At 49.7% G+C, this 57,671-nt stretch carries 42 protein-coding genes (1 of these 42 only partly in view); 17 read left to right on the top strand and 25 right to left on the bottom strand.

The window, feature by feature from the left end:
• Positions 1–32 precede the first annotated feature (32 nt).
• Together C7B65_RS29585 and C7B65_RS09680 are read left to right on the top strand one after the other, a co-directional pair.
• Positions 33–296: a helix-turn-helix domain-containing protein gene (locus C7B65_RS29585; RefSeq protein ID WP_073071108.1), complete on the top strand. Its 264-nt coding sequence runs from the start codon at positions 33–35 to the stop codon at positions 294–296.
• The gene (locus C7B65_RS09680) at positions 293–1,210 is read left to right on the top strand and encodes a hypothetical protein (RefSeq protein WP_073071106.1); all 918 of its coding nucleotides are present in this window, start codon (positions 293–295) and stop codon (positions 1,208–1,210) included. Before C7B65_RS29585 ends, C7B65_RS09680 begins: the two co-directional genes overlap by 4 nt.
• Here C7B65_RS09680 and C7B65_RS09675 read toward each other — a convergent pair.
• Entirely contained in the window at positions 1,176–2,264 is a 1,089-nt protein-coding gene (locus C7B65_RS09675) for a DNA methyltransferase (RefSeq protein WP_073071104.1), read from the bottom strand. The two genes, C7B65_RS09680 and C7B65_RS09675, sit on opposite strands and share 35 nt — an antisense overlap.
• Positions 2,265–2,394: 130 nt before the next feature.
• Positions 2,395–3,312: a histone deacetylase family protein gene (locus C7B65_RS09670; RefSeq protein WP_073071103.1), complete on the bottom strand. Its 918-nt coding sequence runs from the start codon at positions 3,310–3,312 to the stop codon at positions 2,395–2,397.
• Between the two features lie 134 nt (positions 3,313–3,446).
• Between C7B65_RS09670 and C7B65_RS09665 the strand changes: the two genes are divergently transcribed.
• On the top strand, positions 3,447–3,767 hold the full coding sequence (locus C7B65_RS09665) for a hypothetical protein (protein WP_073071101.1): 321 nt from the start codon (positions 3,447–3,449) through the stop codon (positions 3,765–3,767).
• 18 nt (positions 3,768–3,785) lie between these two features.
• On the opposite strand, the gene C7B65_RS09660 is transcribed toward C7B65_RS09665, so the two are convergent.
• The 3 genes from C7B65_RS09660 to C7B65_RS09650 all read right to left on the bottom strand — a co-directional run bounded on the left by C7B65_RS09660 (position 3,786) and on the right by C7B65_RS09650 (position 5,166).
• The gene (locus C7B65_RS09660) at positions 3,786–4,076 is read right to left on the bottom strand and encodes a DUF2103 domain-containing protein (protein WP_073071099.1); all 291 of its coding nucleotides are present in this window, start codon (positions 4,074–4,076) and stop codon (positions 3,786–3,788) included.
• Positions 4,077–4,117: 41 nt separating this feature from the next.
• Positions 4,118–4,444 carry an ATP-dependent Clp protease adapter ClpS gene (clpS, locus tag C7B65_RS09655; protein WP_073071229.1) on the bottom strand — a complete coding sequence of 109 codons (327 nt, stop codon included), beginning with the start codon at positions 4,442–4,444 and terminating at the stop codon, positions 4,118–4,120.
• 152 nt (positions 4,445–4,596) lie between these two features.
• Positions 4,597–5,166: an SH3 domain-containing protein gene (locus tag C7B65_RS09650; RefSeq protein ID WP_083582856.1), complete on the bottom strand. Its 570-nt coding sequence runs from the start codon at positions 5,164–5,166 to the stop codon at positions 4,597–4,599.
• Positions 5,167–5,808: 642 nt separating this feature from the next.
• Here C7B65_RS09650 and C7B65_RS27775 point away from each other — a divergent pair.
• Positions 5,809–6,150, top strand: coding sequence for a hypothetical protein (locus tag C7B65_RS27775; RefSeq protein WP_181314376.1), 342 nt, complete (start codon positions 5,809–5,811; stop codon positions 6,148–6,150).
• Positions 6,151–6,268: 118 nt separating this feature from the next.
• Here the strand turns inward: C7B65_RS27775 and mutL are convergent, their stop codons facing one another.
• Complete coding sequence (gene mutL, locus C7B65_RS09640) at positions 6,269–7,963, bottom strand: DNA mismatch repair endonuclease MutL (RefSeq protein WP_073071096.1); 1,695 nt, start codon at positions 7,961–7,963, stop codon at positions 6,269–6,271.
• A 344-nt stretch (positions 7,964–8,307) separates the two neighbouring features.
• On the opposite strand from mutL, the gene C7B65_RS09635 reads away from it, so the two are divergent.
• A complete protein-coding gene (locus C7B65_RS09635; RefSeq protein ID WP_073071094.1) occupies positions 8,308–9,213 on the top strand; it encodes a class I SAM-dependent methyltransferase in 906 nt (301 codons plus the stop codon).
• 28 nt (positions 9,214–9,241) lie between these two features.
• Here the strand turns inward: C7B65_RS09635 and C7B65_RS09630 are convergent, their stop codons facing one another.
• Genes C7B65_RS09630 through ccsB form a run of 4 tightly spaced genes read right to left on the bottom strand, consistent with a single transcriptional unit; the run spans position 9,242 to position 13,780 of the window.
• Positions 9,242–11,344: a GAF domain-containing sensor histidine kinase gene (locus C7B65_RS09630; protein ID WP_073071093.1), complete on the bottom strand. Its 2,103-nt coding sequence runs from the start codon at positions 11,342–11,344 to the stop codon at positions 9,242–9,244.
• A 54-nt stretch (positions 11,345–11,398) separates the two neighbouring features.
• The gene (tilS, locus tag C7B65_RS09625) at positions 11,399–12,388 is read right to left on the bottom strand and encodes a tRNA lysidine(34) synthetase TilS (RefSeq protein ID WP_073071091.1); all 990 of its coding nucleotides are present in this window, start codon (positions 12,386–12,388) and stop codon (positions 11,399–11,401) included.
• 7 nt (positions 12,389–12,395) lie between these two features.
• On the bottom strand, positions 12,396–12,755 hold the full coding sequence (locus C7B65_RS09620; protein WP_073071090.1) for a KGK domain-containing protein: 360 nt from the start codon (positions 12,753–12,755) through the stop codon (positions 12,396–12,398).
• Positions 12,756–12,787: 32 nt separating this feature from the next.
• A complete protein-coding gene (gene ccsB, locus C7B65_RS09615; RefSeq protein ID WP_073071088.1) occupies positions 12,788–13,780 on the bottom strand; it encodes a c-type cytochrome biogenesis protein CcsB in 993 nt (330 codons plus the stop codon).
• A gap of 249 nt (positions 13,781–14,029) precedes the next feature.
• On the opposite strand from ccsB, the gene C7B65_RS09610 reads away from it, so the two are divergent.
• Positions 14,030–15,055 (top strand): adenosine deaminase, encoded by a 1,026-nt coding sequence (locus C7B65_RS09610; protein ID WP_073071225.1) that lies wholly within the window; start codon positions 14,030–14,032, stop codon positions 15,053–15,055.
• Between the two features lie 76 nt (positions 15,056–15,131).
• On the opposite strand, the gene psb27 is transcribed toward C7B65_RS09610, so the two are convergent.
• Together psb27 and hmpF are read right to left on the bottom strand one after the other, a co-directional pair.
• Complete coding sequence (gene psb27 / locus C7B65_RS09605) at positions 15,132–15,533, bottom strand: photosystem II protein Psb27 (protein ID WP_073071086.1); 402 nt, start codon at positions 15,531–15,533, stop codon at positions 15,132–15,134.
• A gap of 117 nt (positions 15,534–15,650) precedes the next feature.
• Positions 15,651–17,399 (bottom strand): pilus motility taxis protein HmpF, encoded by a 1,749-nt coding sequence (gene hmpF, locus C7B65_RS09600; RefSeq protein ID WP_073071084.1) that lies wholly within the window; start codon positions 17,397–17,399, stop codon positions 15,651–15,653.
• 663 nt (positions 17,400–18,062) lie between these two features.
• Here hmpF and C7B65_RS09595 point away from each other — a divergent pair.
• From C7B65_RS09595 to C7B65_RS09575, 5 genes are all read left to right on the top strand, one after another.
• Complete coding sequence (locus tag C7B65_RS09595; protein WP_073071083.1) at positions 18,063–19,334, top strand: response regulator; 1,272 nt, start codon at positions 18,063–18,065, stop codon at positions 19,332–19,334.
• 126 nt (positions 19,335–19,460) lie between these two features.
• On the top strand, positions 19,461–19,826 hold the full coding sequence (locus C7B65_RS09590) for a response regulator transcription factor (protein WP_073071081.1): 366 nt from the start codon (positions 19,461–19,463) through the stop codon (positions 19,824–19,826).
• Between the two features lie 11 nt (positions 19,827–19,837).
• Positions 19,838–20,371, top strand: coding sequence for a chemotaxis protein CheW (locus tag C7B65_RS09585; protein WP_073071080.1), 534 nt, complete (start codon positions 19,838–19,840; stop codon positions 20,369–20,371).
• Positions 20,372–20,589: 218 nt separating this feature from the next.
• Positions 20,590–23,295: a methyl-accepting chemotaxis protein gene (locus tag C7B65_RS09580; RefSeq protein WP_073071078.1), complete on the top strand. Its 2,706-nt coding sequence runs from the start codon at positions 20,590–20,592 to the stop codon at positions 23,293–23,295.
• Between the two features lie 223 nt (positions 23,296–23,518).
• Positions 23,519–29,458 (top strand): hybrid sensor histidine kinase/response regulator, encoded by a 5,940-nt coding sequence (locus C7B65_RS09575; RefSeq protein WP_073071076.1) that lies wholly within the window; start codon positions 23,519–23,521, stop codon positions 29,456–29,458.
• A gap of 63 nt (positions 29,459–29,521) precedes the next feature.
• Here C7B65_RS09575 and C7B65_RS09570 read toward each other — a convergent pair whose 3' ends face one another.
• Positions 29,522–31,216 carry a phospholipase D-like domain-containing protein gene (locus C7B65_RS09570; protein ID WP_244913190.1) on the bottom strand — a complete coding sequence of 565 codons (1,695 nt, stop codon included), beginning with the start codon at positions 31,214–31,216 and terminating at the stop codon, positions 29,522–29,524.
• Positions 31,217–31,417: 201 nt separating this feature from the next.
• On the opposite strand from C7B65_RS09570, the gene C7B65_RS09565 reads away from it, so the two are divergent.
• Positions 31,418–32,584: a cysteine desulfurase family protein gene (locus tag C7B65_RS09565; RefSeq protein WP_073071075.1), complete on the top strand. Its 1,167-nt coding sequence runs from the start codon at positions 31,418–31,420 to the stop codon at positions 32,582–32,584.
• A 99-nt stretch (positions 32,585–32,683) separates the two neighbouring features.
• On the opposite strand, the gene C7B65_RS09560 is transcribed toward C7B65_RS09565, so the two are convergent.
• The gene (locus tag C7B65_RS09560; RefSeq protein WP_083582852.1) at positions 32,684–33,226 is read right to left on the bottom strand and encodes an acyl-CoA thioesterase; all 543 of its coding nucleotides are present in this window, start codon (positions 33,224–33,226) and stop codon (positions 32,684–32,686) included.
• Positions 33,227–33,301: 75 nt separating this feature from the next.
• Between C7B65_RS09560 and C7B65_RS09555 the strand changes: the two genes are divergently transcribed.
• Positions 33,302–34,147, top strand: a complete 846-nt coding sequence (locus tag C7B65_RS09555) for a universal stress protein (protein WP_073071073.1) — start codon at positions 33,302–33,304, stop codon at positions 34,145–34,147.
• Between the two features lie 19 nt (positions 34,148–34,166).
• On the opposite strand, the gene C7B65_RS09550 is transcribed toward C7B65_RS09555, so the two are convergent.
• From C7B65_RS09550 to hflX, 8 genes are all read right to left on the bottom strand, one after another.
• Entirely contained in the window at positions 34,167–36,362 is a 2,196-nt protein-coding gene (locus C7B65_RS09550; protein ID WP_073071071.1) for a CHASE2 domain-containing protein, read from the bottom strand.
• Between the two features lie 77 nt (positions 36,363–36,439).
• The gene (gene gshB, locus C7B65_RS09545; RefSeq protein WP_073071069.1) at positions 36,440–37,411 is read right to left on the bottom strand and encodes a glutathione synthase; all 972 of its coding nucleotides are present in this window, start codon (positions 37,409–37,411) and stop codon (positions 36,440–36,442) included.
• Positions 37,412–37,441: 30 nt separating this feature from the next.
• On the bottom strand, positions 37,442–37,705 hold the full coding sequence (grxC, locus tag C7B65_RS09540; protein ID WP_073071068.1) for a glutaredoxin 3: 264 nt from the start codon (positions 37,703–37,705) through the stop codon (positions 37,442–37,444).
• A 27-nt stretch (positions 37,706–37,732) separates the two neighbouring features.
• Positions 37,733–38,872, bottom strand: a complete 1,140-nt coding sequence (mutY, locus tag C7B65_RS09535; protein WP_317615811.1) for an A/G-specific adenine glycosylase — start codon at positions 38,870–38,872, stop codon at positions 37,733–37,735.
• Between the two features lie 50 nt (positions 38,873–38,922).
• Positions 38,923–39,261 carry a DUF760 domain-containing protein gene (locus C7B65_RS09530; protein ID WP_073071066.1) on the bottom strand — a complete coding sequence of 113 codons (339 nt, stop codon included), beginning with the start codon at positions 39,259–39,261 and terminating at the stop codon, positions 38,923–38,925.
• Between the two features lie 113 nt (positions 39,262–39,374).
• Complete coding sequence (locus C7B65_RS09525) at positions 39,375–40,331, bottom strand: RNA polymerase sigma factor, RpoD/SigA family (protein WP_073071065.1); 957 nt, start codon at positions 40,329–40,331, stop codon at positions 39,375–39,377.
• Positions 40,332–41,034: 703 nt separating this feature from the next.
• Positions 41,035–44,265, bottom strand: coding sequence for a carbamoyl-phosphate synthase large subunit (carB, locus tag C7B65_RS09520; protein ID WP_073071063.1), 3,231 nt, complete (start codon positions 44,263–44,265; stop codon positions 41,035–41,037).
• Positions 44,266–44,505: 240 nt separating this feature from the next.
• Positions 44,506–46,203 (bottom strand): GTPase HflX, encoded by a 1,698-nt coding sequence (gene hflX / locus C7B65_RS09515; protein ID WP_244913189.1) that lies wholly within the window; start codon positions 46,201–46,203, stop codon positions 44,506–44,508.
• 373 nt (positions 46,204–46,576) lie between these two features.
• Here hflX and gltB point away from each other — a divergent pair, with 373 nt between their 5' ends.
• Positions 46,577–51,166, top strand: coding sequence for a glutamate synthase large subunit (gene gltB, locus C7B65_RS09510; RefSeq protein ID WP_073071217.1), 4,590 nt, complete (start codon positions 46,577–46,579; stop codon positions 51,164–51,166).
• Between the two features lie 71 nt (positions 51,167–51,237).
• On the top strand, positions 51,238–52,722 hold the full coding sequence (gene gltD / locus C7B65_RS09505) for a glutamate synthase small subunit (protein WP_073071062.1): 1,485 nt from the start codon (positions 51,238–51,240) through the stop codon (positions 52,720–52,722).
• Between the two features lie 6 nt (positions 52,723–52,728).
• On the opposite strand, the gene hetR is transcribed toward gltD, so the two are convergent.
• From hetR to C7B65_RS09490, 3 genes are all read right to left on the bottom strand, one after another.
• Positions 52,729–53,625, bottom strand: a complete 897-nt coding sequence (hetR, locus tag C7B65_RS09500) for a heterocyst differentiation master regulator HetR (protein WP_073071060.1) — start codon at positions 53,623–53,625, stop codon at positions 52,729–52,731.
• A 336-nt stretch (positions 53,626–53,961) separates the two neighbouring features.
• The gene (locus C7B65_RS09495; RefSeq protein WP_073071059.1) at positions 53,962–54,177 is read right to left on the bottom strand and encodes a hypothetical protein; all 216 of its coding nucleotides are present in this window, start codon (positions 54,175–54,177) and stop codon (positions 53,962–53,964) included.
• Positions 54,178–54,309: 132 nt separating this feature from the next.
• Positions 54,310–56,133, bottom strand: a complete 1,824-nt coding sequence (locus C7B65_RS09490) for an FAD-dependent oxidoreductase (protein WP_244913188.1) — start codon at positions 56,131–56,133, stop codon at positions 54,310–54,312.
• Positions 56,134–56,846: 713 nt separating this feature from the next.
• Here C7B65_RS09490 and C7B65_RS09485 point away from each other — a divergent pair.
• Both C7B65_RS09485 and dusB read left to right on the top strand, forming a co-directional pair.
• On the top strand, positions 56,847–57,404 hold the full coding sequence (locus C7B65_RS09485) for a putative antibiotic biosynthesis monooxygenase (RefSeq protein ID WP_223257352.1): 558 nt from the start codon (positions 56,847–56,849) through the stop codon (positions 57,402–57,404).
• Positions 57,405–57,452: 48 nt separating this feature from the next.
• Positions 57,453–57,671, top strand: partial view of a tRNA dihydrouridine synthase DusB gene (dusB, locus tag C7B65_RS09480; RefSeq protein WP_073071053.1) — the 5' end (the start) only. It continues 840 nt past the right edge of the window; the window shows 219 of its 1,059 coding nt (coding positions 1–219); its start codon is at positions 57,453–57,455; its stop codon lies beyond the right edge, outside the window.

Genomic DNA, 57,671 nt, shown 5'->3' with positions numbered 1-57,671 from the left:
TGGTATATCCGTAGTGCTGAATTCAAAGCACGATGAAATTTACCTCCAGCTATGAGTACGATATATTCCGACGTTGTCTGATTGCGGCTCGAAAAGAAGCACAACTCACTCAGGAGTCTCTCGCTAAATCTCTTCAAAAACCTCAATCTTTCGTTGCTAAATATGAGAATGGTGAGCGACGTTTAGATGTCGTCGAGTTTCTCGTAGTTACTCGAATCATTGGCATAGACCCTTGCACCCTTATTAGGAAGGTTGAACAACAAATAGCTGAGGCATCTTGTGAGGAAAAACCGTGAACACATCAGATGTCATCAGATTAGCCTCTCAATATTTAGACGATTTAGCAGGACACACATTTGATGTTTTAGACGTATCTAAACCCGTGACTGTAAATGCAGCAGTCAATTTAGCTAAAGTAATCTCGAAGCTTTCGCCGTTACTAGGAAACTTAATCGAATTTAACACTGTTGAGTTCTTAAATAAGCAGAATGATTTTGCTGAATTTGGAACGTGGGAGAGGCAAGATCCGGGATTCCCAGACACTATTTTCGTGGGAAATATTCAACCAACACCAGGGTTAGAAATTAAAGCATGGTTTCCGTTGGCGACAGAGATAACTGCGCGATTCAAAGATAGCCAGAATCACTTTCAGTTTGATCAAACTCACGTTGTGATGTTGGCATGGCTACCTGAGAAAATTATTTATGGGAAGCCTCGCATTTTAGATGTGTGCGTCGTATCCGGCTTGTCAGTAGCTCTGGCTAGAGATACTCATTACCACAATCCGCCCGGCTATCTTGTTTTAGAACCAGAAGATACAACCCAAAGAACAGCAAATCTACAGCAAACAAACACGAGTGGCTACAAGTTTCAAGGTTCTGTGAATGAGCTTTTAGAGGCGCAAAAAATGGTTGATTCTTGGGGTGCTGAAGCCAAAATCTACAAGCCAACTAGAGAATATCAGCACCTTCTACGGGAGTTATTAATATGCTACAGATATAGACTAGACACTAACTTTGCGAAGTTGGATAGAATCGTGCATCCTGGCATTGAGGAATTCAAGAAACGTGTTTACAATGTTGAAGTTTCTGGGATGACAGTTGGACAATGGAACAAACTTCTGTCAAGCCGCCGAGAAGACAGAATCACACAATCTCTAGAGAAGCATTTAGACGTTAGAGAAGAGAGTATTGATGAACTTCTTGATTAAATCGCTGGACTCCATAGTAGAAATAGTCTGGATCAATCTCGCAAGAGTAAGCTTTCCGGTTGAGTTTCCGGGCTGCCAAAGATGCACTAAACAGTCCTCCAAAGGGTTCCCAGACTGCATCATATTTATCACTTGATGACTCGATAATCATGCTCATTAAATCGAGGGGCTTTTGGTTAAGATGTAATGCTTTTCCAGAGGTTGTTTTAACTCTTTCACCACCTCGCAAGGCTTGGCGTTCCCATACGTTAGTAAAACCATGAGGGCATTTAAACTTCGATCGCATTTTACTCCATTCTTGCCCTGTCAAAGATTGATTGCCATCTATAGAAAAATAAGGTTTTCCTTCAGGGCTACCATGCTCATTTGCATAAATTACTAGTCTTTCAAACATTTCTGGGGGTGGAAAGTACCACAAATGTCCTTGATCAAAATATTTTCTGGTGGCGGCATCCATTACACCACAAGCATCGTTTGCTCGTCGTAACGGCAATCTAGACCGTTTCCATTCTTTCAGTAACCAAGTTTTTAAGGGAAGTTCGTCAAACCTAACTTCTCTTACATATTGAACACAGACTTCTGTAACAACTGGGAATCTGCGAATTTTTTCTGTGTTAACATTTCCTGCGATGTGACCTTTGCCTTTATTCCAGACATTGGAATTAACATATCGCCAACCACACTTTTCTAAAATTGGATGTACTGTAGCCCAGCCAATTTCTGAGTTCCAAAACCAGAGTGTTGTACACGGCATCGCCGCTTTCGACCACTCCTCAATATGAGGTTGATACCAATTGGGTAAATTAATGTGATCGGATGTGTCTCCTTCAAAACCTAGAACACCGTAAGCGCCATCTGAAACGATTACAGTAGGCTGTTCCCAGTTTTTATAATGTTCAAGGCTATTACCTAGAGATAAAGCAACGTATTCATCGCTCCAGTCAGAAAAGTTAAGTTTGGTGTTTAGATTAACGACTTTTCCGCGACCAACTGTACTGGCAGCATTACATTTCAAAGTTTCTGTAGAACTAACTTCTGGATTAGATCGGCTCATTGATCCTTGCGGCTCTTCAAACTATGACTTATGCAAATTTATCCTATTTTAGGATATTTGTATACCAAGAAACCCAGAATTGATAGCAACCGCATTTCACCCTCAATCTAGCAGCACAACGAACCCTTAATTAGAGCCGATATTGACGATAAACGTCACTCGCTGCCCGATGCAAAAGCGAATGCCGATAGACCAAAGCATCCAGGTCATCGGCATAGCCGCCGCCAATCACACAAGCGATCGGATAGCCTAACGAAACACAGGTTGTTAAAACTTGCATCTCGCGACGAAATAATCCAGTATCAGTGAGAGAGAGTTTGCCTAGACGATCGCACATATGCGGGTCAACACCTGCGTCATAAAACACCAGATCCGGCTTGATTTGAGTGAGCAAATCTGGCAGGTAGGTGGCTAGGGTTTGCAGATATTCATCGTCTTCCATGCCTTGAGCCAGCGGCACATCGAGATCGCTCTGCTGCTTGCTGCCTGGAAAGTTGCTCTCACAATGCATTGAAAACGTGAACACATTAGCATCTTCACGAAAAATAAACGCAGTGCCGTCGCCCTGATGGACATCTAAATCCACGATCAAGATTTTCTCGACTCGCTTTGTGGTTTGCAGGTGACGGGCCGCGATCGCCAAATCATTAAAAATACAAAACCCCGATCCATAGCTAGGAAACGCATGATGAGTGCCGCCTGCTGTGTTGCATGCCAACCCTTGCTGAAGTGCTAACTCGGCAGTGAGCATCGTGCCGCCAACCGCGATACAAGTGCGGTTCACCAAAGCCCGACTCCAGGGCAACCCAATGCGCCGTTGAGCTTTTGGATCAAGCGTGCCGTCACAATATGCCTGCACATACTCGGCCACATGGACTAACTCGATCTGCTCTTGAGGAGGACGCACCGGAGAATAAAACTGGGATGCCGCCGCCACGCCGTCTGCTAATAGCATCTCGTAAAGTTTCTTAAATTTTGCTATTGGGAAACGATGATCCCTGGGCAATGGCGCAACGTAGTCAGGGTGATAGATCAGCGGTAAATCCATTCAATCGTTAACTTCAAAATGTCTTTAGTTTTGTAACTAAATGGTGTCAAATATTGCCGTTTGTAAGAATTGTTCAGAAGTAGATCTCTCATCCTTTAGACTGATCTGCACATGTAAATTCTGATAAAACACTCATGGCGCATCCGGTTTGGCACGAGCATTTACAACTCCTTTCTTACTTTGCGAGCGTGTTAGGTCTTTATATTCTAGTTAATAGTAAACAAGACGAGAGCGATGATCCCGATAACACAAACCATGTGCTGTTTTCGATGACGTTTGCTTATTGGATTGTGCACTGCATGGCGATCGCTGCCCAAAAATCGATCTCACCTGATTGGGAGATTGCCGCATTGAGCCTGAAGTTTACGGCGGTCTTTTCCTTTTTGTTGACTTTTTCTTGTGCGCTCAGTTTACCGCTTCACCGAATTTCAGTTCGGGCTAAACAAACGGAGTAATTCTAAGCAGGGCGATCGCTATTTTTTGATCACCTGAGCGATCGCCGCTTCTAACAAATCTTGTGCCAGCGTCGTCAAGATAAACACCTCTTGCACGGTTTTGCCTTGACGAGCAATCAGCTTATAGCCGCCCCGAATCGGCACCGAGACTTTCAACTTAAAATGGGGAGAATGCGATCGCACAGAAGCGATTACACCAGGCGTAATGGTGCTGATTTCGTCGTGTTTGACCAACTTCTCTAGTCGGGAAATTAAGCCAGGAATGTGAGTGGAGTGATTAAGCACTACCCTGCCGCTAGAATTTCCCATACTTGTAGTTTAGCCTTAGCCTTCCTCCTTAATTTTATCGTTCAAGCAGTCTCTAAGGGGGCTAACGTCAGTCCCTCCATGCCAAGCTGCATATGATAAAGCTCTGCTTGCTCTAATTGACCGACCCACACCGTTGCCTGCCCGTCAAAATGCACTTGGTTTGTGAGTTTCCAAGCCCGATCGCCCGTCATATTAGGAATATATTTGATCAAGCATTCTGACACATGCTCAAAGGTGTTGAAATCATCATTTAACACGATCACTTTATAGTTGGGGCTGGTCTTCCGCACCGTTTGACTCGTCTTTTCGGGTGCAGCCACTGACCCAACCACTCCGGCCTTAACCGCTTCTAAAAGGGTTTTAGTCATAAAACAGTTTCCAAAAGCTTGACAAATCTCTGCACTAAATTTTAGGTCAATTTCCACTCAGCAAACAGCGGAGATTAACGAATGCTAACAGACGAAAAGAAACCTGGATCACGCTGAAGATCCAGGTTTTTACAGAGGTTTCAGAAACCCTTCTATTGGCAAAACACCAAGTTGCTGCCCGCAGTGTTTTGAAAGCCGTTAGAAACCCAACCCGCCGCTGGTCTAGCGATTTGCACCCAAATGCGACCATCTGAGGCAGTCCTTGCCGTTGCAGGGTTTGTCGTCACAAAAACCTGGCTGTTAAAGTCTGCGCCACCGACGATCGCCGAGGTAGTGTTTGGCCCTTGCCGAATAATTAAACCTTGAGGCTGGACTACGCGGCGGCACAGTCCTTTGTCATTAGGAGGCGGACCCGAACAGGCTCTGAGGTTGACCGCTTGAACAAAGCCTTTGCTGGGTGTACTCACCAAGATGAATCCATCAGTTACCGCGTTTTCTGCCAGCGTGACTCTTTGAGCCGTAGCTAGGAGCGAAACTGTGGAACTCGTGGACGATCGTTGACTAAAAATCGGGGTAGACACTTTTGCTTCGCGGCACTGCCCGTTGAGTGGCGGGGCGGCGGCTGGGGTTTGAGCAAACGCTGGGGTTGTTGCTCCGGTCATGGCAATCAGGGCAAGTCCGGCGATCGCAGGGTTGAATCGTTTCATTTGAATATTGATCATTGATTAAGCTCCTCACTCCCATCAAAAAAGGGTTTTCGCGTTTTGTTTCTGCATGAAATTATGCCACGCAAACACCCGAATCCCAAAGATGTAGCATTTCAAATTTTGTGTAGAGTCGATTAAGTTTGAAGAAACGGGTGATTTGGGTAGCGTGTTGGATTGGGTCGCTCGATCGAGGCTTAAACTGCAAGCTGTCAGTCTAACCACCCAATTTTGATGTTTATGCTGAAAGGGGTGCGATCAACTTGCGTTTTCGGGGAGTTAGACAGCGAAGATATCAGCCTAATCTTCTGAATCACTAGATGAACCACACAGGAAAAGTCAGGCTAATTAAATGGTAGCCAGAGGAAGAAGATGCCACTTAGCAACTAAGCGCTTGACAAATTCGTTGCTCGGGATTTCTCCAAGTTTACGACCCACGGACTTCGCTCAATTGCGCCAAAATTTGATCAGTGTCAGTGCTGCCTCGTGAATTGTATACTAAACCCCATCTTTGGTAGCCCAATCACAGACGAGCCAAAACCGCTCCTATTCACTGTCATTCGCCGAGCAGAACATGCCCTTCGCGAGTATGAACTAGCGCATGAGCAGTTGGAAGAATTTATCACAGGGGAAAGAAGCGTCTCCACCTACTTCCTAGCTATGTCGTACCTTGAAACTGCTTTGTCATGTAGCTACCAATCGTTTGATTTTTTCAGAAAGGCAACGGCTACGGAACTCTTTAAGAAAGGAGATGGAAGTATTTTTGAGCGCTTAAATCGTATATATTCCGTGATTAAGCACCTCGAAACGTCCTCGCTTCAACCTGGTCAGTTACATTTGCTCTGGTTCACCAACGATGGTTTGTCTACTAGCGTCGCGTCCTTAAACTTCACTGAGATTATGGAGATTATCGAAGATACGTGTCAACTTGCACAAAAACTCAGCATGCTGCGGTATGCCTTGGAAGAAGAGGCTGACAAATCGAATGCAGCGGACGGTTAAAAGCTGCTGTTGAGGTAGCAGGAGTTACTGCCACCGCTGATTTGAGCCGTTAGGCTGAAAAACCTTGGTAATGTGCATTCACTAAGCTCTCAATCAGCAATTAACCTTCGCGAATTAGTTATTTCTCGAGTCCATGACTTTTGCCAATCACCCAATGGCGACGAAAGAAGCGTGCCAGTGATGTTTCTTCTAAAGATAGGTGAATCGGTCGCCCGTGAGGACAGGTGCGCGGATTGCGAGTTTGCTGCCACTGATCCAATAGGGTTTGCATCTCAGTCAGGCTCAAAGGCGTTCCGTTGCGAATGGCGCTGCGGCAAGCGGTGGCAACCTGGGCAGATTGCAAATCACCTCCCAGGCTCAGTTCTATCAAAGCTTCGGCGCAATCGTCTCGATCGACCAGCATTGCAGGCACAGTCCGAATGGCCCAAAGTTGTTCACCAAAAGGTTCTACGTCTAGCCCTAAGCGTTCTAGCTGTTCAAGTTGAGCCGTTGATAAGTGATTGAGAATGATTGCAGGCTCTAATGGCGCTAACTGCCAGCGATCGCACACTTGCTCATAAAGCACTCGCTCATGGGCGATATGTTGCTCAACTAACCACATTCCTGCCGGGTGTTCTGCCAAGATATAGCGATTGTGAACTTGGGCGATCGCCCGCACTAAAGACAAAGAAGCGGGTGTACTTGCTTCGGGCTGAACTGGCTGAATTTCTCGATTGACGGTGTAGCCGCCTTCTGACTCAGCCGTTTTAAGCAGATTGCCGACTCGCTCTGAGTAGAGGTTTTCAGACAGCGACTCAGGCTTGAGGCGTAAGGTTTGCTCAATGGCTTGGGTAACGTGCAATTGCCAGTGACTCAGGTGATGCAAATAAATCTCAGCTTTTGCGGGGTGACGGTTCCAGTCAATGTGCGCGGGCGGCACCTGAAGATGCACGACGCAGACCGGATGGCGTTCTCTCGGCAGAGTCTTCCGAAACGCTCCCAAAATGGTTTGTTCTAACTCTGGGATGTCTACAAATCGACCATTGATCGCCACTCGCACCCAGTCTGGGCGGTGTCGATGACAGCGATCGGGCAGTCCCAAAAGCACATAAACCGACGATGAGGAATCCGTTTCTTCAGGAGTAGGGACTTCTAACGTAGTTTCTTGCAAATCTCCGATCTGCACCCCTCTTAGAATCTGGGGCAAGATTTTTCGAGCAGTTTCGCCAGCCCAAACGTTAAACCATTCTCGATCGTTTTGCTGCACTTGCCAGGTCACGTGAGGATGACTGAGCGCAATCTGCTGAATCATGGACTGAACGGATCGAATCTGCTGCGCGATCGCGGGCAAACCCTGGCGACGGGCTGACCAATTGCCAAACAGGTGATCAACCGTGACGATCGTACCGGGTGCGATCGCCGCTGTCTCGACCTGAATTGACTCTCCTTCAGCGTTATAAAGCAGTCGCCAGCCTTGAGTTGCGGTAGCGGAGCGGCTGAGAATCTCTAATTGCGATAGCTGTGACAGACTGTGGAGCGCCTCGCCCCGAAAACCGAGACTGCGAATATTCCAAAGATCTTGGCGATCGTGAATTTTGCTCGTGGTGTGGGGTAAGGCGGCTTGCTTCAGCGTGTCTAAATCCATGCCTGCGCCGTTGTCGGCCACGCGCACTCGCCACTGGTCAGCCCAGAGAGAAACAGTAATGCGAGTTGCCCCAGCGTCGATCGAATTTTCCACCAATTCTCGCACCACGGCTGCCAGAGAGTCGATCACTTCTCCAGCCGCAATTAGATGCACGACTTCGGTGGGCAATGGCTGAATGTTAAACCCCATTTCTCTAGTGTATCGAAGGGATTAAAGCAATTGAGCTTTTTGAATCGCGATCGCGCTTTAACAAAACGCTAAAATTCATGTCGATTGTTCTAATCAACAGAAAATTTGCTACAAAAGTAGACGAGAGTTAATACTGAGAAAGTTTTTCTAGCAAGGACAAAGTTAGCAAGCTCTAGGCAAATCTACTGAAACGGACTTCGCACGGTTAGCCCGGACTTCAGTGCAGGGCAGGTGAATGCGATGAACGACGACTTTTCAAACATCCTCATAAGACCAAACTCTGATCGTCGATAAACCACTTTTCAGAGATTCGTGATCTATCTTAAACCCCGGAGCTATCTATAGTGTCTATCTCAATCAACTCCCGACTACAGGAAAATTTTCAACAATACGATGGCATCTTTTTTCCTAAAGATTATGAGCTTTTGAGCGCTGCTGAACAAAAGCAGTTGTGGGACAAAATTGGGTCGATCTATTATCAAACTCAGAAAGCCGAAGAACTCAGTCAGGATGTTTTAAAGACGATCGACTATCAGCAAATCACCGGAAAAATTGGCGGTCTCTGGAATCGATTTCCTCACGATCGTCATTTTGAAACGATTCTTGAAATCGGCTGTGGTTATGGCAGAACGTCAATCAATCTTTCAAAAGAAAAGAATCTTTCCTGCGCTCAATATTATGGAATTGATATTTCAGAGCCTCTGCTCCGCCGACTGCTTTATTTCAAACAGGCTTATAATTTTTATCCATCTGCAACGTTCAATTTAATTTGCAACTCAGCAGAGACTTTGCCGTTAGCAGATAATTCGGCAGACTTGATTATTTCTAATGCAGTATTGATGCATATTGAGCAAGAAAAAGTTGAAGCATTACTGTTAGAGGTTGCTCGTGTTCTTAAGCCGGGTGGAGCATTTGTGTTTAATAATTCTTTCCACAATCGCAATTGCCCCGGTCATATTTTGCGAAATCTCTCTAGAAAAGTCTTTCCTTTTAGGGCAAACTCGATCTACTTAAATCAGCAGACTTTAGAAGAAGTAGAGTCTCTGCTCGAAAATGCAGGCATTGCAAAGAAGTGCTCAAAGCTTGTTGTTGAGCCAAATTCGCATTACGTGCTTTTGCCCGAAGAACTGGGTGGGTTTAAAGTGCCGCTGGCGAATGGAATTAATCGCAGTCTGAAACCATCAACGGCTCAAAAAGCCGCGCTTGCCTATAGCTTTAATGCTTATAGTGCAGGAGTTTTAGATGCTTAGAGGCTAGAGACATTCGTTCAGGATGCCTCTATAGAGTCGGCTGCTTTGAATCAATTGGGATCTCAATCCAAAATTCTGTGCCGTGTCCGGGCTGAGAGTTGCACTTAAACACGCCGCCATGTTTCTCGACGACGATTTCGTGGCTGATCGAGAGTCCCATGCCCGTGCCCCTGCCGATCGGCTTGGTAGTGAAGAACGTTTCAAACATTTTATCTTGCACGTCTTTAGGAATTCCGGGCCCGTTATCGCTAATGCAAATCACGACCCGATCGTTTCCTAGCCGCTCAGTCCGAATCGAGATCGTGGGTGTTTGAGTATTCAGGTGTTCTTCTAATGCATCGATCGCATTACTGATCACATTCATAAACACTTGATTGAGTTGCCCCGCATAGCACTCTACGATCGGGAGATCGCCATAGTTTTTGACTAACTCAATGCCAAACAGGTCTGACTTTGATTTGAGGCGATGTTGCAAAATCAATAAGGTGCTGTCGAGTCCTTCATGAAGGTTGCTCGGCTTCATCTCCGATTGATCGAGGCGAGAGAAATTTCTCAGCGACAGCACGATTTGACGAATCCGATCGGCTCCTACTTTCATCGAAGCGAGGGTTTTCGGCAAGTCTTGGGTGAGAAAGTCAATATCAATCTCTTCTGCCTGTTCAACTACTTTAGCGATCGGGTTGGGGTAACAAGCTTGATAGGTTTTCACCAAGGTGAGCAGGTCGTAGGCATATTCACTCACATGGTTGAGGTTGCCATAGATAAAGTTGACCGGATTGTTGATTTCGTGAGCAACACCCGCGACTAGCTCACCCAAACTCGACATCTTCTCGGTTTGAATTAACTGGCTCTGAGTCTTACGCAAATCGTAAAACGCCTGAGAGAGTTGCTCGGTTGCCTGTTGCAGTTGGGCTGTGCGCTCAATCACTTGGGCTTCTAGACTGGCATTGAGAATGTGTAACTGCTGATGCATTTCGTGTTGCTGAATGGCAGTTGCAAACTGTTTGCCCAATGCGTGAGCTAACTCAATGTCTTCAGACAGCCACCTGTGAGCCTGTTGAGGCATTGCTTCATTACGAAAAATGCTCAGATATCCCAGCAGGTGGTGGCGATACCAGAGCGGCATCATTAAAATGCCTCGCACCGACGTAGCGCTAAAGGCAGATTGCACGTCTTGAAAATCGGACTCTTGATAAAAATCGTCGATCGCCCAAATTTGAGCCTCTCCCGATTTAAGGTGCTTTTGCCAAACGCTGCATTGCTCAATCAAATGATAAGGAGGCTGGTCTGAAAAGTGAGGCTGAATGCCACAGGTGTAAAGCCGAATATAGTTACTCGGTACATTAGAGTTTTTCAGAACGGACGGGTTCTGCAAGTCTACGGGTTCGGCTTGAATCCACAGTCTGCCGCCTGATCCTTGCAGCGTGGCAACGGTTTCTTCTAAAGCACCTTGAAGCTCGATCGTAGACAGAGAATGCAGCAAACTAGAAATGCGATGAATGGCCGCTTCTCGATTTGCCAGTTCACGAACTTGATGCTTGAGAACAGATTGCCTGATCGCGATCGACACCTGATCGACAACGGACTGCACCGTTTGCAGCTCATGCTCTGAAATTTGATGCGGCTCACAGTGGTGACAGACCCACAAGCCCCAAAGCTGATCTTGATTTAGGATCGGTAAAACTAGTGACGACTGCACGCCCATCTCGCACAACTGACTGAGATGATCGGGTTCTGCGGGGCAATATTGAATCGGCTCAAACCCAGTCTCGTCATTCAGTAAGCGGCTTTGCCCACTTTGCCCAGAGGCGACATTGACGATCGACCTGACCTGCGACTCCACCATCAATTCTCGCGCTTCGGTCGAAATTTCTTCGTCTGGAAAGTTTGCGCCTAGCAAAGACGGTAAGAGATCGTCCCGAATCGATTCGGCGATTACCTGACCACTGTTGTCCGCATGAAATTGATAAACCGCCACACGATCGCTGCTCAAAAATTCACCGACTTCGATCACTGTTGCTTTAAGAATGTCTTCTAGCTCTAGCGATCGACGGATGCGATGGGTCAGGCGGCGTAATAATTTCTCTGGTTCGGGACTAGTCGCATTCTCTTGGGTCGTCTCAAGGCTCATTGCAGGTTTTTCTGAATCGCTACTAGAAAGTATGCTCAGAGTCACCTCTAAAATTCACATTTGCGGCGACGGGGTTTTGAGCCGAATCCAATCGCCCTCAACTTCAGCGATCGCGCCTCCGGGAAATGGATCAGTGCGCGATCGATTGGGCGCATTGATCAGAGCTGTCATCTTCTCGATCTGCTCAAAGTTGGGACTAACCGTCAGCGCTTGTTGAAGAAATTGACGAATGACGCGACGTTGCAATGCGAGGTGAATCGATCGGAGCTTCGATCTATTTAATGCCAGACGATCGACACTCGTTGCGCTTTCTCTCAGTTCAGATGCGATTTTTTCGAGATACTCAACTTCTGCGGTTAGAAGCTCGGCGGTTTGTGCCAGGTTCTGCTCGGCTTGCGGATTGAAGTGAGTTTGCAAGTAGGGAAGCAGTTCTTGACGAATCCGATTGCGGGCGTAGGTTAAATCTTGGTTAGTCGTGTCTTCCCAAATCTGAAGATCCGACGCTTGACAAAACTGGGCAGTTTCAGCGCGAGTGATCTCTAAAAGAGGACGAACCAGATTGAGCGTTGGGAGGAGCGATCGCTTCCAGACAAGTGCTTGAAGTCCGTCGGCTCCGCTGCCTCGAATCAGATTGTAGAGCAGCGTTTCAGCCCGATCGCTCGCCGTATGACCCGTGACGATCGTTTTGTAGTCATCTAATTCGGCAATCTTTTGGAAACAGTCATAGCGCCACTGTCGCGCATCAGCTTCGCTTGCAGGAATTTGATTGGCAATTTCTAGATAAAACGAGACTTGCCAAGCGTTAGCCAGTTTTGCTACAAACTCTGCATTTTGCTGAGAGTCAGACCGCCAACGATGATCACAGTGGACGATCGCGATCTGCCAGTTCCACTTCGGCTGCAAGTCCAGCAACAGTTTGACCAAACAGAGAGAATCTTGCCCTCCAGACACCGCCACTAACAGACGCTCACCCTTCTCTAATAAGTTTCGTTCTTTGAGAGTGCGGTGAAGTCGATCGTGGAGCGGTGTCCAATTGCGACTCATGGGCGGCTTAATATTTGCCTTCGTCTAAATCTTCGTAGAGATTGTCAACGGGCTTGGTACGAAGTCTTCCGGGTGCTGACGATCGCTCTGGCAATCTGCCAATTTCCTTGTCAGGAATAAACTCTAAGCGAATTCTGACTTTGCCACGCTGCCAGCCGCCCGTGCCAAAGCGCAGTGCTTCACACGCCAGCCCATCACTAAACCAGTCTTCACTTTCTTCTGACCAGTTATCTTCTTGCTCATGGATCGTTTCAGCCAGAGCATCGAGAAACTCACTGACTTTAAAGGTCGGGTTTGACATCAGCACTCGACCGCGATCGGCAAACAGCACTTCGTCATCTCTTAAAGGGGTATAACCGTTATCCATGTTGGGTTCTATCGTGAAAGTCTGAGATTAAATTAGAGGAACCAGCCGTAGCTGTGCAGTCCTTTACCCAGGAGGTTAACGCCAAGATAACAGACCCAAACCACTACAAACCCGACCGCCGCGAGAATTGCTGGACGGCGGCCCTGCCAACCTTTGGTAATTCGAGAATGCAGGTAAGCGGCAAACACGAGCCAGGTAATCATCGCCCACGTTTCTTTAGGGTCCCAACTCCAGTAAGAACCCCAAGCTTCATTGGCCCAAACTGCACCCGCGATAATGCCGATCGTCAGCAGCGGAAACCCTAAACCGATGACTCGATAGCTAATGTTATCTAACGTGTCAGCCAAGCTCAGACGTTGAGGAGATAGCGTTGCCTCGATCGTAACAGGCTCAAGCACTGCTGTGCCACCACTCTGCATAGCAACGTTCGTCAACTGATCGCCTGATCCACTCGCCCGATTGAGACGATAAGCTTTATCGCGATAAGCACCCGTGCCGACAGAGCTACCTTTAAGTTCGACGTTTTGACCGCGAGTCACGACTAGAAACGCGATCGCTAACAAAGCGCCCACCATCAACGTGGCATAACTCAACATCATGACGCTGACGTGCATCATTAACCAATTAGACTTGAGCGCTGGAACCAGCGGCGCAGACGCTTGCATTCCATCCGGCAAGGTTAGCGCTGCAAACGCCGTAATCGCCATCGCAACGGGAGCAGTGGCAACGCCCACTAGTCGGCTACCGCTCATCGTTTCAGCTAGGAGGTGAATCGTCGTGATGCCCCAAACTAGAAAAAATAGCGACTCGTAGAGATTGCTGAGAGGAAAGTAACCCGCCTCTAACCAACGCGCTCCTAAAAGCGTGGCAATGCAAAGATTGGCGATCGTCATGCCTGCCGTGCCTAACGCAGGCAAGTAGGGAATCTGAGGAAATGCTGCGCCTGTCCAATAAATCAGCATCGTGGCAAATAGGACGGCAAACGAAAAATTATCTAATACGCCTTGAAGCGCGACCAAATCCATGCAGGGTTTCTCCTCTCGTCTGAGCTACGTCTCTAGTCGTGGCAGTGTAATATCTGCTATTAGATCCATTGTAGAGGGAGATGAGTGACGAATTGACGGGGTAACTTCCAGCAGCCACAAAACCCTTTCTCATCAGCGAAACGGCTTAACCTCTTTAGGTTTTCTTTTGATTTAGGTTCGCCCAGAGCCAGACAACTTTTTTGACACACGTCAGAATAGGGAAACATCATCAGATCAAAAGAGGTGCTCGTGGCTTTATATGCTGAATTACATCGTCATCTGGGGGGGTCGGTAGTTCCCAGAGTGCTGTGGCGATATTTACATCGGAGTGAGTCAGATTTATCCGCTCGATTTCCTGACTACTCTGAATTTGAAGACTTTTACACTCGACCTCGTGACACGCTAGACGAGTATTTAGAACTCCATACCCTAGTTGAGAGCGTGCAGACGGCTGAGACGCTGCCTTATTTCATCTATCGCTTGATGCGCGGGGCTTACATTTTTGAGAATCTAGCTTATCTAGAATTACGCTACACGCCCTTTTTGAGAACCGATGCTCAACTAAGCCAGTCTCAGCGAATTGATCAAATGGCTGAAATTGTCCAAATTGTAGGCGAAGCGAGTCGGGTCAAAGAATACCCGATCGTCAGCAGCCAAATTCTCTGTATGCATTCTCGCTTGCCCTATGAGGTGAATCGAGCGATCGTGGCGTTAGCGGCTCAGTCAGACTATGTTTGCGCGATCGATGTCGCAGGCGGTGATGCTCACTATGCAGAGCGGCTCGATGAATTTGTCGAGTTGTATGTTTATGCGCGATCGCTCAACCTCAAAACCACGGGACACGTTTACGAAACGACTGAAGGCTGCTATCCAGAACTGTTGCCCTACCTGATGCGAATTGGGCACGGCATCCAGATTCCATTACTTCAGCCCCATTTACTAAAAGAGGTGGCTCGACGAGGACAGTGTTTAGAAGTGTGTCCGACGACTTATTTGAAAACGGGAACGATGAAAGACATTCGGCAATTAAAGCAGGTGTTCGATCGCTGCTTTGACGCGGGTGTCGATATCGCCATCTGCACTGACAATGCTGGGTTGCATAATGTCCGTCTGCCCTTTGAGTATGAAAGTCTGCTCACACACGACATCATCGGCTTTGAGGAGCTACAAGCTTGTCAAGATGCTGCGTTTCGCCACGCCTTTGCCTGGAATTATGCCCAGCGTCCTGCCTCAATGTTGACGAGTTTGCTCAAAACAGAGGTCGGAGCAATTTAGTCAAAAAAATGAGTTCTGAATCGTGAGACGGGCAACCCACCTCTAGATCCAGAACTCAGTCTTCAAAATCCGGTAATTAAACTCCCCGTTTTAGGGAAACCTCAACCTGTTTAAACTCTTGCTCTAAGCGAGTCTTTAGCTTTTCAGGCACTGGACGGTTAGGGTAAGAACTGTAGTGCCCTGCAAGTGAGTTGAGCGCTGTCCGCATCGTGGTGAATGAATTTAGCTTGAGAATCGCCGGATCACGCTGATAGCGAGAGGCAAAGTCATTAATGTTTTTGCGGGCTTCTGCTCGGACTGCAACCTTATCAGGAGAGTCGGCGGGAAGTTCCAGAGCTGATCGCAGACTACCGATGACTCCTAGCGTATCTTCACGGTAGTTTCCGGTGAGTCCAGTCGTGGAGTCAGAAGAGCAACCTGTAAGCCCGATCGCGACCACTAACACCAGAGCCAGTATGCGAGACAAAAAGCGCTTCATAAGCAGTTGGCGGTGATGAAAATTTATAGTTTTATCATCCTATCGTGATTGGGGACGAGGGGATCATCCTCCCAGAAGCTGAGTTGCCCTTACGCCGATATTATTTAATCCACGGTTCTAAGTCGTTGCAAACTCAGGCTTGCTTATCAAATCGGCGACGATTTGCTGCATTTCAGAGATCGCTCCACTCTGATCATTTTTTGCCTCGTTGACTTGCGCGATCGTCCCCTGCATTGCTTCAAGCTGATGGCGCAAACCATCCACCGTGTCTTGAATAGGTTGCAGCACTTCTTGATAAAGGCTGACTTTACCTGTGAGTTGGGCAGTGGTAACTCTTTGAGATTTCAGCGTTTCTTCGAGTTGTTTCAGCTCGTTGCGTTTGGCTTCTTGCTCACTTGATCGATCGCGTACCATCTCTTGAGTTTCTTGGATGCGGTTGCGAATTTGCTCAAGCTCACTCTCAATCTTTTGCAACTCTTCTGCTTGTTGCTGTCGGAGTGAGTCGATCTGCGTCAACACTTGGTTCAAATTGGTGCCGCCACCTTCTGCGCCTGGGTCGCTTCTCCCCTCTCGCCGTGCCAACACAGAACGATGCTGACGCAAAACGCCTTCTTTTTCTTTCAGACTGCGGCGCTGACCTACCAAAGTCTGATTGAGAAATTGATATGCGTCTTGCTCGTCGGCGAGTTCAGATTCTAAGGCGTTCCGATCGGACTCTCCAGACTGCTGAATTTTGGCTTTCAGTTCCTCAAGCTCTTTCTGCTTAGACTCCAACTCTTCTTCTTGCCCGTTGACAAACCTAGAAGACATCTCAAAGTCACGCTCAAACTCTTGAATCGCTCTCTGGAGATCATCTAAGGGCAACTTCTCCAACGCTTCGACATTGACAGAACTGACGCTTGCCTCTATTCCTTCCGCAAGTCGTTCAAGCTGTTGGCGCAGGTCGTCATGATGCTGAATTTGCAGCCCCAACATCTGAGCGTAGTCTTGTTTCGCCTGAAGAACGGTTTGCTGAAGCTTAACTTCGGCTCTTGCTTGCTCTAGAGCTTCTTGTGCCTGGTGCCACTCTTGCCAGCGCCGATCGAGATCTTGAGATTGACGATCGATCTCTTCTTGAGTCTGCTGTGAGGTCTGCCGCTGCTGGTCTAAATTTTGCCAATGCTGGCTAAGAATCGCCTGATGCTGATTGGCTAATTCAGATGCTTGATTCACTTGCTCCTGCATCGATTCGGGCGAGAAGTGTGAGCTAGACAGCCGACTCAAGAGCGCTTGAATGGTTTGGGCTTGCTGATCATCCAAAACAGAGGCTTGTTGCAGTTCAGACTGCCGCTCGTCTACTTGACGTTTCTGCCCTTGGAGCTGATCCCAAGCGCCTTCTAGCTCTTGACGATTTCGCTCTAGCTCTGCCTGTTGACGCAAAACTTCATCGCGAGTTGTCTCGACCTGCTGACGCTGCTGCTCTAATTGCTCAAAGTCTTCCTCTAATTGCTGGAGTTGCTCTCGTCGAGTCTCCATCTCCATTTCGCGCCGATTTAACTCTTGACTCTGGTAAGTGAGAGACTGCTTCCACTGCTCGATCTCGTCTTCCTGATTTTTAAACTTTTCCTGGAGGCGAGAGAAGTTTTGCAGAATGCTGACCAACGGTCGTCCAGCTTCCTGAATGCGCTGCACCTGCCGATTTGCCGTCAGGTCAACCAGCAATAAAGTCCCAGGGCTAAACCGACCCGCCTCGTCTGACTGAATAGCTTCGTCGCTGGCTGCGCTCCAACTTTGCTCAGATCGTTGACAGGCAAGCAATTTGAGTTCAGACTTACCGCCGCCGATAATTCCGCCCTTCTTTTGTATGACTTCCGCTAGATACAGCACACTGATAGTCCTCTTCTGTGTCTATGCCCAATCCTAAGACTTAATTCGCCCGAATGGTCTGAGCTTCTCTTCATAAGTCAGCCAAACTGATTAAGTTTCAGCAGTCGTCAAATCTAGTATGAAGGCTTTTTAATTGCATTGGTCTAACTGGGGACTTATTAGGAAAAGTTTCATTTCTAAAATTTGAAGTCACTCGCTTCTCAAACCATACTACACAGCATTCTGCGATCGCGCAGGGCAATTCATTGCTCATAATCTAGCATTGCCGTTACTGATTGGTGTAAAGAAATTTCAGATCAAATTCGTAGATCTCTTCATGAATTTAGATCAAAATATGGGAGTTGCAGTAATGTTGTGATTTCTAATGACCTAATAGATATAGTACTTTCGCAATTTTTTTGCTGAGATGGTTATTAGACTTCCTGCACAAATACTTCACCCTCCCCCTCACCCCCTCCCCAAGGAGAAGGGTTGGCGAGGGTTTCGCCCCACTGCGCGTGAGGAGGGCTGTCCGAGTTCATGCAGGAGATCTATCGTGAGCAACCGCAGCGTAAACAGTAGATCTACCATTCTAGAAAGCGGTAAAAACTTTTCTTCTGATGAAAACCAGGGGCAAAATTAATATCGGAACACCCGATCACATGAGGAGACAGATTAACTTGAATGCAAGGACAACTGAGTGAGATTGACATTCGTAGCATCCTGCAACTGATCGAACTCGGTCAGCGGACGGGTGAGCTATTTGTTGAAGCCTATCCCGCTTCGCCATTACCACCCCCGAATGGTGCATCTTCGATCGACCTCCGCAGCACCCGATCGTTGAGTGGTCAGTCGTGGTTTGCCTTCTTTCTCAACGGTCAAATCGTCTATGCCGGGGAAACCGATGTTAGCTTGCTGAGACTGCGAGATTATCTGCGCCGTTATCAAGCAGAAACCGCCATTGATGCGATCTCGTCTTCGTCGATCGCAGCGTTTAATGCCCCAGAATATGGCTATTTGTGGGCGTTGATGGAGAACCACAGTTTGACACCCGCTCAAGGGCGGAGCGTGATTCAAAGCATGATTCACGAGACTTTGTTTGACCTCCTGAGTTTGCATCAGGGGTCTTTTATCTTTGAGATTGGCAGCCCTTTAGCCCCTCAGCTCATGACGTTGGAGACGGCTCCCCTGGTGACGAAGACAATTAAGCAGGTGCAAGAGTGGAAGCAGTTTCATCCTCACCTTTACTCACCCGATCAATGCCCCACGATCGCGAGTCGAGCTTTATTAGAGAATGCCCTGCCAGAAACCACGTTCAGCACGCTCGATCGCTATGCCGATGGCAAAACTTCGCTGCGACAAATCGCTCGTTATCTGAATCGCGATATTGTCACCGTTGCCAGGGCAATCTATCCTTACGTCACACGCGGATGGCTACACTTGGCTCATCCTAACTTTGACGACAAGAGTGGGTCAAAAGCTCGTCCTAATCTTGATTTTTGGCAGGCCACTAAGACTCCTAGAATCGTTTGCATTGATGATGGTGCCACGATTCGCAAAACCGTAGAATATATTCTCAACCAGCATGGCTATGAAGTGACGGCGATCGATAATCCGCTCAAAGCTCTCAGTTTGGTATTCCAACTCAAGCCAGATCTGATTCTTTGTGACATTGCTATGCCGGAGTTAGATGGCTATGAAATCTGTGCCATGCTTCGCAAATCAACGGCGTTTCGTCAAACCCCGATCGTCATGTTGACTGGCAAAGATGGCTTTACCGATCGCGTCAGAGCGCGCATGGTGGGAGCCACCGACTATTTAACCAAACCATTTGGAGAAAGTGAGTTATTAATGTTGCTAGAAAAGTACGTCGGTTTAGGACACCCCAATCAGCCCAAAGCCGATCAACTCTTATCAGATGCCCTTGAAGAAGGATTAGAAATCAATTTGACTTAATCGGCTTATTTTTGGCGAGAAGCTGATTCTTTCAGGGATTGGGGTACTTTAGTGATTACATAGTTTAAGGTAAGCAACGGTGGATTTCACCCGTCATCGGTCAATCCGGCAAACAGGTAAGGGGTTATGAGTACAGTTCTAGTCGTGGAAGACAGCGTCACTCAACGGGAAATGATTACGGATCTGCTGAAAGGAAGTGGGTTAACCGTCACCATTGCAACCGATGGGGTCGAAGCTTTAGAGCAGATCCAAGGGCATTGTCCTGACCTGGTTGTGCTGGATATCGTGATGCCCCGAATGAATGGCTACGAGGTTTGCCGACGACTCAAAGCAGACCCCAAAACGCAGAAGGTTCCGGTTGTGATGTGTTCTTCTAAAGGCGAAGAATTTGATCGCTATTGGGGCATGAAGCAGGGGGCAGATGCTTATATAGCAAAACCGTTTCAGCCAACTGAGTTAGTGGGCACGGTTAAACAACTATTGCGAGGTTAGGGGTAGAGCCAATGGTAGGGAAGCCAGACTTTTTAACGGGTAGAGGATACGACGATCAAGCCTCTGAGTTTCAGGAATTGGAAAGCCCTGAAGGTGAGTTGCATCTGCGGTTTTATATCTCTTCAGGCAGCGAGTTTGCTCTGCCCGCAACTGGCATTCGAGAGGTGCTTGCGCCATCGCCCGATCGCATTACTCCCGTCCCCAATGTGTCACCTCTGCTGTTGGGCACGCTCAATGTGCGAGGGCGAGTGGTTTGGGTTGCAGACCTGGGTCAATTTTTGGGAGATCCCGTTCCGCTCAACACAGACCGTCCTGAAATTTCTGTGATCGCCGTCGAAGACCAAGACATCATGTTAGGGTTGGCAGTCGATCGCATTGTCGGCATGGAGTGGCTAGACATTGACCAGGTGCAAATGTCAACCGCCGCGCCCGATAGCGTCGCGCCTTTTCTGCGAGGTGAGTGGGTGTTAAATGGTCAAGACAGCCAATTTTTGCGACTGCTCGACCAGATCGCGATTTTACGATCAGCAAGGTGGGCAGCATGATCTAATGAGCCAAAACCGATCACTATCGGTACAATCAATGCAACGGAGCGATTAAAGACAACTTTTGCATCCTTTAACCAGCATTAATTACTATCAGGTGTATTATTTTCACTTTACATCGACTGCTCGCTTTTTTCTAAGTTTGCCCCCGATCAAACTCAATTTTAAGAGCAGAACTTCGAGAACAACGGCAACCAAGCACTTGCAGGAGAAGGCACATGGCACGCGGGACTGACTTTGCCCAAGACTATCAACAGGCTGAAAGAGCCTATATGCAGGGCAAGTATGAAGAAGCGGCGAAAATTGTCGATCGCTTAGTCAATGAATACCCCCAAGACCCCAGCGCTCGACTTCTGCGGGGGCACATCTATTGCTATGGGCTTCAGCAATATGACGTGGCTCAAGAGCAATATCAAACCGTTCTCAATCTCACTTCTGACACCGAGTTTGTCGATTATGCCACCAGTGGTCTGACCTACGCCAACCAGTTTGCAGGTGAGTCAGCCAATGGTTCTTCTGAGAGTGAAGAAGAAATTGGGGCGTTTGATGATTTTGATGCCGCAAATCGCGCTTCGGTGACTCAGCAGCAGACAGATGCCGACTTCCTAAATAATGATTTTGTGCTGGATGAAATGGATTTGGATATGCCCGAATTCCCGCCCTCTCCGAGCAATGAATCATCTAGCAGTGCTTTTAACCGTCCCGACAATGGAAGGGCACCTAATCAAAGCAATACCTTTGCTGACGATCCGTTCGCGCTAACTGACCAAGATGCTTTTGACCCCAGCGCCCGTAGCGAGTCAAGTGATCAATTTGCGTTCGGCACTAACCCCGAATCATCTCTAGCGGATACTCGCCTAGATCATGACTTCCCGGCGGCAATGGACGAATTTGATAGCGTGTTCTCTAGCCCAGATTTTGCCGATCAGACGGATGAATCTCCGTTCCCGTCGTTTCCTGAACCAGCGGCAGCCGACCATCCCCGTGAAGACCCTCCCCATCGTTCAGGCTTCAACAACCGGGTGATGAGTGAAGACACGCTCTTTATGGGAAGCCCTGACCTTTATGAATCGGCTGAGTCAACATCTGACGCGCCCGCCGCTCCTCATCGGATCGATTCACTTTATAGCGGTTCTCACGCCGAGCCAAGTCCGAGTGCTGCAAACCCAGCCGGAAATCAGAGCAGTGTCGATTTCCTAGATGATTTTGAAGATTTTGACGATCTCGGCAATCTCTCTGACTTTGACTTGTCAGAAGACTCGGCTGGATTTACCAGTCCTTCAGTGGGCAGTGATTTTGGGCTATCTACAAACGGGATGCCGATCGCTCAAAACAGCGCCGGGATGAATTTTGACGAGGACGATCGCTCTACCATCCGCGAAGATGAACTGTTCAGCATCTCCAATACCTCTGAGCAAGTTCCCAGCTTTACTCAGTTGGATAGCCAGCCGATCGATCCGACTCCCACCGTTGAGCAAGGCCCCTTAGCCTTTATCGACAACCGCCCCATGGCTACCAAGCAATTGATCGTGGCAGGGGCGGCAGGAATTGTCTCAGCCGTGGCAGTAGCAGTAGTCAGTTTTCTCTCAGCCAATAGTGCCGCCCAGCAGAACAATCCGACCGTGGTTGCTCAACTGCGAAACACTGGGCTATTAATGGCTTTAGCAGGGGGAGTCTGTGGAGGAGGCGCAGCGTTTGCGGTTGGGCAAATCACCGCAAAGCAGATGAAGCGCTCTACAGATGATTTACAAGCCCAATTTGATGCTGTATGTCAAGGAAACTTGAACGCTCGCACAACGGTTTACTCAGAAGATGAGCTAGGTCAGTTGTCGAGTGGGTTTAATCAGATGGCGCGAGTGATTTTAACCACAACCAGCGAAGCCCAGCGCAAAGCAGAAGAGCAAGAGCAAGCCAAAGAAGACTTACAGCGTCAGGTGATTCGCCTCCTTGATGACGTGGAAGGGGCTGCGAGAGGCGACTTAACGGTGCAGGCAGAGGTGACAGCAGACGTGCTCGGTGCGGTTGCAGACTCCTTTAACCTGACGATTCAAAACCTGCGAGAGATTGTGCAGCAGGTGAAGACAGCCGCCCGTCAAGTCAGCAAAGGTTCGACCGAGAACGAAATGTTTGCCCGAAGCTTGTCTTCAGATGCATTGCGACAGGCAGAAGAACTGGCGGTCACGCTCAACTCAGTTCAGGTGATGACTGACTCGATTCAACGGGTAGCCGAAAGCGCTCGTGAGGCGGAAGAAGTTGCGCGGTCTGCGTCGGCAACAGCTCTCAAAGGCGGCGAAGCCGTAGAACGCACCGTGGCAGGTATTTTAGAAATTCGCGAAACGGTGGCTGAAACCACTCGTAAAGTGAAGCGTCTGGCTGAGTCTTCTCAAGAGATTTCTAAGATCGTGGCGCTGATTTCTCAGATTGCCTCTCGGACTAACTTGCTTGCTTTGAACGCTAGTATTGAGGCGGCACGGGCAGGAGAAGCGGGACGAGGCTTTGCGATCGTGGCCGATGAAGTTCGCCAATTGGCAGACCGAGCCGCAAAAGCGTCGAAAGAAATCGAGCAAATTGTGCTGCAAATTCAGAGTGAGACTGGCTCGGTGATGACCGCGATGGAAGAGGGCACCCAGCAGGTGATCGAAGGCACTCGACTCGCAGAGCAGGCAAAGCGATCGCTAGAAGACATCATTCAGGTGTCAACTCGCATCAACACCTTGGTGACTTCGATTACTGCCGATACGGTCGAACAGACGGAAACGTCTCGCGCTGTGGCTCAAGTCATGCAATCGGTCGAACTGACGGCTCAAGAAACCTCGCAAGAGGCGCAGCGAGTGTCGGGTTCGCTGCAAAATCTGGTGGGCGTTGCACGAGATCTTTTGACCTCTGTGGAGCGGTTCCGCGTAGACACGATCGAGCGAAAGTAGCGCAAATCACAGGCGCTTGCAAATAGCAGCCTCTATTTTAGTTAAGTCAGTTACCCTAGAGCCATCTACTCAAAACCGGTGCAAATAGTTTTAGTTCACCGACCTAGATGGCTTCGGTTCACAGTTTAGCTCCCGGATTCAGATCATCTACTCTAAGATTCCTCTGCATGACTCATTAGAATGGGTCTAAACAGAGGTCATCACTCTAGAAAGGGACAATGCGATGCAGCCAGAACAACAGCAGCGAATCATGGGCTACTTCATTGAGGAGGCAAAAGACCACCTTAATACCATTGAGCAGGGTTTGTTGAATCTGCAAAACACGATCGCAGATCCAGAAATGGTCAATGAAGTCTTTCGAGCGGCTCACTCAGTCAAAGGTGGAGCCGCGATGTTAGGTCTGAGCAGCATTCAGAAGACTTCGCATCGCTTAGAAGATTTCTTCAAAATTCTCAAGGAGACTCCGGGAATCAAGCCCGATCAAAACGTAGAAACTTTGCTGCTGCGGGTGTTTGACACGCTTCAAGAATTATTAGAGCAGTTGCAGGGCCCGTTTGGGTTAACCGAAGAAACCTCTAATGCAACTATGGTAGGCGTTGAGCCTGTTTTTGAAGAACTCCAGCAATATCTCAATCTGCTAGAGCGCCAAGGAGCAGCCACGATCGCGGCTACGGCTACAGATCGGCGGACGATCGCAAAGCCCCCCGCAACGTTCTCGCAAGACAGCGCCTTGGTGTTAATTTTTCAAAACGATGTGCCTGCTCAATTGCGCGAGATGCTGCAACTGTTTAGGCAAGCGGAAACCTTACCTGATGGACGCGATCGCCTTCAAGCAATTTGCACAGAGTTGAGGGGATCGGGCGAAGCCTTTGATCTCCATCAATGGTGCAGTTTGGTGAATCTGGCAAGCCGCGCCATGGCCGATCTTAACAATTCTTATCGGGCTTTGGCTCCGATCGTGATTAGAGACCTCAAGCAAGCCCAGGAGTCTGTTTTGGCAGGTCGAGGGGCTGATGTCGTTCCCAGTGAACAACTGATCGCTCTTGTGCCGATTGATGCCGCACTACCATTAGCCGTTGATGATGATCTGTCAGACTTCTTTGCTATGACAGACCTCCTTGATTCAGACGATGAACTGGATCTGTCAGGAGTAGACTTTGCGGCTGAACCCAATTCTCTAGACGTTTTGGAATTAGACGATCTGACCCTGGATGCTGCTTTGTTTGAGTCTGGCACTGACAGCCGTTTAGTAGAAGACCCTGGATCTGAGTCGGGCGATCGTAACGGCCCTGAAATGGGTATGGCAGAACTCAACAGCTTGGCAGATTTGTTTGAAGGCGAAATGCCTGATCTCGGTGCCACCTGGCAAGAAGAAGAGGTGATTGGAAGCACTCAATCTTCAACGTTTGATTTAACGGGCGCAGCCGATGGAGGCGATAGCAGCGACTTTTCGGACTTATTGTTTGATTCTGCCACCCCTTCGAGTGCTGACAGCACAGATGATGATCTAACGAGCCTGTTTGGAGATGATCTTTTAGAGGAATTATCTAATCCTGAAGTGAATTCAGAGCCGATCGTGGAGCCGACCCTCTTCTTTGAAACCGCCTCAGACGACGAAGACTTTGACCTATTCAATTTAGACACTCCTGAAGAGCGATCAACTTCTTCCGCAGACGATCTCTTTGATAATCTGAGTTTAGACAGCCTTGACGAACTCAATCTAGCCAGCGAGACTTCAGATAATTCATTGGAAGCGGCTTCATCCCCAGCCGATGACGAAGCAACTCCATTAGGCGATCTGGGTGAGTTGTTCGCCGAGCGAGATGACGAAGATTTGAGCTTTGAGGAGTCTTTGAGTGACCCGATCGCTGCCTCTAGCCCAACAGTGGATGCAGATTTGAGCTTTGACGGTCTAGATCTCGACAGCCTGTTAGATGAAGATCTGACTCCTGCTGCCTCGATCGCAGACCCCTGGGAAAACTTGGAGGTAGAGGAGTCTCCGCCAGCCTCACGCCTTAAATCAGACAACCAGAACGGACTCGGTGTTTTGGCAGATGATCCATTTGGAGATTTAGCTGATCTCGATTTTGGTCTAACTGAAGAACCTGCGACCTCTCTAGACAGTTTAGATGCCCTTCCTCTCACGGCTCCTGATCCAGAGACAGCCGATCTTTCACTTACAGACGATCTTTGGAGTCTATCTGAGCCAAGTTTAGAAGCCGAATTGCCTCCAAATCTGGATGCTGAATTAGAGAGACTAGACTTTGGGTCTGATACACCGACTTCGGATGAGGAGTCTTTAGAGTTTTCTAACAGTCTGTTTGCAGAGACTGAAAGCGACGACTCCACAGAATTAGACTTAACGTTATTCGGCAGTGAGCTTCCATCTAGTCTAGAAGTGTCGGAAGCAGATGACGATCTGTTGACAGGTCTTCTAGATAGTGAAGATAGCGAGGAAACGCTGCTTGAATTAGAGATTGATGCTTTAGAGCCTGAAGATTCTCTCAATAGAGAGCCAGGGTTGTTTGATAGTGACTTTGAGTTTGACTTAAACTCATCTCCAGACGTTTTAGATCTGTTAGCAGAAGACAGTGAGTTGTGGTCGAATGATTTACCTAGACCAGACTTGACTGATTTAAATGATTTCTTAGGGTTGAGCAGTGAAGATGAAATCAACCTGAGCGATCGCCCGGAAGAAACCCCTGCGGTAGAAGCTCCTTTCTCACTGAATTTAGAAACTGATTCTGAATCAGACCCCGCTGACTTAGCAGAATTATTTGGCTCTGAAGCCTCACTTGGCTTCAACCTTGATCAGCCTGAAGAGTCGTTAGATTTGAATCTCAATGCACTAGAGACAAGCGACGAGCTTGACAGCTTGTTTGACGAAAACTCGGAGGATTTGGGGCTGCTATTCGCTGAAGATCCAGCCTCAGATTTAGAAACCACAGACTCTCTGGGTTTTCCAATGACAGCAGAGCAAGGCAGCGAGGAGTCGATCGCCGATTCTCCAGCGTCTCACGTGCGTGAGGGTGCTGAATCTGACGAGCCTTCAACCGATTTAGACGATCTGCTGGGTCTAGATTTAACCGAGGAGGAGACTGCACTAGATTTTGATCTGCTTTCGACTAGCGACCCTTCAGATAGCTTAGATGACTTGCTAGATTCAAGCTTGGCTGAAGAGGCAGACCTACTAGGCTTTGATTTGTTGGGTGACGATCGCTCAGAAAATCCACCTTTTGACTCCGCCCTAAACCTGGAAAATGAACTGTTTGGGATGGTTTCCTCTGAAGAGAGTGAGTCGTTAGAACTGACCGATGATCTGATCGCTGAACAAAGCCTCTTCGGACTTGACTCAGACGAGCTATCTCTAGAATCTCCAGACAGTTTGAATGAGGCAGACTTTGATTTATTCTCTGAGGGTTCAGAACCCATAACATCCGAAGCAGAACTCTCAGATCCTCTGTCTAGCGATTTAGAACTCGACCTACAGGATTCTGCCTTCGATTTAGAGAGTTTTGATGATTCTGAACAACCTGAAACCGACGCTTCCCCCACCGAAGCGGCTGATAATTCTGGGTTCAATCCTCTCCTTGGGGCAGGCATTGCGGCTGCGTCAGTTGCCTCTCTAGGGGCGGCAATGGCGGCTTCTCACCGACCCGATGAATCTAGCGACGAGGCTGAATTAGATGCCCTTCTAGGGTCAGAGACTTCTGAGCCAGAAGCCAACGCAGAAGCTGACAGCGAGCTTGGCGACTTAGATGATTTCTTGAGTGACGACCTTTTAGATCTGTCTGAAACCTCCGATACTGAGAACTTTGATGATTTAGATGGCTTATTTGGTGAAGCGGCGGCTGATCCGTTGGTTGAAGCCGCAAACCTAGACCCGCGACTCGATGCGCCATCCGCCGAATTAGACGAGTTCGATGACCTGAATGCTTTGCTAGGTGATCATCGGTCATCCACCATAGAGCAATCAACATCCGAAAGCTTTGACGACCTCGAATCTCTCTTAGCAAACGCACCTGAGCCATTAGCTGCTACGTCTCAGACAGATTTCTCAGCCTACGCCAGCGACTCTGACCTGGAGTTTGACGATCTAGAGAAGATGCTGGAAGACGCTGACAAAACGATGGGAGGAACCCCATCAGCAAAAGGTCTCAGCAGTGTTCAATCAGGGCGACGAACCAATCGACCTGGAAAAGGACTCAGTGAACAGACGATGCGGGTTCCGGTTAAGCACCTGGATAACCTCAGCAACCTGGTCGGGGAATTAGTCGTTAACCGAAATAGTTTAGAGCAAGACCAGGAACGGATGCGGCAATCGCTCGATAACCTGCTCTATCAGGTTCAGCAGTTGAGTGATGTCGGTCAGCGAATGCAGGACTTGTATGAGCGATCGCTCTTAGAAAGTTCTCTGCTTGCCAGCCGCAGTCAACGCACGTCTTCCATTTTTGGAGCTTCGAGGCGAGACAGCGCCATCACCCCAAACAATTCCTCTGAAGTGGAATATGACCCGCTAGAGATGGATCGCTTTACGGGCTTTCACTCGCTCTCGCAGGAGATGATTGAGTTGATTGTGCGAGTCCGAGAATCTGCTTCTGACATTGGGTTTATCGTCGATGAAACCGATCAAGTCACCCGGATGTTCCGGCAGGTGACGACGCAACTGCAAGAAGGGCTGACTCGCTCTCGCATGGTGCCGTTTGCCCAAACTGCCGATCGGCTGCCTCGCGCCGTGCGTGACATCGCAATGAAGTGTGGCAAACAAGCAGAACTGGTGATTGAAGGTCGCGAAACTCTGATTGACAAGATGATTTTGGAACACCTCTATGATCCAATGACTCATCTAGTTAATAACGCCATCACTCACGGAATTGAAACCCCAGAGGTGCGGCGAGCAGCCGGAAAATCTCCGATCGGTCAGATTACGATTCGGGCCTTTCACCAGGGAAACCAGACCGTGATTTCGGTGTCAGATGACGGTGCAGGAGTCGATATTGAGCGGGTGAAAGTAAAAGCGATCGAGAAAGGGCTGATCACGTCAGCCGAATCTAAATCGATGGCGCGGCTGGATATCTATGATCTTCTCTTCCATCCCGGCTTTACCACTAAAGACCAGGCAGATGACTTCTCAGGTCGAGGAGTGGGCATGGATGTGGTGCGTACCAGTCTGAGTGAAATTCGGGGAGTCATCAACACTGACTCAGCCATGAATAAGGGCACAACCTTTACGGTGCGGCTGCCGCTCACCCTCAGCATCTCGAAAGCTTTATGCTGTGTCAGCGATCGGGCCCGCGTTGCCTTCCCAATGGATGGGGTGGAAGATATGCTCGACATTCCTAAAGATCGCATTCAAACCAATGCAGAAGGAAATCCGGCGATCGCTTGGCGAGACTCTGTTCTAACGTTACGCCCTTTGACTGAGCTACTGGGCTATAACCGCCATCTCAGCCGAGGCAATGTTTATGGCGGCAATCAAGAAGACGATATGGTGTCTGTGGTAGTCCTCCGCAGTGCAGGCAACTATCTGGCGCTCCAGGTCGATCAAGTCTTGGGCGAACAAGAAATCGTGATCAAGCAACTAGAGGGCCCCATACCCAAGCCGATCGGGGTAGCCGGGGCAACCGTACTAGGCGATGGTCGAATTATGCCGATCGCAGACGTGTTAGAACTGATCGATCTTTCGATGGGTCGAATTCGTCGCGATGTCGGCACCATGTGGGATCAAGGTGCAGCACAGTCCAACGATACGATCACCATGAAGACCGAGCCGACGGTGCTGATTGTGGACGACTCGATCACAGTGCGCGAACTGCTGTCAATGACCTTCAACAAAGTTGGCTATCGAGTCGAGCAAGCCCGCGACGGTCAAGAGGCTTGGGAGAAACTGAGAGCAGGATTGCCTTGTGATATCGTGTTCTGCGATATTGAGATGCCTAGAATGGATGGCTTAGAACTGCTTTCACGAATTCAGAAAGACCCAAATCTCAGCAGTCTTCCGATCGCGATGTTGACTTCTCGTGGTGCCGATCGTCACCGTCAAATGGCAGCATCTCTGGGAGCAAGTGGCTACTTTACGAAGCCTTATCTAGAAGAAGCGCTCTTGGATGCGGCTCAACGAATGCTGAAGGGAGAGATTCTGATTGTCAATAATCGACAATAGCAAACCCTGAATTTTGCTAACTTCTGAAAGGGATGGGCTAAACCCCCATCCCTTTTTTGATTTTTACCAGGTGACTCGATCGTGCAATTTTTCAAGCAATTTAGGCCCGACACCGGAGACTCGATCGAAATCTTCTAGAGAGACGAAGGGCTTTTGTTGACGGGCGGTAATAATCCGCTTTGCTAAACCGGGTCCGACTCCTGGCAGTGCTTCTAGTTCTGCTTGAGTGGCACTATTCAGATTTACGGGTTGATTGATCGTTTCAGCAGACTTCTGCGGGGCAGATTTTTGAGGTTTTGCAGGCGTGTCTCGTTGCTTGGAAACGGGAGCGATCGGGGGCGGCGTTGTCGGCTTTCCGCACTGTTGTTGATAAGTTTCGACTTTGCGACGAATCGCAGGCGGCACCCCTAAAATTGCATCTGTATAGAGGCGGTTAAACTCGCGCTGAAAATGTGCCGCCACCAGCGAACTGTGAATCACTAGCAGGGTTTCGTCGTTGCCCTGATTGGCGGCGATCGTCCAGTTATGAGAGCCTGTAATCACCGTCTGTCCATCCACGATGCCAAATTTGTGATGCAGTAAGTCACCGGGAGGTAAGCGGGGCACCCCCACTGTCGTAATTGGAGTTTGCCAGGGGCGATTATCGGGGTCGAGCTTGCAGGTGTCACCTAGCGAAACGCCCAGCATATCCAATCCTTCGCTGTAGGGTCGAAACATAAAGCTAGGCTCAATTAGCGCTTTAATTTGTGCCCCTTTCTGATGTTGAATATCCAGCAAATTCGCCAGTGGCTGATCTGAGAAGACAAACAGTGCCATCTCGATCGATTGGCTAGCTTGACTCAGAGTTTTGCCAATTAACCCATTTGTGGTTTGCTCCCAGGGCAGAGATGAGGCTGAAGGTGAGAATTGTATCTCGATCGTGGTGTCTCCTACCTGCACTTGCTGGGGAGCGCGATGCGGCTTCTTGATCCCAAACAAACTATCTGGTTTGCCTCCAGGGCCGTCGCCCCACATGAGATTAAATTCTTGTGTAAAGAGAGTTGCTAACTCTGGGCTATCAATTTTGAGCAGATTGTTAGCATTGCCGCGACTCGTGAGCGTCTTAAAGTCGCCGTGAACGTCTGACGGCGTAAAGTTGGCGGAGGTGACGACGATCGTGTGTCCATCTACAATCACAAATTTGTGGTGCATCAAATTACTGCCGCGTGTTCCACCCGCCGTATCGTCAAGGCGAGGAATTTTGGCGTTGTCGAGCATCACCAGCGCATCGCCCTGATTAATCTCGGTCGGACTAAGCTGTCCGTCGCCGTTCTGATCAATGAGCTTCAGAGATTCACCATAGCGATCGCGCTCCCGCTCTGGTAGCTTGGCAATTTCATCAGCACGAATGCTGCTAACTGGGCGTGAATAGCTATTTTCGAGAATGACCCGCACCTTCACACCAGCTTGAGCACGATCGCTCAACGCTTTGGCGATTTTGGGCAAGCGAAATTCTTGAACGGCAACTTCAACACTCGTTTGAGCCGATGCGATCGCCTCCACAATAATTTGTTCAAGGTCATCACCCGATCGGGTTTGTTTGCGATAAGGCTCTGTATATTGCGACGCAGGCTCATGGTTGGTGTAAACCTGGACTCGCGGATCTTGAGGAAGCAGGGTCGGACGAGATGGCTGAGGTTGAGCTGGCTGACAGGCGACTAAGCCAAGTGCCAAGGCAGCACAATAGAGATTCCGGGAGAGGGAGAAGATTGGACGCACGATAGGCTAAATTGAGAGATCTGAAGCAAAAAAACCTATTCGTAGCGTACCCAAAGAGAAATACGGTTCTTCGATCAGTCTGTGATTCTATTAATGATCGTGGATTAAAAATATCGGTTACTTGCAAGGACGATGGGCACTGCCGTGCCATGCCCTTACATATCGAGATCTCTGCTCACCTGTTCTGCTGCTTATTGACTTATGCAAATCTATTTGGATTACAGCGCCACCACCCCCACTCGCCCAGAGGCGATCGCGCTGATGCAAAAAGTTTTAGCCGAACAGTGGGGAAATCCTTCGAGTCTTCATGCTTGGGGGCAACAGGCAGCCACATTGCTAGAACGGGCAAGAGTTCAGGTAGCACGGTTGCTCAATGCTCCGCCAGAAACGATCGTGTTTACCTCTGGAGGTACCGAATCAAACAATTTGGCAGTGATGGGCGTGGCACGAAACTACACTACGCCGCAGCACATGATTATTTCCAGCGTCGAACATTCAGCGATCACCGAGCCTGTGCAGCTTCTAGAACAGTGGGGCTGGCAAGTGACGCGGCTCAACGTAGACTCATCGGGACGAGTCAACCCGATCGCGCTTCAGGCAGCTTTGCGCCCTAACACTGTGCTGGTGTCGATCATTTACGGGCAAAGTGAGGTGGGAACAATTCAGCCGATCGCCCAACTGAGCCAGATGGTTCGTGATCAGGGCGCTTTATTTCATACCGATGCAGTGCAAGTGGCAGGGCGGCTATCGCTCAACGTGCAGCAACTCCCAATCGATCTGCTGTCTCTCTCTAGCCACAAACTCTATGGGCCGCAGGGAGCAGGAGCGCTCTATGTCCGTCCAGGGGTTGAATTAGTGCCGCTTTTGAGCGGAGGTGGGCAAGAATCAAAGCTGCGATCGGGCACTCAGGCGATGCCCGCGATCGCTGGGTTTGGCATGGCGGCTGAGTTGGCAGTTCAAGAAATGGCGATCGAAGCGCCTCGCTTATTACAACTCCGAGAGCGGCTGTTTGATCTGCTTGCCGATGCACCGGGCTTGGTGCCGACGGGCGATCGTTGGAATCGTCTCCCTCATCACCTCAGCTTTTCTCTACACAATGCTGATGGAGAAACCCTGAATGGCAAGACGTTAGTGCGGCAAATGAACCTGGCAGGAATCGGCATCAGTGCGGGATCTGCCTGTCATAGCGGCAAGCTAGTACCAAGTCCGATTTTGGTTGCGATGGGCTATAGCGATCGTCTAGCCAAATCAGGAATTCGCCTCACTTTAGGACGCGACACCACCCTAGCCGATATTGATTGGACTGCAATGGTTCTCAAGCAGGTTTTGGCTCGACTCACGCCGCAGCCTGTTCTGTTAAGGGTCTGATGAGATCAAGATCACAGATTAAATAATATCAGTTATTTGCAAGGGCAATGGGCACGGGTAGGGACATGGCACACCGTGTCCTCTCGCGATCGATCGTTCTCAAAAATTTTTCATCAGCGCATCTTTCACCGCCGACGGCAATTGGCGCATAATTTTGCCTTTTGCCAGGTCAACCGCAACCAGCGTCACTCGTGCCGTTGCAAAAAGAACGTCGCCCTCTAAAGACTGAATTTGAGAGTCGCAGTTGATGCGAACACCCTCCATGTCAGCGATGCGAGTTTTGACGATCGCATCCATCCCCATCTGAATTGGCTGATGATAGCGAATCGATAACTCTACAACGGGCAAATTACAGCCCAGGGCCACCAGTTCGGCAAAGTCAACGCCCATCGATCGCAGACATTCAACCCGCGCCTCTTCTAGCCAGGTTAAAAACGTGCCGTGCCACACCATCCCTGCATAATCAGTGTGGTGTGGAAAGGCTCTCACCGGATAGTCGAACCAATCGATCGAAGCGACTTGCAGTTCAGGCTGAATAATGTTAGTGGTCGATAGTTGCGGTTGTGACACGTCATCCACCCTTGTAAAAATCACCGATCGTATTTTACGCCCGTTGCCATTTAGCCGCCAATTGTGAACCATTGCAACATTTTGCAAAATGGGTCAAGCCCGCGATCTTAAATACGATCAGAGGCGATTAACTAATGAGGCAACCTTATGATAGAAAAAATTTTACTGGCTGACTCTGGAACTGGACAAGCTGAAGCGATGCTGAAAGCGCTGCTGGAGATTCCGGCAATTCAACGGGCGTTTGTGACTGTGCTGCATGTGGTTCCGGCTCAGGTTTCTGCGGATGTAATGGCTGAAAAGTGGGAAGAGGGCGGCAGAGTGCTGGCAAAGGCAATTCAGTCTCTCAATTTAGACTCTGATCACGTGGCTGCCGTCTTGCGTCAGGGAGAACCCAAAGATGTCGTTTGCAAGGTTGCCGAAGAACTCAACACTGACCTGATTATCATGGGGTCTCGTGGCTTAAAGCGGCTAGTCTCGATTTTAGAAAACTCTGTCAGTCAGTATGTTTTTCAGTTGTCATCGAGTCCGATGCTGCTGGTCAAAGATGAAATTTATGTCCGCAAGATTAATCGGATTATGGTGGCGATCGACAGTTCTGCTGCCTCTAAGCAATCTCTAAAGCTGGCGTTATCACTGATTCGCGACATTAAGGGAGGACAGTTGCTCCTGGTACACGCTGACGCTGACACCAGGAAAGGTGAAAAAACAGGAGCCGACGCAGAAAAAGAGCCGAGTTTAGCGGCAGCGGCTTCTGAGGCGAAAAAAGCAGGCGTTGCCTATCGCTCTATTTTGGCTTCAGGAAAAGCTGGAGAGGTGCTCTGTTGCCTTGCAGAAGATAACAAAGCAGATTTGCTGATGCTCGGTTCGCCCGATCGTCGCCCCTCGATCGCGAAGGGTTTGCCTGATCTCGATCGCTTGTTAGGCACATCTCTCTCTGACTATGTGCGGGTTTATGCCAATTGCCCAGTGCTGCTAACTCGGACGGCGGCTTAAGAATAATTTGCGTCAACAGTCATAATTCGCTAACTGTTGACGCAAATCTGTATTGATTTTTGCCTAACTCTTTTGCCTGATACATCGCCTCATCTGCTTGCTGAATTAGCAGATCAGCCTCTTCCCCATCGGAGGGGAAAATACTAATTCCGATGCTCGTAGTCACAAAAATTGTTTGATTTGAAATGGCAAATGCTTGAGAAAGTGTAGTCAGAATCTTTTCAGCAACTCGTGCCACATCCGGCACGTTTGGAACCGCAGGTAAAATAATCACAAACTCGTCTCCGCCGAACCGAGCTACCAGGTCACTCGTTCTTAAAGAGCCATTGAGCCGTTTCGCCACTGCTTGCAAAACTACATCTCCAACTCCATGCCCAAGCGTGTCATTAATTTTCTTAAACCCGTCTAGATCTAGAAACATTAATGCCACCATTTGAGTGTTGAGGTTTGCCCACGCTAGACATTCGATAAGCCGCTCATAAAGCAGGATGCGGTTGGGCAACCCGGTGAGAGCATCGTGGTTTGCCAGGTGGTTTAGACGGTCTTGAGACAGGCGCAACTCTGCATTCGATCGCAATAACTCTGCCGCAGTGCGCCGCAACTCTTCTTCAATCGTTTTGCGTTGGGTAATATCTCGAATAACGCCAACTAAAAATAGATTTCCGGCTGCATCTTTGTGCAGCGATCGCTTAGTTGCAATCTGATACGTTACTCCATTTGAGCTAGTAAATTCTTCTTCGTGTTCGACTTCGGTTTGATACTTAAAAACGAGTTCATCTTGCTGCTTAAAAACATTTGCTTCGTGTTGAGAAAACACTTGATCATCAGATTTGCCCACTAACTCCTCGATCGGTCTTCCTAAAAGTCTTGAATAGGCTTCGTTTAAGACAATCCAACGATGATTTTTGTCTTTCACAAAAATCGGGTCAGGAATCGTATTAATGATGCGATGCAGAAATTCTTTCGATCGCTTGAGTTCTTCTTCTGAGTGGGCGATATTGCTGATAACCACGATCGCTGACACCGATAATGCAACCAGCGGCGGCACCAGCGGCACCACCCAACCGCCTAAAAATGCCAGATAGCAAACGATGGTCAGCCCAAACCCTAGAACCCCAATCGCCATCATTGAGCGTCGAGGCGATCGTAATCGCCAACTCAAGTGAGTTCCTACCAATGCCCAAGCCCAGATCCAAACCCATTCTCCAGGCTCAACCCAAACTTTGAGCAGGGTTCGCCCGTCTAGGGTGGCGCTAATAATTTGGCTGATAAAGTTGGCTTGTAGCTCTACCCCTGCCATTGACTCTGAAGCGGTTGTCCAAGAACTACTGTAGGGCGTTGGGGTAAAATCTTTGAGGCTGGTTGCTGTTGAGCCGATCAAGATAATGCGATCGCGCAATCTTTCTGCTGAGACTCGTCCTTCTAAAATGTCTGTTACCGAAACGGTATGAAAGTGATGCGCCGGGCCCCGAAAATTTGCCAGAATTTGATAGGCTCCATCGTCTGCCTGAGCATAAACACCATCATTTGATTGAAACTGGGGAAACACCGCTCGATCGAGTCGCAGATATCGAGAATTTTCGGCGGCGGCTTGTTCTTGAATGCCAATTTCTTTAAGATAAACCAGCGCCAGCTTTAAGGAGAAACTCTGATGGGTTTTGCCGTCTGACTGCTTTCGCCAATAGAGAAATGTTCGCCGAACTTTTTGATCGGAGTCAAGAATGACATTATTAAAGCCGACTTGCCCCAGTTCGGCTAAGACAGGAGGAGGAGCTACGCCATCGCTTTCGCGATCTTTGAGTTGCTCGATCCCAACCAGGTGAGGAATTTCGCGAAACGTTTTGAGCAACTCTGGCTGACCTGCTCCAGTCGGCAAATCTCGATAAAAGTCAAGTCCGATCGCTCGCGGTTGGGCTGACTGAATTTTTTGAAGAAGCTGCGTCAGCGTTGTGTCTGAGATCGGCCAGTTGACCCGCCGCAAGTCTGATTCACTCAGCCCAACGATGATAATGCGATCGTCTACTGGCTCTAGCGGGCGCAACCGAAAAAACTCATCTAACGCGCCTAACTCCCAGGGTTGCAGTAGCCCAGTCAGGCGCAACGCAATCACGCAGCCTGCTACTCCGCAAGTAGTGATCCAGACTCTACCTGTCTCCCAGACTGCTTGAGTTAACCCTGTCCAGCTATGCTTTTGCCGTTTATTGGACTGCACCATCGGCTGATTTTGGGAAAGCTCATCGTTGAATTAATCTTAAGTAAGGCATTTTGTCATAAGCTTTAGCAACTCAAAAATCATTGGTTCTGATCGGTCTGCTTAATCCACTCAATCACCTGGTAAGCGATGCGGACATTACTCAGACGATCGACTTCGCGAATTCCAGTTGGGCTAGTGACATTCACCTCGGTCAAATAGCCGCCAATCACGTCAATGCCGACAAATACGAGTCCGTCTCGTTGTAAGGTGGGGGCAAGTTGGGCGCAAATCTGGTGTTCGCGTTCAGTGATGTCCACGGTTGCGACTCGTCCACCCACAGCCATATTGCCCCGAAAGTCAGTCCCGGTTGGAATGCGATTGACGGCTCCGATCGGGCTTCCGTTGAGTAAAATAATCCGCTTATCGCCTTCTTTGGCTTCTGGCAAATAGGTTTGCACCATTACGGGCAGTTTGCCTTGAAGCGTACTAATTTCAATCAGCGAGTTGAAGTTACGATCGCTTGGTTCTAAAAACAGAATTCCTTCTCCCGCTTTGCCGCCCAAAGGTTTGAGAACCGCCGCTCCTTTTTTCTCTAAAAACTGCCGAATCACCTGTTTGTCTTGGCTGACGATCGTTTCGGGGATCGCTTCGGTGAATTGTAGCGCGTACATTTTCTCGTTTGCCGATCGAATGCCATTAGTCGAGTTCAGCACCCGTGTTTTAGCCGGATCGATGTAGTCGAGAATGTAAGTCGCATAGAGATAAGCGGTATCGACAGGCGGATCAGGGCGCATGAACACGATATCCATGTCTTCGAGGGGGCGCAAAATCGGAGCGTCAAGCGAGAACCAAGACTCAACTGCCTCCCAACGACCCTCTACTAACTTCACCGGGGTTAGCTGCACTGGCTCTAGAACTGCCCACGCTTTGCCATCGATCACGCTTAACCGACTTGCCTGAGTGACCCAAACCTCGTGTCCTAGCTCTTGGGCGGCTTCCATCAGGGCCACGCTAGTGTCGTGAGTGGGGTCGAGCCGATGAATGGAATCGATGATAAATGCAAATTTCACAGTAGTGTCCTTGAGCGGATCTAAATCTTTTTAGCTAGATTGCAGCAGTGGGTCTAGTTTTCCCTGACGATCGAGCGCGTGAATATCGTCACAGCCGCCAATGTATTGATCGTTGATGAAAATTTGAGGCACCGATCGGTTGCCGTTTGCCCGCTTAGACATTTTTGCTCGTCCGGGTTCGTCGCTGTCGAGATTATATTCGGTGTAATCAACGCCTTTGCGGTCTAACAAAGATTTGGCACGAATGCAATAGGGACAAGTACTCCAGATGTAAATTTCAACGTTGGCAGCCATAAATTTCTCAGCATTAGCAATATTTCTTCATTTTAGTGGAGCGCGGGATGATTGCGCTTCACCCTGGCGCAAAGCCGCGATAATTTGCAGATTTGCCTTAGGAAAGGGAAACTGATCAAGCTCTGCCAACGTGACCCAACGAATCTCATCACAGGCGATCGTCTGGGGGTCTCCACTCAAATAACGGCAGTGATGGACGTTGAGCGTGACTCGAAAGTGAGTGTAGGTATGATTGACGACGATTAACCGCTCACCGACTGCGATCGTAATGCCCAACTCTTCTTGAATCTCGCGCTGAATGCACGCCTCGATCGTTTCCCCAGCTTCGACTTTGCCGCCCGGAAACTCCCACAATCCGCCGAGCAAGCCCTCTGGTTTACGGCGATCGATCAAAATCTGCCCCCGATCGTTCCAGATCACAGCAACACCGATCTGTTTGTGAGGCACAGGGGCACGAGTTTCTGACATGGGAATCTGAGATTGAGTTCCTAAATTGTAAGCTTGACAGTGACTTTGCCAGGGACAAACTAAACAAGCGGGATTGTGAGGCGTACAAACCGTCGCGCCCAAATCCATCAAAGCTTGATTAAAATCTCGCCCATGCTTCGGATCGACTAAATCCTGGGAGAGCTTCCATAGTCTCGGCAAAGCTTTAGCGATCGGAACGTCTAACGCGATCAGCCGCGCCAAGACTCGCTTAACGTTTCCATCCAGAATTGCTAAAGGCTGATTGAAGGCTGCACTGAGAATGCCCCCGGCGGTAGTGCGTCCAATTCCAGGTAGAGCCAGCACCGCATCTAACTCAGTGGGAAAAATTCCGTCATGCTGCTGCACAATGTCTTGGGCGGCTCGATGCAGATTTCGGGCACGAGCGTAGTACCCCAATCCTTCCCAGGCTTTGAGAACGGATTGTAAATCTGCCGCCGCGATCGCTTCTATGGTAGGAAATTGCAACATCCAGCGATCGAAGTAGGGGATTACCGTTTTCACCTGAGTCTGCTGAAGCATGATTTCAGACACCCAAATGGCGTAGGGATCGCACGTTTGCCGCCAAGGTAGATTGCGTCCAGATTGAGAATACCAGGTGAGCAAAGCAGCCCGTAACTCCAAAACAGCAAAAGACGGCAGATCGTCGGGGCGATCTACCGCTATTTGATGAGATTTCACATTAAGAACCACAAAATGGGGGCGTTAGCAGTCAGGGTAGGCGTAACTAATTACTGCTCGTCAGACGCGTTAGACTCAGCGACTTGAAAGGCTTTTTCAAACGTCATGCGCTGTTCGGCATTGCGAAGAAAATAACCGCTCATCATCGCGGATGCCAAGAGCCGACCTAGATGCTCACGGCTCGTGGTAATGGTGACATCGAAATTATCAGAAGGCAGACCACCCAGTAAGCCAATGATGTTGCGTTCCACGACTTGAAACACATCGGCAGAAGACGGCTTTGAGAGTTGAGCGATCGTTTCGGGGCTAAGAGACTGGACGTATTGCCACAGCAACCCAGACTCGCCGCTTTTGATGAACTCTGGAACTTGATTGGATGTATCGTTCACGTTTATCAACCTCAGTCAGAGGACGGAATCAACTTTTGTTAAACCTACTTTAACAATAGAAACGGGCAATGTAAGTAGGTGGAACCGAACCGAAACAGGGGGGGATGCTACGGCTAACTTGCTAGATACTCTCCCATATCGCCTTTGCGCTTCCGCAGTTTGGTGAGTGCTTCGCGTTCAATTTGACGGACTCGCTCACGGCTGATGTTAAGCTGGTCGCCAATTTTCGCCAAAGTCAGGGCTTTTCCGTCTTCTAGACCAAAACGCAACGCCAACACTTCTCGCTGCTGCGGGGTTAGATCTGCCATCAGAGTCTCAAGATCGTTGCGGAGTGCGGTTTGGGCCGCAAAATCTTCTGGAGACGGCCCGGTGTCTTCGAGAAGTTCGCCCAGTTCGGTGTCTTGATTGTCGCCAACGCGCAAATCGAGAGAGAGCGGAGAGCGGGCCCGCTCTAGATATTCACGAACCTGTCGAGGAGTTAGTTCGAGTTCGATCGCCAGTTCCGCAGCCGTAGCAGCCCGTCCTAGTTTTTGAGTCAGCGCTCGTTGGGCCTTCTTAATTTTGTTGAGCTTTTCGGTAATGTGAATGGGAAGACGAATGGTGCGACCTTTTTCGGCGATCGCGCGGGTAATCGCCTGACGAATCCACCAGTAGGCATAGGTTGAAAAGCGATAGCCTTTAGTGGGATCAAACTTTTCAACACCGCGCTGCATGCCGATCGTGCCTTCCTGGATCAGATCCATCAGGTCTACGTTGCGCTTGGTATATTTTTTGGCAACAGAGACGACGAGCCGCAGATTTGCCTCTACCATGCGACGTTTAGCAGTTTCGCCCTCTGAAACGGTTTGCTGCATTTCGGCTTCAGACAACCCGATCTGCTGTAACCATTCCGATAGGTTTGGTTCGCGACCCAGCATGAGAGCCATCTCTTCTTTAATATGGTTGATCAACGAGAGTCGCTGAACCTGCTTGCCGTAGAGAATCTCCTGCTCGTGGGAGAGAAGGGGAACACGACCAATTTCACGCAGGTAAGCACGAACGGAGTCAGTGGGAGTCTGGGCTGTCTTCATAACACTGGATGGGATAGAAATGACGGATTATAAGTATTCGTGAGCAGTCTGAGAACGATCGCATCCCTAACAGGCAGGTGCAGAGAAGCGTCGTTGAGCGATTTCAGAGCGTCAGATGCCTCAAATTTAGATGCAAGTTAGGAACTCATTCTTCTAGGTAGCAGCGTTTAGGTTTATCCCTTTCAAGGGCTGATGAAGTGCCTCTCGGTTGAGGTAAATGGGGGGTGTTGCTTTATTAAGATTATGTCTGAGTTTGTTAACAAAAGTAAAGATCCTGAGAGATATTCCTTTACTTCAAGGGTTCAAAGAGGGAGAGTGGCTAGTTTGCGTAAACTCTCTAGCGTATCGGCAGCCTACCCAGAAACCAATTTTATGAATGCATCTTTTGAAACAGAATCTCACAGATATCAGAACGGTGTAGAAGTCGATTGTGAGTTCTCAATGCGCTATTAAGTTTTTTGGCGTTATTTTAATCGAGTTTAAAGGTCTGCTCAGTTTGAGTGACGCATCTTATAGAAATACTCTGATTAGGTAGAAAGTCACATCTGCCTAGTGGTAGAAGCCTGTAGTTTTAGTGTAACTTCCATAACACAAAATGAATCGGAAGAGAAAAAGAAGAAACTTAAAGTTAACTCTACAGGGGTCAGAGCGTCTTTGATCCAAATGATCAAAGACGCTCTGATACGGTGTTTCCGATTTTTTGCTATTGAAGATATTCTTGCAGCGATCGCACCGTCAGCGGCTGAGATTGTAACGACCGAATGGCTGCCGCCGTAGCTTTTGCCCCAGCGATAGTCGTGATGATCGGAATCTTGTAGCTCAAAGCGGTGCGACGAATCAGGCGATCGTCGGTCAACGCTTCTTTGCCCGTCGGGGTATTAATAATGAGTTGAATTTTCTCATTTTTAATCGAATCAAGTACGTGAGGTCTGCCCTCGTGAAGTTTGAGCACTAACTCAACTTCTAAACCGTTCTCAATCAAGACTTTGCGGGTGCCTTCGGTGGCAACGACGCTAAAGCCCAAACTCATCAAATCTTTAACGATTGGAACGACCGCCGCTTTTTCACGATCGTTCATCGATACAAACACAGTGCCTTTGAGAGGTAATCGCTGACTGGCGGCGAGTTCTGCCTTAGCAAAGGCTTTGCCAAAGTCGGTATCGATGCCCATCACTTCCCCGGTCGATCGCATTTCGGGCCCCAGGATGGTGTCGGTGCCCGGAAACTTGTCGAAAGGAAAAACGGCTTCTTTGACAGAAATATGTTTGGGAATGATTTCTTCGGTGAAGTTAAGTTCTTTGAGGGTTTTGCCAGACATCACACGGGCGGCAATTTGGGCGAGAGGATGTCCGATCGCTTTCGACACAAAGGGCACGGTGCGCGATGCACGAGGATTCGCTTCGAGAATAAACACCTGATCGCCCTGCACGGCAAACTGAATATTCATCAAGCCGATGACTTTGAGGGCTTTGGCAAGCGCGATCGTCCAAGTGCGAATCTGATCCAGCACGGGTTCCGACAAGGTAAAGGAAGGAATCGAGCAGGCAGAATCTCCAGAGTGAATGCCTGCCTGTTCGATGTGTTCCATGATGCCACCGATCACGACTTGACCCGTCATATCCGCGATCGCGTCTACATCGACCTCGATCGCGTTCTCTAAAAAGTGGTCGATCAAAATCGGGTGGTCGGGTTCGATCTGCACGGCATAGCTCATATAGTGTTCTAGCTCGGCATCCGAATAAACGATCTCCATCGCTCGACCGCCCAACACATAGCTAGGACGAACGACAACGGGATATTGGATTTTTTGAGCGACTTCCCGCGCGGTTTCATAGTTGCGGGCGAGTCCGTTAGGAGGTTGCTGAATGTTGAGTTGGCGCAAGATCTTTTCAAACCGCTCTCGATCTTCGGCAGTGTCGATCGAGTCAGGTGAAGTGCCCCAAATTTTGGTTTGTGGGTTCGACTTCAGCGCTTCTTGTAGGGGAACCGCCAGCTTGAGTGGGGTTTGTCCGCCAAATTGGATAATTACGCCTTCAGGATTCTCAGCTTCGATGATGTTTAAGACATCTTCTTTAGTCAGCGGCTCAAAATAGAGTCGATCGCTGGTGTCATAGTCGGTCGAGACGGTTTCGGGGTTGGAGTTGACCATGATCGTCTCAAATCCATCGGCACCGAGCGAGAAAGAAGCGTGACAGCAGCAATAGTCAAACTCGATGCCCTGTCCGATGCGGTTGGGCCCGCCTCCGAGGATCATGACTTTGCGCCGATCGGACGGAAGCACTTCAGTTTCTTCTTCGTAGGCGGAGTAGTAGTAAGGAGTCAGCGCCTCGAATTCAGCCGCGCAGGTGTCTACGGTTTTATAGACGGGGATCACACCGAGAGATTTGCGGTAAGCCCGCACTTCATCTTCATGGGTTTTGGTGGCAAAGGCGATTTGACGATCGCTAAATCCTTGCCGTTTGATGTGATACATCTTGGCTTTGTCGAGACTTTTCAGGGTCGTGCGTTTGAGCAGCTTTTCAGTCTCTAGCAAGTCTTGCATCTTGTCTAAAAACCAGGGATCGATGTTGGTTAGCTCAAAAATTTCATCAACCGTCATACCCATTTGCATCGCGTGGCGTACGGTGAAGATGCGATCGGGGTTTGGAGTGCGAAGTCCTGCCCGAATTTGTTCGAGGCTGGGGAGCTTTTCTGAACGATCGCAGCCCCAACCCGCTCGTCCGGTTTCTAATGAACGAAGTGCCTTTTGAAAAGACTCTTGGAAGGTGCGCCCGATCGCCATTGCCTCGCCCACTGACTTCATCTGCGTGGTTAGAACCTGAGACGAGCCGCTAAATTTCTCAAAGGCAAAGCGGGGAATCTTGGTGACGACATAATCGATCGTTGGCTCGAAACTGGCAGGAGTTTTCTTCGTAATATCGTTAGGAATTTCGTCCAGCGTGTAGCCAACCGCAAGTTTTGCTGCCATCTTGGCGATCGGAAACCCTGTCGCTTTCGATGCCAACGCCGAACTGCGCGACACCCGCGGATTCATCTCGATCACGACTAACTCACCCGTCACCGGATTAATCGCAAACTGGATGTTTGATCCGCCTGTCTCGACCCCAATTTCGCGAATGATCTTGATCGAAGCGTCTCGTAACCGTTGATATTCTTTATCAGTCAGCGTCTGAGCCGGAGCCACCGTGATCGAGTCACCAGTGTGGATGCCCATCGGATCAAGGTTCTCGATCGAGCAGATGATCACGACGTTATCGGCGAGGTCGCGCATCACTTCTAGCTCATATTCCTTCCAGCCGAGCAGAGATTTCTCAATCAAAATCTGAGACACCGGGCTGGCATCTAAACCCGTCTGGGCGATTTCCTCAAACTCCTTCTGGTTATAGGCAATGCCGCCCCCGGTGCCGCCCATCGTGTAGGCAGGACGAATAATTAAGGGATAACTGCCGATCTGCTGCCCAATCTCGCGGGATTCTTCTAGGGTTTCTGCCAGACCAGACGGACACACGGCGACTCCGATTCGCCCCATTGCCTCTTTGAATAGCTTGCGATCTTCAGCCATCTCGATCGCCGGAAGTTTTGCGCCAATCAGTTCAACGTTGTATTTCTCAAGCGTCCCATTTTTCGCCAGTGTAACGGCAAGATTGAGCGCGGTTTGTCCGCCCATCGTGGGTAAAAGTGCATCGGGGCGTTCTTTTTCGATAATCAGAGCGACTATCTCAGGCGTGAGCGGCTCAATGTAAGTACGATCGGCGGTTTCCGGATCGGTCATGATGGTCGCTGGGTTTGAGTTGACCAGAACCACTTCATATCCTTCATCTCGCAAGGCTTTGCAGGCTTGAGTACCGGAATAGTCGAATTCGCAGGCTTGCCCAATCACAATAGGACCGGAGCCGATGAGCAGAATTTTGTGGAGGTCTTGGCGACGAGGCATAGTGAAGTTAAAGCCGTTGAGTTTAAATCCAACTCATTGTAGAGGCTTTCATTTACAGAATTGTTACGGCTTTATCCATTCCGAAGATTTGCTGATTTGAAGGAGAGGAATGAATGGACGAGGCGACAAGAAGACGGGGAATGAGAAGCGTTAAGTTTTAAGTACCAAACCTGGGACACGAAGACAAAGATCTCCGACTTCTCCCAAGAGGTCGGAGATCTGGCTGGGTACACCTACCTGTCAACGAACGACCCCGGCATATCTCACCAATTGACACAGCCGTTGTCGCAAGGTTTCCAAACCCAGACGATCGCTGGCAGAAATGAATGCCGCTTGCGGAAACTCTTCTTGCGCCAAACTCAGATTTTCGCCGTCTACTTGATCGATTTTGTTAAACACCAACAGCACCGGGCCTGGCGCGATCGGCATTTCTGACAAAATTTTCATCACCGATCGGATCTGATTTTGCCAAGCCGGATGCGACAAATCCACCACATGCAGCAGGGCATCGGCTTCGGTGACTTCCTCTAAAGTGGCGCGAAACGCATCAACCAGCGATGGCGGCAGCTCGTGAATAAACCCCACCGTATCGGTCAGCAGCAGCGAAGTCGATTCATGACTTTCCGAATCAATCACCTTCAGTCGTCGAGTTGTCGGATCAAGGGTCGCAAATAGCTGATCGGCGGTGTAGACTTCGGCATTGGTGAGCGCATTCAGCAGCGTGGATTTTCCAGCGTTGGTATAGCCAACTACGGCGATCGAGGGCACTTCTTCGTGCTGTCGGCGCTGCCGCATTCGCGCCCGGTGCGCCTGAAGTTGCGTCACTTCTTGCTGCAATCGCGTAATCCGGCGCTGAATCGATCGCCGCTCAGTTTCTAACTTAGTTTCACCCGGCCCGCGAGTTCCGATCCCACCGCCTAATCGAGACATCGCTTGTCCCCGACCGGATAATCGAGGGAGGCGGTATTCAAGCTGTGCCAGTTCGACCTGCAATTTGCCCGCACCTGACTGGGCACGTTGGGCGAAAATGTCGAGAATTACCTCAGTGCGATCGACGACCCGCACCCCAATCAACGCCTCCAAATTGCGGACTTGGGTTGGGGACAAATCGCGATCGAACACCACCAAACTTGCCCCGATCGTCTGTGCTGTGAGCGCAATTTCCTGCACTTTGCCTTCACCAACCACAGTTTGAGGATGGGGACGCGGACGTTTCTGCTTTAACGTTTGTAAGACTTCTCCCCCAGCCGTTTCGACGAGCCGCCCTAATTCTGCCAGCCCATCGCGAAAAGCTTGCTGCGATCGATTGTCTGTCATCAACCCAACTACTAGTACCTGATCGTGATCGCGATCAACCTGTTGAGCAGTATATTCACGTCGAAATTCAGCCTCTAGACCTTCGACTAACTCATTTAGATCTTGCTCGGCGATTTCATCCAAGCTCAAAACGGGTGAAACCGTCCAATTGGCTTCTGGGTGGGGCACCAAATGCGCCAAATATCCACCTTTGATGTAGCCTGTTGCACCGCCACCTCGCCGCTCAAATCCGCCACCTGTCAGGGTAAATGTCACAAGCGCATCCAATCGCTGCATCGCCATCGCCGTCAGTGCCGACTCGCCCGGAGGATCTTGCTTTAACTGCGTCGCGACACAGCGAATGCCGCATAGTCGTTCTGCCCCATAGCGCGGCAACTCTGCCGGAGGAATCTGAGTTTGGCGCGGGTTTCCGACCCCAACACGCAGCACCTGACCTCGACGATTGATATAGGCGCAAACGGGTTGAGCGATCTCTGTGCTGATTGCCGCCAGTCGCTGGGCAAACTCTGAAGTCGTGATGCGATCGCCCGGTAAGCGCTGATGATAGAGTCGCTGCAACTGCTTAAGCTGACTGGACTTTAAACCTTGAAGATTTCCGTAGACAGTCTCGATAAATGCCACTCGCCAAACGCAACTCTCTCTATTTTAGATCCCCAGTTGACCGTGTGCTTGATTGGCTTTATTAATGACCTCATGATTTAGTAAGCATTTGTTACAGAAATCACATGATCTTTAAATTGTGTCGTTTACTGAAGAAATGAAGAGAAATATTGCTCTCTCAAACTCTCTGCCCAAAAGGATTTCAAGTTTAACAAGGCTCAATGACCCTGCTTAAGCTAACGAGAAAAGAGCCGAGGCTTGAGTCGTCAGATCTGACGATTTCCTTAAGACTTGACCTCGATCCACCATTCTCGTTAGAAAATCCATGTCTGGAGTTATCGCATCCCGCGCTCTAGATGCTCACTTTTACTTCGTCATTTTTAGGTTTATCCCAATGAATAGTAACGGACTGCCGCCAAAACAGGGGTTATATGATCCGCAGTTCGAGCATGATGCCTGCGGTGTCGGGTTTATTGTGCACATGAAGGGCAAGAAGTCACACGCGATCGTCGAGCAAGCATTGACCATGCTTGTCAATCTTGAACATCGCGGTGCGTGTGGATGCGAAACCAATACCGGAGACGGGGCAGGCATTTTGATGCAGGTGCCTCACAAATTCCTCAAAAAAGTAGCGCTAACAGAAAACATCGCGCTACCCGACGCGGGACAGTATGGCGTGGGCATGATTTATGCGTCGCCCGATCGTGCCATTCGCGATCAGAGTCGGCAAATTTTTGAGCAAATCGTGGCGGAAGAAGGTCAGCGAGTTCTGGGCTGGCGCGATGTGCCGACAGATAATTCTTCGCTGGGCGAGACGGCAAAATCGAGTGAGCCGTTTATGCAGCAAGTATTTATTCAACGCGCTGCGGAACTGGTCAACGACACCGATTTTGAGCGAAAGCTTTACGTGATTCGCAAGCGATCGCATAGAGCGATTCGAGCCACTCAGATTGATTCATGCTGGTATCCGTCGAGTTTGTCGTGCCGCACGATCGTTTATAAAGGAATGCTGATGACCGCGCAGGTCGGGCAATATTATCCTGAACTCAGCGATCCCGATCTCGAAAGTGCCCTGGCAATGGTGCATTCTCGATTTAGCACCAATACCTTTCCAAGCTGGGAGCGATCGCACCCTTATCGCTACATCGCGCACAACGGCGAGATCAACACGATGCGTGGCAACATCAACTGGATGAACGCACGGCAATCGCTGTTTGAATCAGAGTTGTTTGGCGACGATATGCAGAAAATCCAGCCTGTGATCAACGTCGAGGGTAGCGACTCGACGATCTTTGACAACGCGCTAGAACTGCTGGTGTTATCGGGTCGATCGTTGCCCCACGCAATGATGATGATGATCCCCGAACCGTGGACGGCGCACGAGTCGATGAGCGACGAGAAAAAAGCGTTTTATGAATATCATTCCTGCTTGATGGAGCCGTGGGATGGGCCTGCTTCGATCGCCTTCACTGATGGCACTATGGTTGGGGCAGTGCTCGATCGCAATGGTCTGCGTCCGTCTCGCTATTACGTGACCAAAGACGATCTCGTAATCATGGCATCTGAAGCGGGCGTGTTGCCGATCGAGCCTGAGCGTGTCGCTTTAAAAGGTCGTCTAGAACCGGGTCGGATGTTTCTCGTCAACATGGAAGAAGGGCGCATCGTTGCCGATGATGAGATCAAAACCAAAATCGCCACCGAGCATCCCTATCGCGAGTGGATCAACCAGCACATGGTCGAACTCGCCACGCTGAAAGACGCACCGCTGGAGACAGACGAAGCGTTTACGCCGATTATTCAGCGTCAGACTGCTTTTGGCTATAGCTTCGAGGATTTGCGGCTGCTGTTGACTCCGATGGCGCGAGACGGTGTAGAAGCGATCGGGGCAATGGGCGCTGACACGCCGCTCTCTGTGTTGTCTGACCGACCTAAACTGCTCTACGACTATTTCCAGCAGCTATTTGCTCAGGTCACAAATCCGCCGATCGACTCTATTCGCGAAGAGATTATTACTTCAGCAGAAACGACGATCGGATCGGAGCGAAATCTCCTCAAGCCAGAGCCAGAAAGCTGTCATTTGATCGAACTCAAAACGCCGATTCTCAGTAATGAAGAATTGGCAAAACTTAAGCACATTAATGAAGGCGAGTTCAAGTCAGTCACGCTGCCGATCGTCTTCGATCCCCAAGACGGCACAAAAGGGCTTGAACGGGCGATGGAGCAGATTTGTGTCCAGGCAAATCAAGCGATCGCGGCGGGCGTGAATATTCTGATTCTCTCCGATCGCGGCGTAAATCCAACCAACGCCCCGATCCCGGCGTTGCTTGCAGTTGCGGGACTGCATCACCACTTAATTCGGGAAGGCACTCGCACACGGGTCGGACTCGCTCTCGAATCGGGCGAACCCCGTGAAGTGCATCATTACGCGATGCTGATTGGCTATGGCTGCGGGGCAATCAATCCCTATCTCGCGTTTGAGTCGATGGCTGACATGATTCACCAAGGTCTGCTGGTCAACGTCGATTACAAAACTGCTTGTAAGAATTACGTCAAAGCTGCCACCAAGGGAGTCACCAAAGTCGCCTCCAAAATCGGAATTTCGACCATTCAGAGCTATCGAGGTGCCCAAATCTTTGAAGCGATCGGGTTAAACCAGTCGATCGTTGACAAATATTTCACCTGGACGGCTTCGCGCATCGAAGGCGCAGATCTCGAAGTCATTGCCAAAGAAGCGATTTTGCGCCACAGCCATGCGTTTCCCGATCGCGAGGTCAACGGTCACACGTTGGATGTGGGCGGCGAATATCAATGGCGCAAAGAAGGAGAGGCGCATCTCTTCAGCCCCGAAACGATTCACACCTTGCAAAAAGCAGTTCGCGGCGGCAGCTATGAGGTTTACAAGCAATATGCTGCTTTGGTGAATGAGCAAGGTCAAAAGCACTACACCTTGCGCGGACTGCTGAAATTTAAGCAGCGCGAATCGATTCCGATCGAGGAAGTCGAGTCGCTCGAAACCATCACCAAGCGCTTCAAAACGGGCGCGATGAGCTACGGATCGATTTCTCAAGAAGCACACGAATCATTAGCGATCGCCATGAACCGCATCGGCGGCAAATCCAACACGGGCGAAGGCGGCGAAGACCCCGATCGCTACACCTGGACCAACGATCGCGGCGACTCGAAAAACAGCGCGATTAAACAAGTCGCATCCGGTCGTTTTGGAGTCACCAGTCTCTATCTGTCTCAAGCGCGAGAACTGCAAATCAAGATGGCACAGGGCGCGAAACCTGGCGAAGGCGGACAACTTCCGGGCAAAAAAGTCTATCCCTGGATTGCCAAAGTGCGTCACTCTACTCCCGGAGTCGGGCTGATTTCACCACCGCCGCACCACGATATTTACTCGATCGAAGACCTCGCCGAGTTGATCCATGATTTGAAAAACGCCAACCGAGCCGCACGGATCAGCGTCAAGCTGGTGTCAGAAGTGGGAGTGGGCACGATCGCTGCTGGGGTCGCCAAAGCCCACGCTGATGTCGTGCTGATTTCTGGCTTCGACGGTGGCACAGGCGCATCGCCGCAAACCTCGATCAAACACGCTGGGTTGCCGTGGGAACTCGGACTTGCGGAAACTCATCAAACGCTTGTCCTCAATAACCTCCGCAGTCGCATCGTCGTCGAAACCGATGGACAGATGAAAACCGGACGCGATGTGGTGATCGCCGCTCTGCTCGGTGCTGAGGAATTTGGATTCGCGACGGCTCCACTCGTGACGCTGGGCTGCATCATGATGCGCGTGTGTCACCTCAACACCTGTCCGGTCGGAGTCGCGACCCAAGATCCGCTCCTGCGTAAAAACTTCACAGGCGATCCCGCACACACCGTCAACTTCATGACGTTCATCGCTCAAGAAGTTCGCGAACTGATGGCAAAGTTGGGCTTCCGCACGATCGACGAAATGGTCGGACGCACCGACGTTCTCGAACCCAAACAAGCCGTCGAACACTGGAAGGCAAAAGGACTTGATTTCTCAAAAATCCTCTACCAGCCAGAAGTGGGGGCAGACGTGGGTCGCTATTGCCAGATTCCGCAAGATCACGGACTCGACAAATCCCTGGATATCACGACGCTGCTCGATTTGTGTAAAGGCGCGATCGAGACTGGCGAATCCGTCTCAGCTACTTTGCCGATCAAGAATGTCAATCGCGCGGTTGGCACCATTCTTGGCAACGAAATTACCAAACGCCACTGGCACGGCTTACCCGAAGACACGATCCAGCTACACTTCCAGGGCAGTGCGGGTCAGAGCTTTGGCGCATTTGTACCCAAAGGTGTGACGCTCAAACTCGAAGGCGATGCCAATGACTATCTCGGCAAAGGCTTGAGCGGCGGCAAAATTATTCTCTATCCTTCAGCAAAGTCTACCTTCGCTGCCGAAGAGAACGTGATCGCTGGAAACGTTGCGCTCTATGGGGCGACCTCTGGCGAAGTGTACATTCGAGGCATGGTCGGTGAGCGCTTTGGGGTGCGTAACTCTGGCGTGAACACGATCGTCGAAGGCGTTGGCGATCACGGCTGCGAATATATGACGGGCGGCAAAGTTGTCATTTTGGGCAAAACCGGACGTAACTTTGCGGCAGGCATGAGCGGTGGTGTTGCCTACGTTCTCGACGAGCAGGGCGACTTCGCGACGCGCTGCAACCCGCAAATGGTCGGACTCGAAACCCTAGAAGATGCTGAAGAAATCGCCGATCTTCGGCAGATGATCCAGCAACATGCCGACTATACCCAGAGCCAAAAAGCAGCCAAAGTTCTCGATCGCTGGGAAGAAATGCTGCCGAAGTTTGTCAAGGTGATGCCCAAAGACTATAAGCGAGTTTTGCAAGCGATTTCTGCCGCGATCGCCGCTGGCTTGAGTGGTGATGACGCACTCACCGCCGCCTTTGAAGAAAACGCCCGCGATGTCGCCCGGATTGGTGGCAGCTAACCTTCACGATCATTTCTGGGGCAACTACTGCCCCTACCTCCTATAATCATCGCCACTTTTAAGACACCATCATGGGAAAACCAACAGGCTTTATCGAATTTCTCCGCGAGTTGCCCTCTGATCGATCGCCCCTTGATCGCATTCAAGACTGGAACGAAATTCACCAGCACATGCCCGAAGACAAACTCCGCACTCAAGGCGCACGCTGCATGGATTGTGGCATCCCGTTTTGTCATAGCGGCACGTTGATTAGCGGCATGGCAAGCGGCTGCCCCGTCAATAATCTGATTCCCGAATTCAACGATCTGGTCTATCGCGGACTGTGGCACGAAGCGCTCGATCGGCTCCACAAAACCAATAATTTTCCTGAGTTTACGGGTCGCGTCTGTCCTGCACCCTGCGAAGGCTCCTGCGTTTTGGGCATCAACAATCCGCCCGTCACCATTAAGAATATCGAATGCTCGATCGTCGATAAAGGCTGGAGCGAAGGCTGGATCAAGCCCGAACCGCCCACCAAACGCACGGGCAAAAAAGTCGCCATTATCGGCTCTGGGCCTGCCGGACTTTCTGCGGCTGCACAACTCAACAAGTCGGGGCACTGGGTCACAGTTTATGAACGCGCCGATCGTCCCGGCGGACTGCTGATGTATGGCATCCCCAACATGAAGCTTGAGAAAGAAGAAGTTGTGTTGCGCCGCATCAAAGTCCTTGAAGACGAGGGCATCACGTTTATCTGCAACGCCGAAGTCGGCAAAGATTTGCCCGTCGAAACGCTGCTCAAAGACTTTGATTCTGTCGTGCTTTGTGTGGGAGCGACGAAGCCGCGTGATTTACCGATCGCAGGGCGCGAGTTAAAGGGCATCCACTTCGCAATGGATTTCCTGACCGCCAACACTAAAGCAGTTTTGAATCAGAGCAGCAACGGCAACTTCATCTCCGCCCAAGACAAAGATGTGGTGATCATTGGCGGTGGCGACACCGGAACCGACTGCGTAGGCACATCCCTTCGTCACGGATGCAAGAGCCTCGTGCAGCTTGAAATTTTGCCTCAGCCTCCGCAAGAACGTTCGCCCGATAATCCCTGGCCTGAATGGCCCAAAGTCTACCGCCTCGACTACGGGCAAGAAGAAGCTGCCGCTAAGTTTGGCGACGATCCACGCGGCTATCTCACGACCGCAACCCATTTTGAGGGTGACGAAAACGGGCAGGTCAAAGCGGTTCACACCGTCGAGGTGCAGTGGGAGAAAAATGAGAAAGGACAGTTTATTGCCCAGCACATTCCTGGCACTGAGAAAGTTTTATCCGCGCAACTTGTCCTGTTGGCGATGGGCTTTTTGGGGCCTGAGCAACCTCTTTTAGATGCGCTAGGGGTCGATCGAGATGCCCGCAGCAATGTCAAAGCTGACCACGAGAAATACGTCACCAGCATTCCTGGAGTGTTTGCGGCTGGCGACTGTCGGCGGGGACAAAGCCTTGTCGTCTGGGCGTTTAACGAGGGGCGCGGTGCGGCTCGTGAGTGCGATCGCTATCTCATGGGCAGCACTGACTTGCCCTAAAGTCAGTCACTCGTTAGACCCTACAACCATTTGCACCACAAAGGGCAGACCCCCATCTTTGTGGTAGCGGTCTGCCCATTCGCGGATCACTTCATCCAGTTCTTCGAGGGCCCGATCGACCCGCTCTGCTGGAATATCCAATTCTTCTAAAACTCGCATCACCTGATTTTGGCGATCTGCCCAATCTTTCATGAGTCGGAAAAATCGAGCCGTATCTTCGACCATGACATAGGCCCGTTCTTCCTGGTCGTCAGGTGAATAGGAAGCGCGAGTCAGGGCATAAAACGGCAGCCCCCAAGGTGAATCGATGCGCGTAACAGTGCCCGAATAAATCAGACGACGCTTGATATGCTCTGCCAGGGCTTCACTCAGGGGCATTTGCTGCTCTTGAGGCAAATCTTCTTGAGAGCGCCCATGCAGAAACTCGACCAAATCGAGAAATTGAAATGAGTTGATCAGTTGAGCATCGGGCAGGTTGGGCGGAAGCTTTTGCTCAATGTGACTCTTTTCTTCAGAGGTGAGGCTGGTGCCCAGAACGCGCGATCGCCCCGGTTGCCAAGGATATTGTTCTAACCAGATATAAGGGAATTGAATCAGATAGCGAGGTTCTTGAGAACCCAGCATTTTCAGCAGCTTTCCTTCGGTGAGTGCCTGCCTGACTTCTTCAACGATCGCTTTAACTCGCTTTGGCTCAAGATGGTGCAAATGCCCAGTCATTCGCAGGTTGCCGTCTTGCTCTAAGTAGGTGGTGTAGATGGCACATTTTGCGGCGGTTGCGGCTGCATCTAAAAAAGCTCCGTGTCGGTGCCCACTCGTTCGCATGGCGCTGAAGGCGAGATAAAGCATGATCTGATCCATTGCACTAGGGCTGAGGAGCTTGATCAGATCGAGGTCGTTGGTCATATCAGGAAGAATTTATAGAAGAGCTAATACATCAAACTTCTGTGAACTTACGGAGACTCTAGCGATCGCAGATGGCTTAATTTCTAGGGTCAGTTGATTCATCAGAGCGGGTTTAGAGACGACAATGCCAACTCGTCTGAGTAATTGTTAATTATTTTATCTCTAATCGATGTTATTAAGTATTCTCTCCTAACTATTCCCACGCCAGTTTAAAAAATTAGTCATCAACACTTGAAAACAAAAATGGAAGCAATCTCTAATGTAGGAGCTTCCATTTTTAGCAAGTCGTATCGAGAAATCTTAGAGAGCAGGAAACGATCGGGCGTGAGCCGTGAATTAAACTAAGTTTTGAGTATTGAACGGAGGATGGAAACGACCTTCAATCCGCCCACTTCCCCGATGGGCAAGATATTGAGTTTGTGGCTCTGAGTGAGTCAACAAAGAGATAGGAGAATCCTGCTTCAACCCAGGCAAAAACTCGACTTGGTGCAGACCTGCGGCTATTGAACCGAGAAGCAAACTGATTAGAGTGACAGAAGTTTGAACATGCATAGGTTGGGTCTGTTCTGATGTATCTATTCACAGATACAGACCGTCTATTAGTAGATCAGGATGAACTGATGTAATTTTTTAAGTTCAGTAATCCTACGTATGAGGTTTTAGAAAAGGAGCCTTAATCGCTATCTACGCCAGAACGGAAAAGATTGACTCTACTAAAATCCACCCTCCACTGTAATTTTTTTTACCAAGTATAAAGATGTTATTTTCGCATTCATACTGCTTTAGCTGCTGATCAATTTCTGGAGTCAGGGTTACGAGTGCCCAGGTTTTTTTGACTTGATTTGGGTCGTGGGGGGTTTCAAGGACGATCGTATAGTCTTGCTCACCGTGCCGATAAAAAATGCCAGAGATGTTGAATTTGGCAGGAGGCATGTCCAACAACGGAGTACGCATGGGGCAACACCCGCTATGGGGATAAGCCTCTGGAGCATCTAGATAATAGTGTTGCCAGTAGAGCCAGTCAGAATGATTGGGAGCCAGATTTAAAAGCGGAATGATGGCGGCAGGTGCGATCGCATCCTCTAAAAGGGCATTTTGCAACGATCGTACCGACAACTCTCTCGGCTGACAATTTTGTTCAATACACAAGGCGGCTGCCATTCCTGCGGCTTGTCCAATTCCCAAAACCAGGGGTTGGAGGCGAGTCGCTCCATTCGCGAGATGAGACACCGAAATATTCTTCTCGCACACTAAAAATCCCTCGGTGATTTCTGGCACCAGAGAGCCATAGGGAATCGTGAAGGGTGTGCCTGTCCAACGTCCGCCCCAACGCATTGATTTAGGCTTTAACGAAATGTCGCCACTGGGATAGTGATGATCGTTGGCGTAGTTGCCGATGGCGATCGACTGGCAAATATTCTCAGCAGTCTCGCACCCTTGAGCCGTGATTCTGATCGGTAGCGGGGCGACTTGTCCGTTGGGTAATAAATCTTGCTCTCGAACCGTGACTAACCCTTTAAGTCTTCGGCTCTCTCGATAATAAGGGTGAAGGGCATAGGCACCGCCTCCCAGAGAAGTTTGAATCGAAACTGGAAAAATTTCCTCTGCTAGACCAAAACGTCCTCCTAGCTGGGCTTGGATGAAGTGGGCAAAGCCTTGAGTGTGCCAGAGCGCTTCTTGAAGGAACTGCGATCGCTCTGCCGCTGACCCGATCAGTCGCTCAACGCCTTCTCCATAATCATTACCTGCGATCGGCCAATTGATCATAAAACGGTTTCCGGGCAAGCGTCCATAGTTCAAAAACTTCTCGGCTCCGTAATCTGCCCAAGCTGGGGTAAATTTTGCTGGATTGTAGCGAGGCGGTGCCGGAATTTTTGGAGCCAATCCTGTTTCACCAAAGTCTTGAAGCACAACAACCCATGTCGGAGCTTGAACAGGGTAAGTTTTGGTGAGCGTATTGGCAGCGATCGGCGCACTGGGTTCTCCCCACTCAGACTGCAACTCCCAGCCCCAGCGATGCGGAATGTCTCCGAGTGCCAGCAAATCGCCAAGCTCAGTGCCGTCGAGGGTAATGTTGGCGAAGATCGTGAACTCTGCGAATCGAACGCCGATGACGCGATCGTCTTCCTGCAAAACCTCTAATGGCGTTTGCTCTTGAAGCCAAGTCAGATTTGGAAGTTGGGCAACCCAATCGGCAAAAATATCTGCCCCGACGCGCGGATCGTAAGTGAAAAAACTCACCCAGGCGTTGTCTAACCCCTCTGGCTGACGCTGCTGCAACGCTTGTAAGAATGCGCCCCAAATCCCAGTTTGAAAGGCAGCTAACTCGTTGCCATCTGGGGCGGTCACTCCAGCGCTAGTGAGCATTCCGCCTAAGCCAGAAAACTCACTGACTAAAATCGTATTGGCTCCGCGTCGAGCTGCCTGAAGTGCCGCCGCCGTTCCTCCAGTGCCGCCACCCACCACGAGCACATCAGTCTTGAGAATTTGCATCGAACGAATACCCACCACAAGAAGGTGACATACCCGACGCTGATGCTACGCATACAGCACGGGCTTCCTGTTTCGTCGGCAACTGCCTCTACTAGATGTCTAGCTTTGGTCTGACATTGACTCCAGAGGTTTTGAAATGCAAAGCACTCCACTGACTCTCGCAACGCTTCTTTCACAGTCCCCTACGGAGGGAAACCCTCCTTCAGGGCTGTGCGCTCACGTTACCCAGGCGGCAACCCTGTGTCCCAAGGTTGATAACTTTTTGCACAACACATCATGGATTTATGGCAATAGCCCACCAGCCAGATCTGTTCCTTCCCCAGCTACTTTCTTTCCGTGGCAAGCATATTACTGCTACGTGTCCTGTCTGTTCGAGAGTCTAGGCGGGTCAACGACCATCTGTACTATATCAGGCTTCCGCGCTACGTTTACCAGAAAATGCTGGACTCCGTACCTCCGTCGCGCCGTCTTATATCCCGACGATCACCTGAGTACAGGTAGATCGCGGGGCTTACCACGTTGGGCTAATGATGAAGAGGTTGAGGAACTGATCGAGTCGATTCATCGGGCAGATGCACTGTAGTCGGAGGGTGCAGCCACTAGTTGGGAACAGCATCGGGTAGAGCCAAAATGTTGAATCGCTCAAGTCCGCGACTATTCTATGAGAATATGAATTATGGATAAAGTTTTAGCGATCGCCCGCGTTAAGCCGTGAGATGCTCTGCGTTATGGACGAGAATTTGCCTGTCACCGCCATCATTTCTCAAGTCGTGAAACCTGGATACGAGGAGGCTTACGAACAATGGCAAAAAGATATTACAGTCGCCGCTCATCAATTTGAAGGGCACGCAGGAGTCAACATTATTCGACCGCATGATCACACTTATCCTGAATATGTGATCATTCTAAGATTTGACCACTATCAAAACCTCAAAACCTGGATCGAATCCGACGTTCGCAAATATTGGCTCGATCGAGCAAAACCTCTGATTCAAGGATCTGAAAAAGTGCAGGTTTTACAAGGGTTAGAAGCCTGGTTTACCCTGCCAGGAAGACCCACTCAAGCACCTCCGGCCCGCTATAAGATGGCGATTTTGACCTCGATCGCTGTCTACCTCGTCTCTCTGATCGTGGGGTATTTTTTCTCAGGCTTTCTCGTCAGTTTACCGATCTGGTTGCAATCATTGGTACTGATCAGCCTTTCGGTAGTGTTACTCACCTACTTCGTCATGCCTCGATTAACTCGCGTCTTTTATCGATGGCTTTATCCTCAAGCAAGGAAGTGATTCGCACAAATCCTTTATCCTGGAGATCGATCGCTACTTTCGTGAATTATGGTTTCTCTGTCTCCGACCCTAAAAGCTAGACTATCTGCACCTCTCAAGATTGGTCACTTAGAGGTCAAAAGCCGCGTCTTGCAGTCGCCCCTTTCTGGCGTAACAGATCTCGTGTTTCGTCGCCTGGTGCGTCGCTATGCGCCCGATTCAATGATGTATACCGAGATGGTCAACGCTACAGGGTTGCACTACGTGAAAGAACTGCCGATCATCATG

It is taken from the genome of Phormidesmis priestleyi ULC007, assembly GCF_003003695.1.
GTDB lineage: Bacteria > Cyanobacteriota > Cyanobacteriia > Leptolyngbyales > Leptolyngbyaceae > Phormidesmis_A > Phormidesmis_A priestleyi_A.
Note: the sequence above shows the minus strand (reverse complement) of the source record. Positions and strands in the feature narration are given on the sequence as shown.

Bases quoted from the DNA above. Each gene is read 5' to 3' on its own strand.
- C7B65_RS29585 (WP_073071108.1), top strand. From the start codon at position 33: ATGAAATTTACCTCCAGCTATGAGTACGATATATTCCGACGTTGTCTG.
- C7B65_RS09675 (WP_073071104.1), bottom strand. From the start codon at position 2,264: ATGAGCCGATCTAATCCAGAAGTTAGTTCTACAGAAACTTTGAAATGT.
- C7B65_RS09670 (WP_073071103.1), bottom strand. From the start codon at position 3,312: ATGGATTTACCGCTGATCTATCACCCTGACTACGTTGCGCCATTGCCC.
- C7B65_RS09665 (WP_073071101.1), top strand. From the start codon at position 3,447: ATGGCGCATCCGGTTTGGCACGAGCATTTACAACTCCTTTCTTACTTT.
- C7B65_RS09660 (WP_073071099.1), bottom strand. From the start codon at position 4,076: ATGGGAAATTCTAGCGGCAGGGTAGTGCTTAATCACTCCACTCACATT.
- clpS (WP_073071229.1), bottom strand. From the start codon at position 4,444: ATGACTAAAACCCTTTTAGAAGCGGTTAAGGCCGGAGTGGTTGGGTCA.
- C7B65_RS09650 (WP_083582856.1), bottom strand. From the start codon at position 5,166: ATGATCAATATTCAAATGAAACGATTCAACCCTGCGATCGCCGGACTT.
- C7B65_RS27775 (WP_181314376.1), top strand. From the start codon at position 5,809: ATGTCGTACCTTGAAACTGCTTTGTCATGTAGCTACCAATCGTTTGAT.
- mutL (WP_073071096.1), bottom strand. From the start codon at position 7,963: ATGGGGTTTAACATTCAGCCATTGCCCACCGAAGTCGTGCATCTAATT.
- C7B65_RS09630 (WP_073071093.1), bottom strand. From the start codon at position 11,344: ATGAGCCTTGAGACGACCCAAGAGAATGCGACTAGTCCCGAACCAGAG.
- tilS (WP_073071091.1), bottom strand. From the start codon at position 12,388: ATGAGTCGCAATTGGACACCGCTCCACGATCGACTTCACCGCACTCTC.
- C7B65_RS09620 (WP_073071090.1), bottom strand. From the start codon at position 12,755: ATGGATAACGGTTATACCCCTTTAAGAGATGACGAAGTGCTGTTTGCC.
- ccsB (WP_073071088.1), bottom strand. From the start codon at position 13,780: ATGGATTTGGTCGCGCTTCAAGGCGTATTAGATAATTTTTCGTTTGCC.
- psb27 (WP_073071086.1), bottom strand. From the start codon at position 15,533: ATGAAGCGCTTTTTGTCTCGCATACTGGCTCTGGTGTTAGTGGTCGCG.
- C7B65_RS09595 (WP_073071083.1), top strand. From the start codon at position 18,063: ATGCAAGGACAACTGAGTGAGATTGACATTCGTAGCATCCTGCAACTG.
- C7B65_RS09590 (WP_073071081.1), top strand. From the start codon at position 19,461: ATGAGTACAGTTCTAGTCGTGGAAGACAGCGTCACTCAACGGGAAATG.
- C7B65_RS09585 (WP_073071080.1), top strand. From the start codon at position 19,838: ATGGTAGGGAAGCCAGACTTTTTAACGGGTAGAGGATACGACGATCAA.
- C7B65_RS09580 (WP_073071078.1), top strand. From the start codon at position 20,590: ATGGCACGCGGGACTGACTTTGCCCAAGACTATCAACAGGCTGAAAGA.
- C7B65_RS09575 (WP_073071076.1), top strand. From the start codon at position 23,519: ATGCAGCCAGAACAACAGCAGCGAATCATGGGCTACTTCATTGAGGAG.
- C7B65_RS09565 (WP_073071075.1), top strand. From the start codon at position 31,418: ATGCAAATCTATTTGGATTACAGCGCCACCACCCCCACTCGCCCAGAG.
- C7B65_RS09560 (WP_083582852.1), bottom strand. From the start codon at position 33,226: ATGGTTCACAATTGGCGGCTAAATGGCAACGGGCGTAAAATACGATCG.
- C7B65_RS09555 (WP_073071073.1), top strand. From the start codon at position 33,302: ATGATAGAAAAAATTTTACTGGCTGACTCTGGAACTGGACAAGCTGAA.
- C7B65_RS09550 (WP_073071071.1), bottom strand. From the start codon at position 36,362: ATGGTGCAGTCCAATAAACGGCAAAAGCATAGCTGGACAGGGTTAACT.
- grxC (WP_073071068.1), bottom strand. From the start codon at position 37,705: ATGGCTGCCAACGTTGAAATTTACATCTGGAGTACTTGTCCCTATTGC.
- C7B65_RS09525 (WP_073071065.1), bottom strand. From the start codon at position 40,331: ATGAAGACAGCCCAGACTCCCACTGACTCCGTTCGTGCTTACCTGCGT.
- carB (WP_073071063.1), bottom strand. From the start codon at position 44,265: ATGCCTCGTCGCCAAGACCTCCACAAAATTCTGCTCATCGGCTCCGGT.
- gltB (WP_073071217.1), top strand. From the start codon at position 46,577: ATGAATAGTAACGGACTGCCGCCAAAACAGGGGTTATATGATCCGCAG.
- gltD (WP_073071062.1), top strand. From the start codon at position 51,238: ATGGGAAAACCAACAGGCTTTATCGAATTTCTCCGCGAGTTGCCCTCT.
- hetR (WP_073071060.1), bottom strand. From the start codon at position 53,625: ATGACCAACGACCTCGATCTGATCAAGCTCCTCAGCCCTAGTGCAATG.
- C7B65_RS09495 (WP_073071059.1), bottom strand. From the start codon at position 54,177: ATGCATGTTCAAACTTCTGTCACTCTAATCAGTTTGCTTCTCGGTTCA.
- C7B65_RS09485 (WP_223257352.1), top strand. From the start codon at position 56,847: ATGGACGAGAATTTGCCTGTCACCGCCATCATTTCTCAAGTCGTGAAA.